Here is a 57671-nt window from a genome sequence, read left to right as displayed (position 1 = left end):
GCCTGTTTCTGTTTACCAGGCCCTACATCCCCCCTAAGTTCGTCAATCTTCTCCTTATACGCCGTCTCTTTCTCACTAAACTTGGCAATCTTTCCCTCAGCCACAGTTAATTTCTCTTCGGCTGCCTTAAGATTGCCCTTGGCAACCGCCAATTCAGTTGCATGTTCCCTGTTCAGTTTTACAATGTCTTCTGTTTTCTGACTTTCAAAGCCAGCAATCTTGTTGTAATAATAACCACAGCCACCAAGGGCTGCCGCCAGCAATATCGCCAGCAGGATAATCGTATAATGTAACCTTCTTTCTTGTTTGGTCGCCATCGTGCACCTCCTTAAAAATGACAGGCGGAAGTTTTATCTTCCGCCCAGATTAATCACCCACCAACCTTTTGAGCAGCGACTGCTGGCTCAGCGGCTTTTGCCCCAACAACATGCAATGACTTCGATGTTTTTACTGATGCTGCGGGCAAGCTCTTTCTCACAACTTCAGCTCTCAACAAATCATCCTTCTGTCCACTATACTGAACAGAATTAAGACACTTTTTTAAAGATGTCTTCAACTCCTCCATACCCTTGGGTGTATCATCAAAAAGTAAAGTCTTTGGAATCATTTTATCAACACCCAATGTAAGCGTAGTAAAAGGCGATTCAAGTCTTACAATATTATCGTGTAGTAATTTTTCAATTTTGACAATAAAACCAGGGACATCGACTTCGATAATTTCGGCAAGACTATTCGCCACCAAGACCGGCGCCGATTTTTCTTCAATTTTCTCAACAACAACTTCTACCGCAGGCACCATTGTCGCTGGTTTGATTATGGCATCTAACACATTCGGCTCTTCTCCCATCTTCCCCGAATCAGACACTTCCTCTTCTGTTCCTTTACTAACAACATCGGGACGTTTTGGGATTTTTTTATAGACAAAAAGAATCACGCCAAGAAGACCGACAAAGGTAAGCGCAGATGCTACCAATTGGACATTAAACCATGACGTTTCCTGAGAATTGGAACGCGTCGGCTGTTTAATGACTGGCCCTGACTCCATCTTGGGCTGTTCCACTTTAACGGATTCTTTTTTAACCACCGCTATTTTTGCTGGTGCAGACGTAATCATTCCAGCCTGAGCTGTTTCCAGCTTTGACCAAACGAGAACTTCGCCTGGTTTAATATCAGTACCGCTGGACGGCACTACTGATATCTTGGCTTGCGGATAAAGACTTTTCAATACAAATATTACTCCGTTTGCCCGCACACGACCCAAAGAAGAATCGTTTTTGTCATTGTCATCAGCTGCACCCGCTACGGTAAGACTCAGCTTTGACTGATCTTTAACGCTCAACAAGCTCTTATCCAGGTCTGCAACAGTCTTGTGCAACGATTTTTTTGTCTCCTCGCTAATCGTTGTTTCACCGGCCTTGTAGCCGGTAATTCTCAGACTCGCGCCATTGATTTCTGCCCAAGCCAGGCCGCTAACTGAAAGACAAAAAATTGCCACCCATAGTATTTGTACCTTGCGCATCTCTGCCTCCTTAGTCCGCTTGGACTTTTCTTTATTTAGGGCGAGACGCCCATTGTCAATGTCCTAAAACACCGATAAATACCAATGTAATTTAATATGCTATTATTATCACAATATTAGCAAAAAGTCAAGCTATTTGGCAAGTAAAATCAAACCAAGGAACTAAAATATAAACCAAAACAAAAAAGAGCTAATAATAGCTCTTTTTTAATATTTTATTCAAAATTACATCATCTTCTTCCGAATAAACGCCGGGATACCTAATTCTTCATCATCTTCTCCTTCGCGGCCGACAATCTCTTTCTTTTGTGCTGGCTCCGCTTGAGCCGCTTTTAGCGGTGATGGTTTTGTTTTTCTTCTCTCAATAGCATAATTATCTTCTTCTATTAAAGGGCTGTTATCCATAGCTACCGGTGTCGCCACAGCTGTTCGAGATGTTTTATCACGATCAGCGATATAGGAGCTTGGAACATAGGCTCGGTCACTAACACTTGCTTCCTTAAGACCGTGTAGTGGATTATCAAAGCCAGTCGCCACTACCGTAATCTTTATCTCGTCCTTCATTTTGCTATTAATCACCGTGCCAAATATAATCTTCGCTTCTTCGTCAGCCGAGGCGGTAATAATCTTAGCAGCTTCATTAACCTCAATCATGCTCAAGTTCTCGCCACCAGTAATGGTGAACAAGATGCCACGAGCACCTTCGATAGACATTTCCAACATTGGTGAACTAATAGCTGCCTTTGCCGCTTCAATTGCTTTATTCTCACCGCTCGCCGTACCGATACCCATCAGGGCGGATCCAGCATTAGACATAACTGCTTTAACATCGGCAAAGTCGACGTTAATCAAACCTGGGATGGTAATTAATTCGGCAATACCCTGAACACCCTGTTGCAAAATCTCATCAACTACCATAAAGGCATCTAATAATGAGGTTTTCTTATCAATCACTTGTAATAATTTATCATTGGGAATGGTAATAATCGTATCAACTTTGTCGCTCAATTCCATCAAACCACGCTCAGCAATATTCTTGCGTTGCGCACCTTCAAAAGAAAAAGGCTTGGTTACCACTGCTACTGTCAAAGCGCCTAAGTCGCGTGCAATCTCGGCCACAACCGGTGACGCGCCTGTTCCAGTACCACCACCTAAGCCACATGTAACAAAAACCATATCAGCATCTTTTAAAGCTTCTCGGATTTCATTCTGTGACTCTTCGGCTGCCTGTCTTCCTAGCTCCGGATTCATACCAGCACCCAATCCCCTAGTAACCGCTTTTCCAATATGAATTTTCTTAGAGGCTTTATTATAGTGTAAAGCTTGCACATCAGTATTAACAGCAATAAATTCGACTCCCTTAACACCAGCATCAACCATACGGTTTACACCACTTCCGCCACCGCCACCGACGCCGACCACTTTAATTTTTGCAAATGTCTCAACTGCTGGTTTAATTTCAGCCATATTATAGTTATTAATAATTATAGGTTAAAATTTGTTTATAAGAAGATTATATATAATCGAGGCGAATAAATCAATAGACATCAAAGAAATCTTTTTACGGTATTAATGACTGAATCCACTTCTTAGCTTTTTCTGCAATCTTAGCCACTGATTCGCCTTTCGGCATTTTTAAGCTAAAACCTTTGGAGCTGTTATCCTTAGTTTGATCACCCCAGGCCACCAATCCCAAAGCATTTAAAAATTCGGTATCATTGGCTTTGTCGATAATTGTACTAATATTGGTATTTCTACCCAAAGAAGCTGGTAGGCGTAAATGACGCTTCGCAACATCAGTAATATCAGCTAATTTGGTGCCACCACCGACTAAAAAGACGCCACCTGGCAACATGCCCGATCTTTCAATTTTCTTTAATTCTAAATCAACTTTTTCAAAAATCTCTTCTACTCTCGCCTCGATAATTTCTGACAAATATCTGGCTGAAATTTCGGTCACCTCGTCCTGTGCTTCTTCTTCTTCGACTAATTTGCGTATATCGAATTGCTTGTCTTCGGTAAATTTCTCCGGATTAGCTGAACCAAAATTGATTTTAATCTTGTCTGCTAGGCTAATTGGGCAACGTAAGCCAATCGCGACATCGGAAGTAATGTGATCAGAGCCAATTGGAATAACGGCTGTATGCAAAAGCTCGCCCTCCTCAAAAACAGCCAACGAAGTTGTTGCAGCGCCAATATTAATCAAAGCGGAGCCGATTTCTTTCTGGCGTGAACCGATTACTGCTTCAGCAGCAGCCAATGGCGACAGCACTAAATCGTCAATATCTAAACCGGTTCTAAAAATAGCTTTAGTTAAGTTCTTGATCTGGCTAGATAGACCTTGAATAATTAAGGTTACCACCTCCAAACGAACACCGGTCATGCCAATTGGGTCCTTGATGTCTTCCTGGTTATCAACGATAAATTTAACAGGCACAACGTGAATAATTTCATAATTTGGTGGCACAGATAAAGCACGTGCTGCTTCAAGCGCGCGTTCAATGTCGTCCTGGCTAATCTCACCATCACTACGACTCACTGCCACAACGCCACGAGATTTTTCACAACGTACAAAGGGGCTATTAATGCTCACCCAAACACTCTCAACCGGCACACCCACCAATCTCTCGGCCTTTTCTAGACACTCTGAAATAGAAGATGTAACATCCTCTATGCTTTTGACTACTCCCTTACTAATTCCCTGTGACGGCACAGAGACCGCACCGATGATTTGGAGCTTGTCTTCTCGATCATGTTGACCGATAACTAAACGAATTTCTGTTGAGCCGACATCAAGTCCGGCAATAATATTCTCAGCCATTGTTTAAAATTACAAAAATAAACTGTACACAAGTAATGCACAAAAATGTATTTTCTTTTAATATTATAATATAATCACAAAATAATTACCAGTCCAAACAAAATTAGCTTAATTGCCTAATATATACGGTATAAAAATAATTAAACCAACTATTATCGCCACCATTGAAGACAACATGACTGCTGCAGCCATAATATCCTTAATTTCCATCACAAAGTCATTGATGCGCGGTTTTAAGATATCGGTCACGCGCTCAATGGCGCTATTAACAACTTCCATTAACATCACCTGCGCTATTAGCAAAATAACAATAATTAACTCTATCTGCGTAATATGAAAAAACCAAGAAAAACCTAAGGCCAGTATGGCGAAAATAATATGCACGCGAAAATTCTGCTCGTCGCGCATTACTAAAAAAAGACCCTTGACGGCGTATTTAAAACTTTTGAATAAGCGTTTTATTTTAAACATATTTTTAGTATTTTATTTTTTTAACAAAACTCTCTCCTAATTTTTCCATTTGCAAGCGCCCCTTTTCGGTTTTATCATCGTAGCCTTGCAAATGCAATAAGCCATGAATCAAAATAAAAACCAACTCATCTTTAACACTTTTAGAAAAAATTTTGGCCTGTCTTTTGATTTGGGCGTAGTCGATAATAATTTCGCCAAAAAAGTCCCGGTCACCATCAAAAGATAAAATATCAGTAACCTTATCTTTATGGCGATAAGACTTGTTTAAATCCTGAATTCGCTTATCACCCACAAACACAATCGACACATCGCGCTTTTCTTTAATCAACTCTAAAAATTTACTTGAAACTTTTTCCACCAATTTCAAATTTATATTCGATCTAGTTTTATTAACAACATCCACCATAAATTTTAATTTACAACATCCAAGCTATTCACCATCATCTCAAATAATTTTTGATAATTAAGCGCATTACTGGCGCCTAAATTATACGAAATAATATAGACATCACTGGAACCATTCTTAGTCAAATAGTAATTTAAACCATCCTTGCTAACAATTCCGCTCCAACCCGCCTTAGTGCTAACCTTTTGCGACTCATTAATCATGTCAATGTTAGCCGTTTTTTTATACCATTCTTCAATCACTTGATTATCGGGAATGGGCTGAACAATAATTTGCACAAATTGAAAACCGTCAATCTTAAACATTATCGAATCATCCTTGTCGAAATTACTAGGTGTCCAAGCCATGGGATAAATCAACGAATATCCATGGGTTGGATTAGAATAACTCGTAATTGCCTTATTACTAGCCAAACTGCCCTTACCGACTGGATCATACATTTTATCAAGTTCCTGAAAATCGCTATAACCATCACCATCAGTATCCATTTTATTAAAATCCGTTCCCAAAAGCACCTCCTCAAGATCGCTTAAACCATCAGCATCGCTGTCAGTCGCCTCTCCAATAATAGCTTCTTTTTTTAACTCATCGCGCACATAGCTTTCGCCGGAATTAACAATGTCTGAATTTATCGTTGTCGAATCAATACTGCTGGAAATATCCAATGACTCCGAAGAGGTACTAAACGTCGAAGTGCTCAAGTCTTGATTAAATTCATTAATCAAATCATCAATAGTGCTAGTCGCTCCATCGACAAGCGCCTCGGTACTTGTCGCATTTATCAAAGACGTTGTTGTAGCCACTGGATTAGTGTCTTTTTTTTCATTATCACCAAGCGCTGCTTTCTCCTCCTCTATCATCATGTCAATATTTTTGTTTAAAGAAAAAAAATCTTTTTTAACAACCATGTAATACAACAAAAAACCAAGACCAACCAATAAAATCAAGCCCCCAGCCATTACAAAAACACCGGCGCTCATATGACTACCCTCGCTGGCAGATTTAGCCCTTCTAAAACTCTTTGGCATGGTATGCACAACTATTCCATCGCGCAAAAAATTTTCATATTTTTTTTCGCTACCAATATTTTTATTTTCTTCTTCTTGATTCATTTTTTTATCTTAAAAAAGTAATTATTTTACCAACTTACCAGCTCCCAATGGATTATAGCCACCCTTAACTTCGGCACCATCAAGATAAGTATCGCCATCAGAGTCGCTATTTAGCGGATCAGTCCCATATTTCGCTTCTTCTGCATCAGTCAAACCATCTTGATCAGAATCAATTGTAGAATCAACTGGATTGGTGGCCACTGGTGTTACTTCGCTATTTGCAGACCCTGTAACAACTGCCTCACTTCCTGCTACCGGACTTGATTGCAACGGCACTGATGTAGAAGCGGCTGCTGTCTCGGTTGTAACTGAGTTCAAGAGGCTACCCTCTCCATTCGGATTTCTACCAATCTTCACCTCATCGCCATCGCTCATGCCATCACCGTCAGTATCAGGATTCAAAGCGTTTGTCTTGTAAACCTTTACTTCCTCTCGATCAAAAAGACCATCAGAATCAGTATCAGTACTGTCAATATTTGTTCCTAGTTGTTGTTCCTCGGCATCAGTTAATCCATCTTTATCAGTATCAATTCCTTGTTCTAACGACACATTTGCAGTAGTGCTAGCAACATCAGCAACCGCTGGAGTTTCTACCGGTTTTTTCTCCTCCACGATTGGCTCATTCTTTATAAGTACGGCTGTCTTTTTTGTCATCAAATAGCCATACCCGAAATAAGCACCAACGCCCAATAGCGCAAAGCCAAGAACGGTCATTGCTAAAACAAAAACTTTTTGCATATTTCCTTTGTGCTCCTCATTGTCACCAATTACCTCATTGGCATTATTAACTCGTGGCTGGAATTGAACTGGCTTCTCAACAGCTGGCTCAATAGCAGCGAACATATCCTCTGCCACTGGCGAAGGAATGTTATTTATTTTTGGCCCATTTTGACTGGGATCACTTTGTTGGTTTAAATCATCGAACATAAAGTTTTACTTTTAATTATGTTAATTAAATTAAGGATTTAATATTGCCTGAACTGTGGTTGTCGCACTTGCGTTTCCAGATAGGTCGACAGCGATAATGCCAAAATTATAACTACCGCCGTTGGTTAAGCCAGCAATGACTACACTACTGCTAAGACTGCTAACTTCTTTAGAATAACCGTAACCATTATTAACGCCATAATATATAATATATTTAGCCGGATTTCCATTAACCTTATTCCAGTTCAACAACATTGAATTACTATCGCTATAAGTAGCGGTAAAGTTTTCCACCTTGGCAGGAGAATAAACATCTTTTACCAAAACAACTATATCTTCATTTTTCAAAAATTCACTTTCTGCACCAGAATCACTAGCAATAGCCGTCATATTAAAATAATAAGTGGTATTATTTTTTAAACCATTAATATTCACACTATTAAGGTCTGGCGATACTACCCTAGAAAAAGTATGACTACCGGTCTTAACGCCCCAATAAACTTTGTAATTTTTTACTGACAAAACATCAAACGCATTATCAGACCAATTAACACTCACCTCGCCGCCATCAATAGCCATTGAATTTACAGCTGCCGTAAAAGTTGCACTATTATTCGTACTCGCCTCTCGACCACGGAAAAAATAAACTTCTTTTACTAAGTCGGCCATTGATTTTTGACTACTTGTGCCATGAACAATACTGTCGTTATTACCAATTGCCGGCAAATCATCCAAGGTGCTGTCGCTGCCAAGATCACGGCAATAATATGATTCAAAATTAGCATTATTACAAGCGCCACTATTGATATCGCAATTGGTATTACTGTCAATCCACGGCAACCACGTTCCATCATCTTTTACCGGTGGCCAAGGATTCGCACAAATAAAGACATACACCTTTGACGTGGCGCTTAAACTTGCGCCAAGTGAGCTCCCATCAAGAGATGAGGCAGTAATTGTTAATTTTGCGCCAATATCCGTTTTGCCTTCAACAACACCATCTTTTACCTTGACTAAACTTTCGTAATCAGGCAATTCAGCAAGCGATACATTGCTCGCCACTCCTTGATTGGTAGAATTCCAACCCCAACTCCAGTCATACACACCAGAAATTCCTGACAATAGCTGTCCATCAATGCTCAAGGCTTTAGAAATAAAAACCTTATCGCTATCCTTAACTTTATCAAAATTAGCACTACCATAAACATCGTCACCAAAATTATTAATATTAGTTTGAAAAAGATAAGAACTTGGATTAATACTAACCTTGTTCACCAAGCAAACACCTTTGTTGGCTCCTTGACTACCCAAGGTTTCAAAAGACAAGACGTGTGAGTTTTTGTAAGTTATGCCATTGAACATTATTCCCGCGTCCATGGATTCACCATTCATTCCTACTCCCCAATTGCTTTTTACACCCGTCTTACTATTTAAGTTTTCATCGCCCTTTATTATAACATAATACAATCTTTTTGTATCTAGTAATTTTTTAGGACTAAATTCCAACACAGCCTTGTCGCCAGCTGTTACATAACCACTCACTGATCCGGGGATCGCGCAATAATTATTAGTTGTTGGCATCATCAAGGCATTAGCAATTGATGTTGGTAAAATAGGTTCGATAAAATCAATAACCCGATAATAAATTCTCGCGAAAAGATTATGCTTGTCGCTCATTCCAGTCATTGCTACATATTGTGTTTCGGCTGGACACTGTCCAGTGCCGTAGTCACCCGCCACAATCGTGTTATCAGAAAAACTATTAATATCCATCACTTGATCAAAGGTAACTTCTATTTTGGCATTACGGCAAACAGCGGTTGCATCATCGGCCGGACTAGAAGAGGCCACATTTGGACGCGCTCGACAACAAGTGTCTGTACTGCAACCATTGGATACTCCTTCATCGCCACAACTCTGATCATCAGAGCAACCACAACAAAGACCGCGTCCAGCACCATCACAGGGGCCGACATTGGCTCGACAATCTAAAACAGAGTTAATTTTTTTACATTTATCATAAGTCGTAGCATCATTTGGATCAGTTCCGGTTTTTGCCGGATCACAACAACAATTACCACATGTGCCATCAGTGCAAGGCGTGCAATTATTACCATTAGCATCGCAACCGGCTAATTTATCGCCAGACTCATCCAAACAATATAAATCCTTACAAAAATCATAAGAACATTTAGTTGCGTTCGAAACCACCTTGGAACACTTTGCCCCCGCCAAAGTCAAGGTGCATTCCTGATTACAAGTATTGTCATTAAAATATTGCCCCGTCGTGCTTGCCACGCCACAAGTGCCATTACTATTACAATCATAATAAGCGCAATAGGCGTCTTTAGCTGGAACTTTAAAAATATCTAAAGCAAGATTTCCCGCGCCGCCGGCACATTTATTGCCATTCACACCATCAACACAACAGGTCGAACTATGATCAGAACAAGAATCTGCTGGCAAGGACGCACAGTCTAGGCAAACGCCTTTATTACTGGCTGCCGTCATGTCACAATATTTTCCATTAGTACCACTACAATTACAAGCCAAATCTGACTTGCTTTGATCGCCGTCAATGTTACAGCCACTACACTCACCAAAACCAGCACCATCGTTTGTAGTGTCACTGCCGCAAGTACCACCGCAAGTTAAGCCAGCACAACAGTCACCTTCTTTACCTATTTCACAACAACAATCACAAGAAGCCTTATCATCTTTAACACATTTTTCGCTAACACATTTCGACCCACTCGAACAAACTGGCCTATCATCAACACAAACACCGGTACCACTATTATCCGCGCATTTCAAATTGCCGGCACACAAATTACAACTATTAACCAAGTCCACGCAAACGCCACCAAGGGCCAAAGTCCAACCGGTAGGACAACTCATACTGGTTTTAAATTGGTAACGCGGAGACTGGTTGTAAAGAGCACAAAAAGTCTGAACATCTTTGCCTAAAACATCTTTAGTCGTCGCCCCCAAGGAACAATTCTGCGTTGAACTTGCATAACGATTTAAATTTGCATTATAAATCAAGTCACTGCTATTCACCGTCGAGCAAGTCACATTTGTGTCAAATAAATTTTCCCCACCTTGATATGGAGAACATTTTCCTGGTGAATTTGGACAAAACAAAGTATCAATACATTGTAATAAATCATAAGAGGAGCAAGCGCTAACATCTGGTTGGCAAGTACAATCTTTGTCGGCCTTACAGACTAAGCCACTAGCACATTTAGTGTTGTCAGGCTCACAAACAGCCGTCGAAGTGGCCGCATCACAAGGTTCGCCAATTGCGCCCTTTTTACTTGTATCAAAATCCCATTCATAGACAGAAGTTAGCGCCCCACCAACATAACAAGTGTTCATGGTATCAGCACACTGACCAGCCATACTGCTATTTTCTGGACAGCAGATAGAACCGCAAGCGATATTTTTATCTTGCTGGGTACCTCCAACCGCCAAACAAGAACCGACTTCAAAATTGAGACTATTACTAATATTAACTCCTTGCGAAACAACCACGGGACCACTAATCGCTGTCACTGGTGTTTTGGTCGCTACCTGATAAAACTTATCAGCGCTATTATACAACCAAGAAGAATCATTAAAACCGGAGATATCAACATTTTTATAAAATTTAACTTTACCAGCCACCTTATTGCCAAAATACTCACCATACAGACTCACGTCGGTAATGTTTGGCATACCAATCTTGGGAGAAATTAAACATAGGCTTGGTGATAAAGGCGTTGAAGAACTAAAAGTAAAGGTTGGAGAAATACCACCAATCGTAAGTAAATTACCACTATCAATCACCCAGTCCTTGGTGGCAATAACTACATAATATTTTGCATTATCAATAAGCTTGGTAGAAGAAGCTACTTTAAAAATAATTTGCTTATCACTCCAGACACTCTCAGTACAAACATCAGGAAAAGCAAAAGAAGCTTCAACACCCTTGTCATTATCAGTTAGATTATTATCCAAATAAACATGATTAGTAATTCCCAGTTGTGCCGCAGTCGCATAGCCAAAATCAGCACCATGAATAGTGACATACTGTCCACTGTTACCTTTTATCGGGTCAAAGCTAATGATACGTGGCTCACCCACTCCCTCTTTTAGCTTTTCGAAAGGATAATAATTACTATTTGTTAGGCCTTTTTGAATATAAGTGGTAGTTTTGCCAGCTTGCATGTTGGGCACATTAGTTTTCCCAGACAAATCACCAACAAAGACGGAGCTATCACCCGGAATAGCTGCGACTGAATAACTACCGAAGAAAGCACTTGCACCCGACAAATTAACTCCAAAGTATTTTATTTCTTTACCGATCACTCCGCCATTAGGACTGATACTACACAAGCCTGGTCTAATAATATTATTTTTTAAAAAATTAGGAATAATCGGGCCCCTTTCTTGATTATTAGTGGTATCCTCTTCGCCGTCTGCTCTTCTAATTTTAATTAAACTAGTATCGGCCACGTTACCAGGAACCAATACGACCACCTTGTCACTGCTCCAGACATTAGTACATTGCGCATTGCCACCGGCAGGATTATTGGCTAATTTCGCCTCCACATCTGCCCCAGCTGCAGTTTTAAAATAAACTTTACCAATGGCCGGCGTCGAAGTCGCTGACGCAAAGTAACGTCCACCAATTGTCATCATTGAATTCACCGCACCATTAGGTGTACTAGTTGCACAAGTTCCCGGCCCAGCTGTTACATTCGAACAATCCTGGTCGGTTAAACAAGCTGAATCAGTCGAGCTGCCAAGCTTATTCCAGCAAAATCCACCCACCGGACTTACCCAGTCAATCACTGGCGGACCCTGACAAGTACAAGCAGCAATATCACAATTCAAGCCAATAGCACAAGTTGTTGACGCTTCACAGTTACCAGGAGTCGTTCCGCAAGATTCTCCCAAACCGGCTCCCGCTGGAAAAGAAGTTCCTCCAGAACCGCCATAACCATCACAAAAAGAATTGCTGCAAGCACCCCAAACACCATCAATGCAAAGTCGTGTTCCGCTACCACTGCAACAAGTAGTCTCATTGCCGTTAGCACAAAGGGCTGATCCACCATTCCCACCATTACCATCAAGTAATAAATTTAAAACAAAGCTAGCAATTCCATAAGAGGACAAGACAATAGTCAAGCCAACCACGGCTGCAATTATAGTTTTTTTCGCCTTGGCCACCCTATCAGCATTGCCGTTAGACATCATCCAAAGGAAGCCGGCATATATTATCAAAATTAAAGTAATAAAACCTAGAAAACCTAAAACAAATTTAATAATATTAGCAACCACCAAAACAGGACTTGTCGCTGACAAACCGGTTTGATCCTGAATGGCGCTCGATTGACCCCAAGGATTAAGTTGAGCCAAAGCTGGTGCAGCCAAAAAAACCGTCATTGCTAATGTTAACAGTATAATTGGAAGAATTAATTTTTTTACGTTTTTTGCTTTCATTATTTATAATTTGTAATTGCTAATTAATTAGCACAATTTCCTTCATTGTTTAAAGCATCAGTTGCCACACCGTTACAACAAGACGGTTTACCATTAGCCGTGCAGTTAGGTGAAACTTTGTCACTTGGCTTAAAACAATTCTGATAAATATCTTTAATTCCTGACCCAGACTGTGCACGATAGTTATTATAATCATCAAAATCAGAATGATTAATATTCACATTCGTTCTTCCGATCTGCATTGCGTCATAACTATCTTCACTTGTCACCCAATAACCGATTGGAAAACCACTCTTCGCCCAAATATTAAGAGTTTTGTGCTTCATTTCATTGTCATTGTTGGACATATCAGGAATCATGACATAACCCGGAATAAGACTTGAGGACATCATTATCTTACTAAAACTCATTTTAACTGGCTCTGCAATAGGGGCGCCTCCACCTGCCGGCAAAGTGCTAACAACCTTTGGTGGAGTTAAATCAATTTTATCAGTAATAAAAAATAACCATTCAAAACTATCACCCAAGCCGAGGGTGGTATTTTCATTATAGAAAGCTACCGGACCGATTGCCAAGGCATTGCGATTACCATCAAGTGAGTTCCTTGCTTTATCCATTAAGCCGTCGAAACTTGTGTTTGCTAAGGGATAGTTCTTGCCAAGAGTTACGTCCTGACAATGACCGCCAACACATTTGTTAAAAGGATTTTTACTTGTGCAATCGCCGTCACTGGCGCAAACAGCCAGCGTTGCCGCCTTCATACCGACGTGTAATTCAGTATTAGCCGGCAAACAGTAAATTTTTTCACCACAACTATTCACACCACACTCATTATTACTCTGAAACTCCACTGTCTTATATTGATTAGAAATTTTAAACTTACCTTTCACACATTTATTGCCGGCATTGCAATCAAAAAAATAATTAGCATCATTACAATTGCCCGCATTTACGCATTGGACAAAAATAGAAGAGTTAACAGTCGCCTCTCCGGAAACGTTGATCGGCAACATTTGATCATTATAATTCATCTTAATAATCGCATTACGCGGCTCATCTCGCACTCCCTTAACGTCAACATTGTCATTTAAGTCCGCTCCGCCATACATTGCCGTCACAGTAAAAAGATTTGGATTGCTAACGGAAATACTTATACCATTGCCGACATTGCCCGCTTTTTGCGCAGTCAATGTTACAATATTGGCTAAAACAGTAGCCGTAACATCTGAATAATTCTTACTTGCTATCGCCGCAGCAATGCTATTTTTGGTCAGTAGATTGGCTCCAAGGGCAATTTCATTAGAATTAGTGCCTGAATTTACAAAAATATATTGATAACTTCCGATCATTAAATAATCAGGCTCTTGATAAGGCGTAATGCTCATGTCCCAAACACAACCACCTGTTCCGCATTCAGTTAGAAAATTTTTATCATTTTCAAGGACAATTTTTAAATCACAGTAATCAAAATTAAAAACTTTCTTATCATCACTAATCTTACCAACTCCTGCGTTGGCAGTTCCAACCTTTAGCGTTGCCGTCAAGGCAGCATTTACGCCAATTTTTATCTGGCTCGCCTGGCAGCCATTATTAATATTGCTTAAATTTTTATCAATATTGCCCCATCCAGCGTTAGCAGGATTTTTTACAACACTTGCAATACTAGCCTTTACCAAAGTTTTAACATTAATATCATTAACTGTAATTCCTCCGACCGCCTTGGCGGCTGTATTTGTCAAAGGTACATCCTTTTGACTATCTGGCAAAGGGAAAACGCCCCCCTGATCTCTTTTTAAAACTTGAGGTGGATCCAAATCCAACATTGTGTTCACCTCAAAAGACCAAGCTGCTGAATCCGGAGTACAGTTACCAAAAATGCCCTTCCCTTTATTATTCTGAATGCCATTATTCATAACCATGTAATAATTCACATTTTCAGTCGGCGAACCAAGATAAGCCTTTGGCATTATAACTAATGTTTTGTTGTCGTCTGTTGATGTCGCCGTCGCCTCTACCAAGCAAGCATCGCAACCCTTACCCGTGCTAACTTGGCAAGTATCATTACATTTATTGAATAATTTTACATTACTGGTATTGATGTCTAAATTATTGTCAGCCACTGTATCAAATTTGAATGCCTCACGAAAAGTTACCAATACTACTGAATTTCTCGGCACCTCGCGCTGATTGGCCGCTGGATAATAGTCTACAATCGCACAATTGCCGATTGCCCCTGTTCCTGGTGGCACATTACCAGGTCCGCCACCAGCGCCATTGCCACTGCCAGAACCGTTATCATTGATAAGCATATTTAAAATAAAAGTAACAATTCCAACCGAAGACAGGATTATTATCAAACCGATAAAGGCATTTTTAAGAATATCCTTGGCCTTCTTAACCTTATCCGCATCCCCCGCACTAGTCATCCATAAAAAACCAGCATAAATTATTAAAATAACTGCAATAAAACCCAGGAAGCCTAAAAATATTTGGATAATTCTCGTCACCACAATCACAGGATTAGTTGAAGACAGACCAGTCTGCTGTTCAAATTGAGCTTGCTGACCATTCCAGGCTAATTCATCAGCTGTTGCCGCCAAAGATAAATTAACATTTCCCAATAAAAAAACAGCGCCTAGAAATATAAAAATACCCAGACTAGCTGCTCTTAACAAGAATTTTTTATTGTGTTTTTTGACAAGCATTAAGCAATATTACAAATCGGCAATTGATAAATATCAAATTGACTTATTCACAATTTTATAATATTATGATTATATTGATTATAGCATAAAATACTAAAAGACTGCAAATGACTATTGAACAAATTATCAAAAAGGCCAAGGAGAATAATCCCAACACCGATGTGGATCTTATTAAGTTTGCTTATGAGTTCGCTGACGAGGCGCACGGCAACCAAAAACGAAAAACTGGTGAGCCTTATATTCAGCACTGTCTGCATACCGCTTTCATGCTAGCCCAAATTAAGGCTGACCAAAGTACCATCATTGCCGGCATTCTTCACGATGTCCCTGAGGACACGGACAGAACTCTAGAAGACGTCAAAGAACTTTTTGGCGAAGAAATCGCCTTTTTAGTTGAAGGTATTACCAAATTAAGTAAAATCAAATACCGGGGCGTGGAAAGACACCGTGAATCTTTGCGTAAAATGTTCTTAGCCATGGCCGAAGACGTGCGCGTCATCTTGATTAAGTTTTGCGACCGTCTTCATAATCTCCGTACTCTTGATGCTCAGCCCGATGAGAAAAAAATCCGAATTGCCAAGGAAACCATGGAAATCTACGTCCCGATTGCCGGCCTACTCGGCATCTGGCGTCTCAAATGGCAAATGGAAGATATTTGCTTCAAATATCTTTACCCAGAAGACTACAAAAAATTGGAATATAAATACGAGGTTGAAAAAAGAACTGAAAGAAACCAATACATCCAAAAAATCAAAGATATTTTGGGACAAAAATTATTAGACCAAGGTATTAATTACAAAATTGAAGGTCGCTTTAAACATCTCTATAGTATTTATAAAAAAATGCAAACCAAGGATCGTCGCTTCGACGAAATTTATGACGTATTTGCTTTGCGCATTATTGTTCCGTCTGTTTCCGATTGCTACAAAACATTAGGTATTATTCATTCGATCTGGAAACCAAAATCTGATCGGTTCAAAGATTACATTGCCGTCCCAAAACCAAATGGTTATCGCTCTCTTCACACCACTGTTTTTGGACCAGAAAACAAAGCCACCGAATTTCAGCTCCGCACCATGGAAATGCAAGAAGAATCTCTTTATGGCGTCCCTTCTCATTGGCACTACAAACAAAAAAGAGGTGAAAAGGAAAGCAAACAACCAAATTGGGTTCGAGAAATTTTAAAAATTCAGCAACAATCAGAAACGACTGATGATTTTATTAATGAATTAAAAATTAACGTTTTTCATAATCGCATTTTTGTCTTCTCCCCAAAAGGCGATGTCTTCGACCTCCCCGAAGGCTCTTCTCCGGTCGATTTTGCCTTCTTGGTCCACACTGAAATCGGCAACAAGATGACCGGTGCTCTGGTCAATGACAAAATCGCCCCACTAGATCAGGTCTTAAAAAATGGCGACTTAGTCGAAATCACGATTCAAAAAAATCGCAAAGCCCCAAATCAAAACTGGTTGAAATTTGTCAAAACGCACAGAGCGAAAGAAAAAATCAAACATGCTGAAAGAGTTTCTCGCTTTGAAAAATTAAGAAAGATGATTCCGGGAATAAAATAAATTTATTCAATAAAAAAAGAGTCTCGAAATTTCGCGACTCTTTTTTTTATATCCATGATTCTAGTGATTAACCCAACAATTTCTTCACTGCCACATTCACCTGATTACCGTCCGCTTTACCCTTAACCTTGCTCATCACCACACCCATCACCTTGCCAAAATCTTTCATTCCACTTGCGCCCAATTGCGCAATAGTATCTTGGGTAATTTTTTCCAACTCCTCCGCGCTCATTTGCTCCGGCATGTATTTTGCCAAAATCGCAATCTCCGCTTTTTCCTTGTCAGCTAAGTCAGCGCGATTACCAGCCAAATAAGCCTCGGCTGAGTCTTTGCGTTTTTTAATCTCAGTTTGAATAACAGCGACAACATCTTCATCGCTCAAAACTGCTTCCTTGCCTAGATCGATGCGCTTGTTTTTTAAGGCCGCCGTCAACATCCGCAAAGTCAAAAGTTCCAACTCGCTTTTAGCAATCATCGCCGTCTTAATATCAGCGTTGATTTTTTCTGTTAAATTTTCCATATATTAAGTTTAATAATAAAAATTAATTTTTGTTATTTACGCGCGTTTTCCACCTCACCCCAACCCTCTCCTATCCAGGAGAGGGAGACTCCGCCGCCGTATTAAAAACAAGAAACCCGGTCACCCCGATATGGGGAACCGGGTTCCTTTTTTTATAACGATAAAATTTTTACCATTTACCGCGTGATTCTTCTTTTAGTTTACCAATCTTCTTCAAGTATTCATTCTTTTCTTGAAGTTTCAAACCAATCAAAGCTTTTTCTTTTTGCTGGATTTTGTTCTTTTTCTTCGAAACGTATTTACGTTTACGAACTTCGTTCAATTTACGACTTTTAATCAAAGTCTTGTTGAATCTTCGCAAAAACCCTTCAAAACTTTCATTCTTGTTTCTTTTAAAATCAACCATATTGACACCTACCCTTCTAGTTTTATATTAATAATTAAAAAATTTATTATTCAGCTGTCGCACCTTCTCCCAATCTCTTGGCAATTTCTACATATATCTTTTTGTAGTCAATAATTTCCTGCGTGCCTGACACCATGTCTTTCAAAATAATTGTGCCGTCTAAAAGTTCTTTCTGTCCCAGAATCAAGCATAATCTAGCGCCGATGCGATTTGCTTCTTCTAATTGCGCTTTCAAGCTATCTTTTACAAACATCTGGGCAACCTTGTAGCCGTTCTTACGCATTTCTTCAAAAAGCTTAAATGTTTTTCGTCTCGCCTGATCACCCAATTGGGCAACAAAAATACATTCTTCAGTATCTCTGGTAATTGGGATATTTAATTCCTTAATCTTCATTACAACCCGCTCTACGCCAAGTCCAAAACCAACCGCTGGAGTTGGACGACCGCCCATATGCTCAACTAAGCCGTCATAACGACCGCCACCGCCCATAGAAATCTTTTTCTTGCGCTCTTCCTTGTGCGGATTATTTTCACCATCAGCCTCATTGCCTTCGGTGGCAATAAATTCAAACACGGTCCGGTTATAATAATCCAAACCACGAACTAGGGTTGGTTCAAGATTATACGGAATTTCCATTTCATCTAAATATTCCAATACTTTAATAAAATGATCGCGACAGCCATCACACAAGAAATCAACCATTTGCGGCGCGCCATCACGAACTTCAACGCAGTCATGCTCTTTACAATCCAATAATCGTAAAGGGTTTTTTACAAAACGTTTTTTGCAATCATTACAAAGTTTTGATCTCTTACCTCTTTCTTTGTAAAAATCTGTTAATTTCTTGATATAGTCTGGACGACATTCATGACAACCAATACTGTTGATTGCTACTTGCGTATCAATTTGTAATTCACTAAAAAAATTATAAGCAATCAAAATCAACTGGGCATCAGCCACTGGACTCTCTTCACCAAACATATCAAAGTTAAATTGCGTGTGCTGTCGAAAACGACCAGCTTGAGGTTTTTCATGACGAAAAAGCGGTCCCATCCAGTAAGTCTTCACTGGTTGTGGCATATTGAACATGCCATGCTCGACATAAGCACGCACCAATCCAGGGGTTGCCTCTGGGCGCAAAGCGATTTTGTCACCGCCTTTATCGATAAAGGTATACATCTCCTTGGAAACAATATCAGTCTCCTTGCCTGTTGAACGCTCATACAAATCTAAACGCTCCATTACCGGTGTATCAATTCGATTAAAACCATAAACCTTGGCAAGCTTATTTGACTTCTTCACAATCAAATCCCAATATTTATATTCGTCAATCAAAATATCCTTCATTCCTCGTAAACGAGAAAATTTGGGATTATTCTTTTCCTTCACAATTGGTTTTTTACTAATTCCTGGCTTTTTTGGCATACTATATTATGTTAAATATTAATTAGTTAATTATTCCTCCGTCATCCCCGCGAAGGCGGGGATCCAGGTGCCTCGTAGATTTCTCTCGCTATCAGGAAAATTAAAATTTACGAAGTTTTTTTTATTATCAATTTTTTTATCAAGACTAGTCTCTATAATTAAGTATTCAAAATCTGTGGCGCCTGGATTCCCATTTTCATGGGAATGACAGTTGTAATTAAAAACTATACTGTGGCGCTGTAAAAGTGCCGATCTTGTCGAACGGATAACCTCTAAACAAAACTCGTCCGATTAAGAAACTTTTGTTTACCGGCCCGAATGTTCGTGAATCCTTTGAAGCGTTACGATTGTCTCCCAAAACGTAAATTTCATCATCGCCCAAAGTAGTCACATCCTCTGAAAAACCGTAAGTCTTCACACCATCACCCAAATAAGCCTCGTCAAGACGATATCCTTCCGGATGCTCTTTATTAAAAATAAAAACAGCACCATCTTTCACTTGCACTTTCTCCCCCGGCAAGCCAATCAAACGCTTGATAAAATATTCTTGCGGGTTACGCGGATAACGAAAAACAATAATATCACCTCGTTGAGGGCTATTCAATCGATAAGAAATCTCGTCAACAATTAAGTATTCTTTATCATGAAAATTAGGCTCCATTGAAGCGCCTTTTACATAAAAAGGCTGAATCAAAAAATACCGCACCGGAATGATAATAACCAGTGAGATTAGCACAATTTTGAGTAACTCAAAAACAAATAAAGCGAAATTTTTAAACATGGGTTTATCTAATATTACCTAAAAAATGAATCATTGGCAAAAACGATTAATAAAACAAGTAATTTTATTTAATTTAATAAAATTATAATAACACTTATGTAGAAAAAAATCAAGTAATTCACCTGTATTGATTTTATTAAGAAATAGCATCTCAAAATAAATCAAATAATTGCAAAATAGCACAAAAAAAATCAGTCTAACTCTTTTCAGAGTTAGACTGATTAAAGGATAGGCAATAATCGAACTAGTTACAACCAGCCGCCATTACGCCACCAGTCTTAACACTAATCAAGCCGGCTCCAAATCCACCAGATCCATTTTCAAGATAGGCGCAGATTTGATAATCACCATAGGCGGCAGCAGCCGCTCCCGCTGCCGTACTAATAGAATAACCACAAGTTGTAGTAGTAGTGTTGGTACATGCAGTAGCTGGTGTTACAGGATCTTTAAAGTTTGCAACTTGAGCCGTAAGCTCACCGCCGGTACAAGTATAAGTTAAAGCATCAGCAAGAACGCAAGTGCCAACTCCAACTGTATCACCTTGATTAGCTCTTTCCATTTCAAGCATAGTTGAAAGACCCTTAATGTCGCTAACTCTCTTAGCATCTCTAGCCTTAGATCGAGCACTGTTTAAAGAAATAACTGCCATAGTTGACAGCAAGCCAATGATAGAGATTACAACTAGTAACTCGATCAATGTAAAACCACTTTCGTTGGTTTTTTTCATAGATTTTGTTTTTCGCATTTTCATTAATTTAATTCTAGAATTTAAATCAGTGAAAATGGATAAAATTATTTTATTAAAAGTAGATTATAAAACCTACTTAATTAGTTATCCACATTATACCATATAATAGAAAAAAGTTGAAATTTTGGCAAATAAAAAATTCGACTTTTTGTCAAAATCGAATTATCAACATAGCCAACTTCGTCACCACCTCACCCCAACCCTCTCCTGTCCAGGAGAGGGAGAAATATTAATACTATATATCACAAATTACATACTCAAAATCACCAACTCCATATCCTCCTGTGGTAAATCTTTTTTGCTAATTTTCAACTTTTGTTCCTCCGTTGGCTTCACACCAAATTCCTTGATGAATTTTTCCAAACCATCGAGGTCGTCCATCGCCAAGTCGGGAGTTTTATAATGCATTGGAATCACAATTCTGGGCTCGATTTGTGAGATTACTTCCACCGCCTTTTTGGCATCCAATGTATATTTACCTCCAATTGGAATTAATAATATATCAGTACCCACTAAGACTTCTAATTGTGCGTCAGTTAGTGTTGTGGCTAAATCGCCCAAGTGGGTGACGGAAATATCATCTATCTCAAAACGGAAAATAATATTTTTACCACGCTCTTTGCCACCCTTGTCGTCGTGATCAGACTCAATGCCGTGAATCGCAACACCTTTAACATCATATTCACCGGCCATATTCACTAAATAAGGGTTATTTTTCACCGCCGCTACATTATTGTGGTCGTAGTGATCATGACTCACGGTCACAATATCCGCCTCTAGCGAAGGCATTTTTAAGCCGATTTTTTTATCAAACGGATCAGTAATCACGGTGATTCCCTCCGCGCCTGCTTTGTCCTGAAGTTTGAAACAAGAATGTCCGAGCCAAGAAATTATCATATAGTTTTTATTTAATTATTAGTTAATTTAATTTTGTCATTTCGTAGCGAAAGCGTAGAAATCGCTTCGACTTAACTATTTTTACTAAACAATGTTAATTATTAATAGCGCAATCGAAGCGATTTCTCCCGTCGCCCGGCCATGGTCGAAATGACAAAAACAGGTTACTACACATTATAATGATATATTTTGATAATTTTGTAAAGATTGGGTGTCAATGACTATTTTGAGAAATATTTCCCATGATCCTCTTCCAAGTCATCGCCCTTTTCGCCATCTTCCTCCGTCTCTTCCTCAGCTTCATCCTCTTCTTCGTCATCTTCTTCATTTTCATCTTCATTCTCATCATCTTCCGCGTCAGCGTCCGCCGAAGAGGCGGATTCCTCTTCCTCCTCTTCCTCTTCCTCTTCCTCCTCTTCCTCCTCTTCTTCATCTTCTTCATCTTCTTCATCTTCTTCTTCATCATCTTCTTTTTTCACCCTGGACGACTTAAATATCGGTGCACCGCCTATTTCCTCATCAGCCTCTTCGCCCAAGAATGACTTTGGCGCTCTGGCCTCATCGCGACGATGAACCGAGACACCGCTGATGGCGGTATGACTCACTGCTTCATATTGTTCCTTGGTCACCAAGATCTCACGCGCTTTCGCGCCATTAGCTGGACCGACAATACCATTCTCTTCCAATAAATCAATTAAGCGCGCGGCCCGAGAATAACCGATACTCATGCGTCTTTGCAACAAGGATGCCGAGGCTTTACCGGAATTAATCACCATCTCCTTCGCCTCTTCAAATTTATCATCACCGCCATTGCCGCCACCATCACCACTCATCATTGATCCACCACCACCAGTATTAGCCTGCTCCAATATACCAGATATAAAATTCGGCTTGCTGGATTTAGTCTTGATATATTTCACCACTTTTTTAATTTCTGCATCACTTAAATACGCTCCTTGTAAACGTAGTGGCTTGGAGACCTGAGCATTAATAACTAACATATCACCCTGACCAAGTAATTTCTCAGCGCCCATCGAATCTAAAATTGTGCGCGAATCTTGTCCAGAGGCTACGGAAAAAGCAATACGCGCTGGCATATTCGCCTTAATCAGGCCAGTAATTACATTCACCGACGGTCTTTGGGTTGCCAATACCAAGTGAATGCCAACGGCACGGGACATCTGTGCGAGACGAATCACCGCGGTTTCGATTTCCTTAGATGCCGTCACCATCAAATCAGCCAACTCATCAATAATAAAGACAATGTATGGCATCTTCACGTCTGGATTAGCCTCATTATAAGACTGAATATTACGGAAACCTTCACGTGACAAGAAAATAAATCTACTCTCCATTTCCCGCAAACACCAATTCAAAGCACTAACAGTTTGTTTCACATCCGTAATGACTGGGCATAATAAATGTGGCAAGCCATTGTAACCTGGTAATTCCACGCGCTTCGGATCCACCATAATAAAACGCAGGTCATCAGAGGTGTTCTGATATAACAAACTAACAATAATCGTATTTAAACAAACCGATTTACCGGAGTTGGTTGCACCCGCTACCAATAAGTGAGGCATCTTAGTGACATCATCTAGCCAATTTTGACCAGCCACATCCTTACCTAATGCCACCATCATATTATGCTTACGCTCTTTATATGATTTAGAACTTAAAATCTCCTTCAAGCTCACCATCGCTTTGGTCTTGTTTGGCACCTCAATACCAACCAAGGACTTGCCCGGAATCGGCGCCTCGATACGAATTGGATGAGCGGCTAGCGCCAAAGCCAAGTCATTGCTTAAGGTAGTTACCTTGGACAATTTCACCCCACGCGCTGGTTTAAAAGTATATTGCGTCACCGTTGGGCCAACACAAACAGCGCCCATGTCGACGGACAATTTAAATTGCTCTAAGGTATTTTTGATAATTTCTTTATTCTCTTCAATGTCGCCGCTAGTTGGTTTTTCTTTTTTATCATTCAAAAGCGTTAACGGCACTCTAATTTCGTCGTTATTTTTTTCCATCCACCACGGATCACTATCTTCCTCGACGTCTCCTTTTTTCATGAACTCAGGTAGCTCCACCTCATTATCATCCTCTTCCTCCTCTTTTTCCTCTTCAGGTTCCTCCTCCTCTTCCTCGTGTTCCTCTTTTTCCTCATGCTCCTCTTCGTCAGATTCCTCCTCTTCATTTTCCTCTTCTTCCTCCTCTTCCTCTTCTTCCTCTTCTTCCTCCTCATTTTCTTCATTTTCTTCCTCCTCCTCTTCTTTGTGGCGATTAAAAATCTTATTCAAAATAAAATTAATCGGATATAAAATCTTACCAATCAAGCTCTCGCGACCAAACATCCGATTCAAGGTCGTATTAAACAACAACAAGAAAGAAATGGTCAAAAGACTTAAGGCAATTAAGATTGAGGCATATAGGCCCATAACATTAATAAACACGCCGGCCAAGAACATGCCGACTTGTCCGCCTCCATTACCGAGAGATAAGGCTTGATCCCATTGGTCCATTGGGACAAACAAAGACAGGGTTGCTTGCAGTGACATTGTAAACAAAAACAAGCCCAACCAATTACCGCCACGCAATTCATAACGATCACTATATAAATAAAAAGCCCAAGCTAAGAGCAAGGACGCATATAATAAACGCGTCTGTCCAAAAGTCCAAGTAAAGACATCCTTTAGGGATAGGCCCAAGCCACCCGCCAAATTAAAAATACCCAGAACACTGATTGCCCCCACGGCTAATAAAACTACAATGAAAATGCTTTTTTTAGTTTCTGGATCAAGATCCATCTCCGGCATCCGCGGAACGGTTAAAAACCGTGTGAAACCTTTCTTTTTTCTTCTTCTACCCATAGTCTTCTTCCGTTACCATCGCAAAAGCGAGGATCCAGGAATTAAAATAATTAATTCAATATTTAAATATTATAACATAATACCTACAAACAACAAAACTATATTTTTCTAAACTTAAAAAACCACACCAGTGACATAAGCATGCCACCACCCAATAAAACTACCAAATATTTTATAGCCTCATTACCAGCTCGTGGCTCAATTACCAAATCACTATTATCCAAGGTTGCTCCCAACACTTTTGGCTCCAAAGATGTATTTTTGACTGTATCCACGGCCATTTTTTTATCTAATATTATTATATCATCTTTACTTCTGGGCAACAATCTAAGCTCACTTTTAGCCGAACCAACGATACCGATTACCCTAATTTTACTCGCTTCTTTATATTCCTTATAATCAATTCCTGTTGTTTTTTTGACATAAACCCGCATTTCATCTGTACCATCATCAAGGTATATTCCCGTCGATTTGATATCGCTAATTTCTCCATCAACCTCCACCAAGACGCCAAATAAACTGTCGTCAATATTTTCACAAGTCATTTTTTGCGGTATCACCGTTTTCCCCCTACCAATAATATGTATATCTTTTTCAGAAGACGTCTTTAAGCGCTTCTCACCATTGGTTTCTGAGATTTCGCCAAGCACCTCCACGTTGTCGCCCACTTTCAAAACAGGAAAATCTTTTTTATTGCTGTAAATTTGCAAACCAAAATTAACTACACCATCAGAAGTTTTTTGATTTATTCCAATGTAAAAATATTGACTTCCCAGCACACCGGGCAAAACCGTGACTGTGCCCTCAACTAAAATATAGGCGCCTTTTTCCATTTTGCGTGCCTCTTCCAGACTTATCATCAACGGAATATCCAGGACCATGTCATCGCCCTGCACTGTGCTAAATTCTTGCTCAGCCAAAATTATTTCTTTTTGCATTAAATTGTTTTTCTCACCCGGTGTCACTACCATCGTCCACAACCACTGCCCCTCATCGTTTCTCGCATAAGCCTGGCCGACAACAGTTTTTTCGTAAATAATTTTATCAACAATGCCTCCATTGTCGTCAATCAAAATCACCTTGTCGCCATCATTGTTTAAGGCTAATTTTGATACTGTCCCTTTTAAAATATAGAACTCTTTCGGTCCAATCCAGGTAGTAGTCGCAAATTTATACGGCTTACTCCCACCCTGGTCATCGTCATCAACACTCCAATTAAAAAGATTAATCTTCGTCGTGCTATCATTGTATAATTCAATCCACTCTTCACCACCCTTGTCTGGACTTGGTAATATTTCGTTAATTTTTATTTCTAAATTTTTCTTTGTAGTCGTCGCCACTGTTGTTGTCGCTATAATCAAATTATCAATCTTTATTTGACTACTACTAGCCGTGGTGGTCGCCGTGCTACTCGCTATTTCATTAATTACACTTTGCAATACCTCATTCAAAATTATATTACCGGCGTTCTTGGATGGCTGATCTGTTTTTACAAAATCAAATTTATTATTATAACTATTATAACCATCAATCTTACGCGCCGCGCTTTTGGGATCCTTGGCTGCCGGTGCATTATCCTTCGCCTGTCCATCATCCCAATTACCATAAGCTACCTTGTCAACCAAATTTTTTCCCGCATCACGCAAAACAATTACATCGCCATCATTATTTAAATTACCCTTAATCTTTTCCACTACAAAATATTTGTGCTTCAAAATACTACCACTTAGAACTGTTTCCTTGCCACTGCCTTCTGTAATCGTCCAACCGCTCAAATCAATAACCTGATCGGTGTTATTAAATAATTCCACCCACTCATCTTCGCCAGCGCTTGGATCGGATACAAACTCATTAACAACTACGTCGCCTAGTAAATACCTCTTTACAACAACCAGGTCGTCAGCATCATTGTTAGCAATAAGCGGTGCATTGTTATACTCGACTTGAGACACAACAGCCGGTACTGGCTCAACAATCACTGCCGCACGCTCCGCCTTGGGCGTGCCACCAGCACTCACGCTCATTACCCAATTAGACCCGTCCCAATCCATTGTCTGCTTCGTTATCTTATCACCCGCCGGCCAACCCGCCAAAGCATCAACTGTATCAATTACTTCACCAGTTGAATTCCATAACTCCAAAAACTCGCCAGTGTCTACCAAGGCGCCACTATAAAGCAAATCCGCTGGAATATCAACCACGGTGTCATCATCCGTTCTTTCCAGTAAATAAAAACCGCCGGGAATAATACTGCCGGTCAAATTAATAATTGGCACACCATCACGTGCGATGATTTTCCAGCCATTCAAATCAATTGTCTCATTATAATTATTTTTTAACTCGATCCACTCGTCATTACTCGAAGTCGCGGTCCCCATCCAGGCAATTTCGCTGAATTGCAAATTGTTATTCGCAAACACAAAAGCGCCCCTTTTCAATTGAAGCACTGTCAGTACAACAATGCCTAAAATTATTAAGCGCTTTTTCATAAATTATACTTTCTTGTTCTTGGTCTGGCGTAAATCAGGCTCTATTACGGCTATTTTATGACCTTTTCCCTGATTATGGTGGGCCAATTTACTATTATTAGGATGACGCTCAGCCACAACAAAACCCTCCTTAATTAATTCATTAATAGCATTAAACTTTGCGGGATATGTTAAGTTTTCAAAATAACCAAGTTCCGCAATCCTGGCATTAAAGACATTTTCTTTCTCCTCTTCCGTATATGGCACATTTAACACCTCGCCTATTTTTATTTCCGTATTTTTAATTTTATTTAAAGAAATAATTTCCGCCTTTTTCTTGCCATATTTCACTGCGATTGCACCAATAGTGTCCCCCTTTACGACTTTATGTTTTTGATAATTCTCTTTTTTAATTTCATCCCTTATTTTATTTACTTCATCTTCAACATACGCCAAAAAATCCCTATATGGTGTTAAGTTATGATTTTTCTTATGATCCTTGTGTAAATATAGCCAAAGCTGTCCACCGTTGTACCCAGAAAGGGCTAAGTTCCAATCCTTACGCGCATTATCATAAAGATATTTTAATTGTTTAGCACAAGCCCAGCCGCTACGCACTGGGTCCATTCTCTCATCGTTACGATCATCAGTTATTAATTTCCACTGCTTAGCTGTTTTAACTGTAAATTGATACGGACCAACTGCTCCAGCCCCTGAGCGCGCCTTCATATTCCAATAGGATTCCGGAATTGCCAAAAAACAAAATTCTTCCGGCACACCCACTTCTCGAAATTTCTCTTTTATAATATCAGCGTAGGACCCATCTAAGCCTTCATGATAAGTGGTCATTTCACGATAAGCCTTTGCCAGGCTATTTCTTAATTCGGGACTCTTCTGATGTCTTTCTTTCCAATAGTTTTTTAATATTTCCAATGTATCGATTGTAGTTAAATCAATCCTACCAGGTGCATTGTACTTTATTAAATCCCGAATTGGTAGTGCATTTTCTTCAAGCATTTTTTTCGTCTCCTCATTTATCAAATCTTCACTTCCCTGATTCCTGTCGTCAAACTCCATAATTTTTTCTAAGCCCTTAATACTACCTCGGACTACATCATTTCCTAGAAAACCAATCGCGGCGGCACCCACCGTGGCCCCAGCAGCTTGCTTCAAAAAAAAACGACGCCCCTCGTTTGCAGGTTCGCCTTTTTTAACACCATTATTAATTTTATTTGCTTCTATATTAATATCAAACACTTCACCAACTTCACCCCTGTTACTAATTATATCAATCTCCTTAAAATTAGCATCTTCAGCCATCACCAACTCAGCACCATCATCTCTTGACCCAGCTTCAGCGCCTTTCTTTATTCCTCTTTTATTTATGGCTTTTATATCCTCGCCAGATAAGCCAAAATGTTTAAACAAAGATTCCATAGGTTAAAACCCCCCAACAATTAAATAATTTATTAATTTACATATTCGACGACATCTGATACATCGGCATTACAATTGCCGCAACCATTACACCTACACCAATGCCCATTACTACCATAATAATCGGCTCCATTAGAGTCATCAAATTGGCAACGATGTTATTTATTTCACGTGTATAAAAATCTACAATTTTTTCCAAAGTAAAGTCAAGGCGACCGGTTTTTTCACCGACCATCATCATTTGTGGCACCATTCCTGGGATAATATGACTATTTGCCATAAACACACCCGAAATAGAGTTTCCATCTTCTACTTCCTTAATTGTCTGATTAATCAAATCTTGATAAACACTATTATCGATCACGCCCGCAGCCACTTTTAAGCCACTAGTAATTGTTGAGCCGCCGACAATCAACGTTCGTAAAGATCTGGAAAAACGCACCAAGTAAATTTTATTCATCAGATTACCAAAAATTGGCACTTTTAAACTCATTGAATCAATAATTTTTTTTCCTTTTTTTGTTTTTTTAAGGTAACGGAAAAGCATTACCAGCCCAATTATAGAAATTATCATTAAGGGCCAAAAATGAACAAAGAAATCAGAAATAGTAATTAATGCTCTTGTTGACGCTGGAAGTTCGCCGCCAGTTTCAAGCATCATATTGACCAATTTTGGCACCACGAAAACCATCATGATACCACCAACAACCAGTAAACCAAAAAAGACAAAAGCTGGGTAAATCATTGCTCCTTTAATCTTGCTCAACATGTCATAATCTTTTTCCAACTCATCGGCCAAATAATTTAAAACCTCATCAAGTTTTCCAGATGTTTCTCCAGAACGAACAACGTTAATAAAAAACTTAGAAAAAACCGTTGCATGTTTCTCAAAAGCATCAGATAGGCGCATACCACCTTCAACATTTCCCGCAATTTCCGAAATTACTTTTTTCAAAGTCTTGCCCTCTGTTTGCGCGGCCAATAACTGCAAAGCATCTGACAGGGTAACGCTTGCCGAAATCAAAACTGAAAATTGTCGAATAAAAATAACAACTTCCTTAGTGGTAACTCCAGATAGAAAAGATAAATTAAATAATAGTTGGATGCCTTTTTTTTCACGTAAAAAAAACACATCAATGCCATTATTGGCCAGTGACTTGTTAGCCATCTGACTATCAACTGCCTCAACAAGACCGTTAACAACTTGTCCATGACTATTAACTCCTTTGTACTTAAAGTTTGGCATTATTTTTATCGTTCATGACTTTTCGAATCTTATCAACCACCTCCGAAGGCATAAAATGAGCTTTGATTAAATAATCGTTAGCCCCCATCGAAAGCCCTCTTTCAATATCATCTTTTTGATTTAAATTAGTCAAAAGAATAACTGGGATATTTTTGGTCCGATCATCTTTTTTCAAATTTTCCAAAACCTGAAACCCATCCATCACCGGCATTAAAATATCCAATAAAATAATATCCGGAATCTCAGCCAAGGCTAAATCCAAGCCCTTGCGACCATCATCGCCGGAAAAAACTTGAAAATTTTCCAATTCAAATTTTGTCGAATACATGCTTGACAAAAAAGGATCGTCTTCTATTAAAAGAATTTTTATTTTTTGATCTGACATAATGTTTAAAAATAAATAAATTATTAATTGCCCTTAATCTCTCATTACTCGTAAAACCTCCTCCATAGTTGTTTCCCCTTTTAAAGCTTTGATTATTCCATCCTGCTTAATGCTAATAAATTTTTGGTATTTACGAATTGTTTCAATTGACAACAATTCTTTACTAGCACTAATCAATTCTTTTAATTCTCTATTAACGAATAAAACTTCGGAAATAGCTACTCGTCCAGCATAGCCAGTGTTACCACAATGTCCACACCCCTTGCCTTTAAAAAATTTGATATTTTCTTTTTTATAATCCTTAATTAGCGTACTAATATATTCAACACCCACCTTGTCTAATTCCTCTCTGATTTCATTTAAATAATTTTCTGGCAAAACAGTTTCTTCTTTACATTGTTTACAAACCTTGCGAACCAATCTTTGAGCAACTATCATTTTTAAGGTTGCGCCCAACAAAAACGGCTCCACTCCCAAATCCTCCAAACGCGCAACAGTACTGATAGAATCCAAGGTGTGGACAGTAGAAAAAACTAAATGCCCGGTCATGGCAGCATGAACAGCCAATTCGCAAGTCTCTTGATCACGAATTTCTCCCACCATAATAATATCTGGGTCTTGACGTAAAAAAGAACGCAAGCCAGCCGCAAAAGTGTAACCAATTTCCGGCTTCACCTGTGATTGATTAATGCCCTTAATTCGATATTCAACTGGGTCCTCTAGGGTGGCAATATTAACACCCTCCTTATTAACAAGGTTTAAAATGGCAAAAAGTGTAGTTGATTTTCCTGATCCTGTTGGACCGGTAACTACGATTAAACCTTCGGTTTTTTCTGCCGCCTCTTTGATTAGCTTATATTGCTCTCCCTCATATCCCAAATCCTCAATTGTTGGCGCCCCCTTAGCTGTATCTAAAACCCTCATAACCACCTTTTCAGTATCAACTAACGGCAAGATTGAAACACGAAAATCGTATTCTTTTTCATTAACCACTAGACGAATATGACCATCTTGCGGAATACGCGTTTCGTCCAGTTTCAAATTGGCCATTACTTTAATTCTGGCAATAATTGCATCATGCACACTCCTTGGTAAGACTAATGAAGTGTGTAAAATTCCATCAATACGATATCTAACTCTAGTCTCCTTCTGCATTGGCTCAATATGAATATCAGAAGCACCGCCCTCGACAGCATGACGAATAATAACCGACACAATTCTAATTACTGGAGCGCTCTTGGTAGCATCGCCTATTTCTATTTTTTCCGCCTCCTCGATATCAATCAAATCAGACTCTGCCTTTTTTGTCTCTAAGGCTGAAGATAGCTCCTGTGTCAGGGAAACATATTGTTTGTGCACAGATAAAAAACTTTGCGAAGAGATATAATAATATTCAACGTGCAATCCTTGCCCTTTAGCTAAATAGTCCACAGCCTCAATCGCCTTAAAATTATCAGGATCCACAATGCCTATCTTAATAACATTCTTATCCCAACCAAAACAAACTACTCGATAATTTTCCGCAATATTTTTAGAAATTTTATTCAAAATCGCAGTCCCAACTTCTTTTTTGCGCAAATCAACATAAGGCAAGCCATAAATTTCTGATTTTATTTGTGCCAAATCCTCTTCGCTGATGATTTTTCTTTCCAAAATTACATTCTCAATACTCTCATGAGTAGTCTCAGATGTTTTCACTATGTCAGCCAAGACCTCAGGAGTTATGAATACTCCCTTTTGAACTAAAATATCTAATAGATTCTCTTTATGAAACATAAAATTAATTACTACTTATAAAAGCCAAAGCTTTTTTTATGGTCGAGAATTTAATCTCCTCAACAATAAAATACTTATTCCCTTATTTCTTTTCCTTGGCATTCAAGGGCTTAATTACAAATGGATTTTTTCCACCAACAACTAAACCATTGATATCAAATTTATAATTGTTACTCAACTCCAACTCTTTAAATTTTTCTTTTGTAAATATATCCCTCTTAAGTTCGACATTTTCAATCTTCGCGGGTTCTTCAACTGGAACATTAATAAAATTTCCCAAAATATCAAAAGGAGAACGATTAAATACTAAATTAAAAATAATATAAATTCCGACTATCAAAAAAAACAATATCATCCCTATAAAAATATAATATTCATTATTGTTGTTATCTTCTTCTTTCATAAGCTATTTTAGATAATATGCCTTTAATTTTAAATCAACTATTCCTTCTGTCAAGGAAAAATCAACATATTCGATATTAAAAAAACGAGAATCTCTTTCAATGAAATAAAGAAAGTTTTTTAGTGCACTATAATTAAGACCGCCAACCATCAAAGAAATATCAATTTCGCCCAACTCACTGGTCGTGGTTGCCTGATCAGCACTTGTCGGCAAAGAACTTCCACCTATCTTTTTTATTGACGATGTTTTAGCAACCGTGCCAACAGCGATACTAACACTCGGGCCCGTCCTAATAAACGGACCAACTTCCAAAGACAACAGTTGATATCCGCCCCTGGTTAACATATTTCTCATGTACAATAATAACTCCTCAGAGTCGTCCTTGCTTGGTAAGAAATTATTAATCTTATTCTTATCGTTGTCGGATACAGCATTATAAACATTTTTATAATTTTGGTAATTTCCAACAGCCCCAATTAATTGGCCAATTTCCTTCTTTTTATAAACCTGATGCAATTCATTATTTTTAATAATGTTCTTATACTTTTGATTTAATAAATAAAAATAGCCAACAACGAACATAACCAAAACAACATAAATAACAATGAAGGAAAAATAATCAATCAAGTATCCATTTATTATTTTAACCACGCGGTGGTTTAATATATTTTTATCCTCCTTTGTTTCAGCCATAAAATTATCTTCTCAAATTATTTTTTATAGAAAATATTTTTATTAATTTTTAAAATCAAATCAAAGCTCACTTTATATTTCTCATCAATAATCTCACCCGCTTCACTATCAATGCCATCATTGGTAACAACATTAGCGATCTCAACTGACAAAGTTTTATCTTTTTTGTCCTCTTGTCGTAAATAATTAACCTGATCAAGCATCGTCTTTAGGTCTTTTGTATATGCTCGAAAAACGTACTCACCATCCGTTCCGCCACTAAAGGTATTTTCCAAGTAAACATTGGATAAAATATTATTCTCCAAGAATTCAAAAAGATTGTTCCAATAGACATGTTTATCAAGCAAATTCTTAGCAAGGGCAATTTTTTCATTAAATATGTTTATCTCTTCAGCCTCTTTTTTTAGACCCTCAATTCGCACCTTTAAGTCACTAGCTCGTAAATCCAGTTGCTTATTAGCTGCGTTTCCTACCTTCTCCCAATAAAGTAACCCACCATAGGCGAAGCCATTCACAACAATAACTAAAAACACATTTATTAGTAATACATATATCTTCTTGTTCCAGTGATATGTCAAAGTAGACTCTCCCTTGATTAAATTAGTGCTTAAAGTGTTAGAGGCTGACCAATCGGGAACAAACTTCAACTGCTTACTATTGGAATTTTTCTTGCTTTCCGCTCTAGACTCCCTAAACAGGTTACCTATTGAACTGGCTATATTTTCTTTTTTAGGGGTAATTTTATTTTTAACCCCCTTGGCTGTATTTACCCCCTTATCTTCATCATCTTTTATAAGATGAAAATTAAACTTCTTGGCATTAATCTTATTTTGAAAAAATTTCCTTGCCTGACTAAAAAAACCAACACTCTCTCCGGTTTTTACGACACCTTCAAAAAAGCTAATCTTTTCATCGCTTTTATTTTTTTGTTGTTCCTCCTTTTTCATTTTATGCCTTACTTATATAGCCAAAATGCTGCAAAATAATCTTATTTAAAATTTCTTAACGCTAGGCCCACTGCCACTGACATCCTGGGACCGATTTCATTTAACATTGGTTTTAAATCATCGGGGCAAGATACAAATGACCAGGGATCACCAATCACCACATTCATATCTAAAATTTTTGATAAATAACCAGCCAATCCCGGAAGCAGTGCTGATCCACCAGATAGAACTATTTTTTCAGCTTTTTTATTATTTCTATTCTGATACATGCTGACAACATATTTTATTTCATTTACCACCGCCGACAAAGAATTAATAATTAATTTTGGCACGATATTATCATCTGAATCCATGGAAACTATTCCCAGGTCGTATTTAAATTGCTCTGCTCTTTCAATACCGATATTTAGATGCTGACTAATTGTTTTGGAAATCGTATCACCGCCAACGTCAATACTCCTACTAAAGACAGGGATGGCATTTTCTATCAACGAAACATCTGTCGTGCCAGCACCAATTTCTATTAATATTACTGCCGACTTATTATTTCCTAGTAAAGACCTTATCAAAGAAAAAGTTTCTGTCTCTAGACTTAACAAGTTTAAGCCTGCCTCTCGAAAAATATCTAGTTGTTTTTTAACTAAAATTTTAGGAGCACCGGTTAATAAATAATTTGAACCTTTTTGTTTCTCATCTTCCTTATTTTCAATTTTTTTCCAATCCAAAATCATATCTTCAATAGGCAAAGGGATTACTTTTTTTGCTTCCCACTCAATAGTGTAGTCAATATCACTCTTTGGAACATCAGGAATATTAATTATCGATGAAAAAACCGCAAAGGTCGGCAAGGCTGAAACAACATTTTTATTTATTATTCCAGAGTCTTCGCAAATTTTATTTATAATGCCGGCCGTTTTTACAACATCATTTGCCCAATCCTCTCCCTTAAAGGTAGCATCTTCGCTAAAACCATAGTTAACCAAGGCCGGTTTATTGTCTTTTTTTTGAAGCTCTACTACTTTAATTCCGTTAATTCCAATATCAACACCAATAAAACTTGTTTCCATTTGAAAAAAACTCATATATTACTTTGACATTAAGTCAATTACTTTATATAATTAATACACAGTGATGCATTGTTTAAATTATAACATACTTTCACCTGACAAACAAATTAAATGGACTTACTTTTTAAATATAAAAAATTATTATTAGCAGTTGGCTTCTTACTAACAACAATCTTGTTGGGGTATTTAATTTATGCCACTTTTTTTAAACAACTCGTAAGCACTCCCAATAATACCACCGACAATCAGGCGACAAGCACGCCCACTGGCTCCCTGCCGATTGCCAACACTGGTAATAATCAACCAATAATCGAAAAAAATACAGATAATACTCTTCCCACGACTGACACCTATCCAAAAACAGACCCAATCGCCCGGGGGGGCATCACCACTACCAAACAATTAGAAAGCGCGCCTACCATAGGAGCAGCTATGGCTAAAAATGGCTCTGATATCAGATACTACAACAAGAATGACGAGAAATTTTATCGCCTGAATAGCGCTGGGGATAAAGTTTTGTTATCTGACAAAGTTTTCCACAATGTCCAAAATGTTACCTGGGCTGGAACACAAAATAAGGCCGTCATTGAATATCCCGATGGTGCCAATATTGTTTATAATTTCGAAACTAAAAAACAAACAACCCTGCCAGCACACTGGAAAGATTTTGAATTCTCTCCCCAGGGCGACAAGATTGTCATGAAGAGCATTGGTCTTGATGAAAATAACCGCTGGCTGGCTATATCCAGTGATGATGGTTCTCAGGTTAGGGCCATTGAACAAATCGGCAGCAAAGATGCTAGTGTTTATCCATCTTGGTCACCGAACAACCAGACGATTGCAATGTACACAGAAGGAGTTGGTTTTGATAGGCAAGAAGTTTTTTTCGTCGGCTTAAATAACGAGAATTTCAAATCACTCACCGTCGAAGGTCGTGACTTCCAACCCAAGTGGTCCCCTAACGGCGACCGACTTTTGTACAGTGTTTATTCTAGCGCCAACAATCTCAATCCTAGTTTATGGATTTCCAACGCTCAAGGTGAGGCTATCGGCAGTGGCCGCAAAGAATTAAACGTTGCGACCTGGGCCGAAAAATGTTATTTTGCCAATACTTCCGATGTTTATTGTGCTGTTCCCGAAAAACTAGAAGAAGGTTCCGGTCTTTTCCCAGAACTGGCAAACTCTACCAAGGATAATCTTTACAAAATAAATACGGCCACTGGGCAGAAAAAACTCATTGCTATTCCTGACGGTGACTACACCATTGCCAATATCACTATTTCTCAAGACGAGCGCAATTTATATTTTACTGACAAGAGAAGTGAAAATATTTATCAAGTAAAATTATAATAGTGAATCATTAATGTTGCATAATTTTCTCAAATTACTAACTGACACCATCTTCCCTGTTAACTGCGTCAGTTGCAATCAAGAAGGCACTTGGATTTGTAACAACTGCTTGAACAAAACCCCCTATAACACAATTCATTACTGTCTTAGCTGCAAACGACAAACAAGACTGGGTGAGTTTTGCAACAACTGCGCCCCCATCTTTCATCTCGACAAAGTTTGGATTGCCAGTGATTTTCAAAATAAGAACATCAATAAACTAATCAAGTTATATAAATATAAATTCGCCCAAGATATCGCCGAGTCTTTGGGATTTTTTTTATTCAATTTTTTGAATAAGCAAATTATTAATCAGCAAAAAAAATTTAATACCGAAACAATCCTAATCATTCCTGTCCCCCTACACAACAAAAGACTACGCTGGCGCGGTTTTAATCAGTCGGAAAAACTAGCCCATTTCATCGCCAATAAATCACAGATAAAAATTAATACAGAAAATCTGAAAAGAATTAAATTCAAAAAACCACAGGCTAGTTTAAAAAAAGAAGCACGGCTTAAAAACATTCAGAATGTTTTTACCTGGCAAGGCGCCAAGCTAAACCATCAAAACATTATCCTCGTTGACGACGTCACTACTACTGGTGCCACCTTAAACGAATGCGCCAAAATTCTCAAGGCTAATGGTGCTAATGAAGTTTGGGGATTGGTTCTGGCTAATGGTTAACTTCTTAGACAAGTCAAAGGCCGCTCATTTTATGGGCGGCCTTTTTTATAGAATTAATTTAAAGGATTATTCACTTAGTACTTCGGTCTTTGATCTTCCAACTGCTTAGACATTTTTTCCACTTCTTCTTTGGCAAGCGTTAAATTTTCAGCTGTTAGCGTTTCATCTGGTCGTAAATTACCCCACCAACCACGCGCTTTCCAGTTAAAGCGTGATGGTCCATCAATACCGATTTTAATCTCTCCTTTTGACTTTGTCATAACAAAGTCAAATCCTTTTTTATAATAATCCCTGACTCTAAAGACACCATCTTTAATTTCAAAATTTTCCTCAGTCACCTTTACGCCAGTCAAGTTAAATAAAGCTTTTTCCACGTTGCCACCTTTCATCAAATCAACTACGGCTTTTATTTTTTCCTCATCGCCCTTAAATGATTTTATATTATCATAATAATTAAAAGCATCTCTCGGACTAATATCTACATCTTTCACCAACTTTAAGACATCTTCCGCCTTGGAAAAATTAGAAGGATCATTATCGTCGCTATAACTTGCCAAAAAGCCCATCCGCTCCATCGCCCGTTGATTATCTAGCAAATTTGGATCAGCGGGATTAATACCAATTTCTTGCATCAGCTTGTCGCTAACCCCATGATTATGAAATATTTCCAATTGCGTTTTTCTATACACTTCGTTTAAACGCGCCAATTCGGTATCGTCAATTAGTTTCTCTTCACTGCCTCGTCCGTTAATACTATCTTTTAAATCATCAAACGCGATTTTGTCAGTTTCTGACATACTACTATGTTGAACAACCTCAATTGGCGCAACCACCTTAGCTTCAAAAACTCCATCACCCTTCTGCACCTCCCAGCTGCCATTATGAAAAAGAACTACTTTATTTCCATCATGGATTAAGTCAGGCACCTCTTTTCCATTATAAACTTCTCCAATAGAAAGTTTCGCAACCGCCTTGTGCAACAAATCCTGCCTACTATCTCCAGAAACAGCAACATCATCACCAAGAACTTGATGAATGAAATTGTCTTTTACTGCCGAATCGGCATTTTTTACCGCCTCGTTAATAGCGCCGGAAAACGTATTCACATTGCCGCCGATTTTTATTTCAATATTTTGAGCACTAGCTACTTCTGCAACAGATCCCGAATTTGTCTCGGCGATAAACCCTGGAGAGACTGGTCCAACAGACGGCTTAACAACTGACCCTGTACTGAATTGACCATGTAATTCAACAGCTTTTTTAACAACAGGCCCAACAGGCGCATGCACTGCTTCATGACCAAAAAACTCAGGAAACTTGTTTGTTAAATGAAGCCAGTCCATGCTCGCACTTGCTAACCTGGCCACAGAATCAATCATCATTAAATTAGCCATCGTCTTACTAGTCTTCTCCCCCATTCTCAGCCAAAAAGCAATATTATCAACCATTCCGGCATCGCTCACAATTTTATCCAAATCCTGTAAAAAATCTGCATTTCTTGAAAGAAGTTTGTCGATCTTATTTTTCTGGTCAGTAGTCGTTAATTTTTTATCTCCTTCAATTTCGCTTATTTTTTGATTCAACTTATTAATGTGCGACTCTATGTGTCCATTTTCCATATTCGCGCCTAACATTTTTTTTATAAGCCCAGTTTCGACATTATATCTACCTAATCGATTCTTAATATCTTCGGGCAGTAATTTACTGTAAGCATCAACTAGATCTTCTTTTGTCAATTCCCTGTCTCCAATATTATTTTTAGCCTTTTCATGTATTTTCCAGGCTTCTTCATAGGCTCTTTTTTCATCCTTAACTAATCCTCTTTTCCCAAACACCTTTTCATTATCAAATCGCACCTCCTTCATTGCCGCCAAACTATTACCAGCCGTCATGCCAGCCATTGTGACATATTTAAAAGGATTAGCAACACTCGCCCCCGTTACATCATAAAGAATTCTTCCTAGCTTAAGCATTGTTCCAACAGTACCACCAAATCCCTGTCCAACTCCAGACAGCTTTGACAGGCCTCCTTTGCCAACAATTTCTTGCATTTTTTTAGCACTCTTTTCCTTTTTTTGATAGATGTCGGAATATTTCAAAAAGAAATTCCCCAACAAGCTATCCTTTTTGACCAGTTTATTATCACCAAGTTGTTTTATAAAATTTTTCATTACCTTATTTGTCACCTCTGAGGTTTTGAATCCAATATCCGCCATTCCTTCAAATAAAGTTTTTTTGTCAGCGGGTGGTAGTTTTTCAATCTCTTCGATTACTTCACCAACTTGATTCACCTCTGCAATCGGCAGTTGCGCGAAAAATTCAACATTTGCCACTTCATCCTCTGGAGAAACAAGAATATTTTTGCCATCATCAATAATAGCTTCTTCGCCTACTAGCTCAGCTGACTTAATTTCAGTTTCATCATCAGTCGCTATGCCATCTTCAGCGATTTTAATGTCACCAACTTCACTTGTCTCGTCTTTATTCTCATATGCCTCCTTTTCAGCCAGTAAATTGTGCCATTCATTAATCAATATAAATACTCCGGATTTTGGCACGTGCTCCTCATAATATTTCTTTCCAAGAATGTAATATGCTTTGCTTTTTTCCGTTGGGTCTTCTTGTTTATATACCCTCTGAGACAAGTAAACAAGCCTGCCGACAAGCTCTTCTCTTTTTTCTTTATTTGGAAAGTCTTCAGAAATTTCACCAATCTTCTTTTTAAGTACACGAATATAACGCATCTTTTCCTTCCACTTGTCTCCACTATTATTCTTGTTTGGCACTCTCCATCTTAATTTTTTCAGCTTTTCAGTTACAGTGTGCTCATTTTCGCCATCCCGCTTGAGCTCTGACGCCGTATTCGCTTCGCCTTCAACTGGTCTTATCTTATTCATCCTAACCGCCTTGGGAATTCCTAGTTCATCTTCGATTTGATTAACCAAGTCATCGTCCCCAAAATCAAAGGCATCGTGAAGCAATTTAATCAATTCTTGACGTTTAATTTTTTCATCTTCGATTGTCTCAACTTCTGCAAATCTCTTTTTTAATTTTTCAACCGACTCAATCTCAACAACTTCTGAACCATACACTTTGCCACGTAATACCTCCAGACGATCTGTTCTAACCTCAATCATTCGATTTATATTTTTAATTAATTTTGCATCTTCCGTCTTGTTTAAAAATTTTTTTGCCATCTCCAATTCATCTTCAACCTTTTTTATTTCTTCATAAATTTCTATTTCACTGTTATAGTTAAGTTTTTCTAACCCCTCTCTTTCTATTCTGGCCAATAACTCAGCATCTGTCTCTTCTACTCTTTCAATTTTTTTATATTTTGCATAATTTTTTCGAACCTTACCTTCCTTTACAATTTCAACCACCCTCACAGCCTCAACTTCCTTCACCGTGCTATTTTCTTTTTCGCTAATCTTATTTTTCACGTCCTTAATCTTTTTTCTTTCAATATTAATATTGTCACCAACAATTTCAATATTCTCCCTATTCTCCAAAACAGTTAATTGATTTTTCAATTCCAAGAGAGCGCTCTGTGCTTCTTGAATAACAAGCTCAGCACTCTTAATATCAGAATCATCAACACTGTCCATTTCTTTTATTTTTTCCAAATACTCATCACCACCTAAAATAGTATTATCGATTTTTCCAATCAAACTATTAATTTTAGCTTCGATCTTTTTGGCTTTTTTTTGATCACGCGCCTCTTCCCTGTTTTCTGAACCTCTAGTTCTATTTCTACCCTTGGGATCAAAATCTTCTTCGTATTTTCTTGCCATATTATTTATATACAAAATAAACTTCTTATTTTAAACTATCGACAACTTTTTTAATCTGTCGCGCTTCTATTTTTTTTCGAATTTGTTCCAATGCCAAATCACGCTCTTTTTCAATCACGGTAATTTGTTTTTGGATTTTTTCAACTTCTCCAGCAAAGTCTTTTTTGTTTATTTTTGACATATTTATATTAATAAATTTTCTTATTACAACTGTCCGTCCGGTACTGCTTGCAACACACTCTTCTTTGCCCCCAGGCTTAAATATTTCATTATTTCAAAGGCCTGTTTGCCGTTACCCATATAATAGCGTTTTCCGTCGCTTGGATTAATATACCAAGCTTCACCTTTTGATTGGACCTGGAGAACGATTTTACCTTTTAATTTCGAAGACATTGCTGTGTCTAATTTTAATTTTCCCACTCCAATCGGATTGTAGCCTGATTTAACTTCAAGGGCATCAGAATAACCATCGCCGTCGCTATCCTTTTGATATGGTTGTGTACCTAGTGCCAATTCTAAGGAGTCGGCTAAGCCGTCACCGTCGGTATCCCCAAGATTAAAGCGTGCATCAATGCCAACAGGGATTTTGGCAATATCAACATCAGAAATGCCAAGACCGAAGCTGCGCATCATTTTAAAGGCCACCTCGCCATCTTTCAGATAAAACTTTTGCCCCTTGTCGGGATTAACATAATAAGCCTCGCCATTGCCTTCCACGTCCAATAAAATTCTACCTAAGAGATTGCTTGAGACGCCATTCACTGAGCTAGGCGCGGCAGCTTTGGGAGTTGCCACCGAAAAAATTTGACCAACCTTGACCGCCATAGTTGACAAAACTCTCAATTTTATCGACTTGCTTTCCCCACTGGCAATATAAACAGCTTGACCATACTCACCCCAAGAATTAGTGATTGTGAATAAATACACGCCACTTTCAAATTCGAAATCAGTTGCCTTGGTCAAACTTAGTGTTTTTAACTTGCTCCCTTTTTTATAGCTCTGACCGCTAATGTTTACCAATTGATAAACATTAACTTTGCCAGCTACGGTCTTGCCAGCACTATCCAGAACCGCAATATTAATTTTACCAGCTTTTAACACTTCAGGTGTCGATTCTGAAACTGACTCATTTATTAATTGTGGGATTATCTCCTTGATGGGTGTAATTATCAGAGAGGAGTCAGAAGTCCTTTCCGGTTTTACGGTTTCATTCTTGGCAGTTATGTGTAGATCATAATCCGCTCTTTTTTGATCCAAAATTTCTTTTTGCCAAAAATATTCATAATCGCCTTTTATATTTTTTGCTCTCACGGATACTATTGTCTCTGGGGATTCAAAAATAACCACCCCGCGACTGTCGGCAGCGACACTCTTAATAAGTGTGCCTAGCTTATTACCATTATAGACATCATAATCTTGTTGATAAATTTCAATTTTATAATTCGGCAATAATTCGTTTGTATTCGCATCGCGTAAATTAAACCGCGCCTCGCCAAAAACATAGTTAATATAACTCGTCTTCTCATCAGCTAGAGAAATGCCAAATTTTTTATACAGCGTGCCACTTGGACTCTTGAACTCAACCGTATACAGACCACTTGAATTATTATCAAGGTCGTATTGCTTGCCACCCAGATAAAAATAAGCTGCGCCCTCGTTGGAAGTATCAAAAGTACCCAATAAGTCTTGACTCTCTCTAATTGGATTATTTTCCAAATCAAATCTTTGAGTATATAAAGAGCCTTTGATATTTTTTAATAACTCCCCAGCAGTATTATAAAAAGCCAATCTGACTCCGCTCAAAACATTAGTCACTGTCACCTCGGTGCCACAAGTTAAAGCAATCTGATTATAAAACCAAAACTCTCCCAAGGTTGAATTTTTGTCCCACATCTTTAGGGCATAAACAGTAGACGACGCAGTAGTTATCGCCGTATCTATAGCAGGAACAAAAGAAGCTAGTCCGCTTCCAATAATTTCACTAGTCTTGCCAGTTGCTACCTTCTTGCCAGGCTTGGGATTACCATCAACATCCACTACTTGCTCATAAATTTCAAAATTAATATTAGGGATATACTCACCATCCTGATCGCGGGCAATAACAGTTACCTTAGCGCTAGTACAAGTAGTCGCCGAAGCAAAACTGGCTAAGCCGAATAAAAACAAAACTGAGAATAATAAAAGAGATATTTTTTTGAACATATAATTTTATTTAATTGCTTAGTTTATTTTATAAACGTCAAAGACTTTTTACATGACCAGGAATTCATCTTCCTTGACCTAAGCCTAAAATGGGAAACTTAACCGTAAACTGTGAGCCAGTACCTTCAATTGACTCGACCTCAATACTGCCATTCATTAATTCAACAATCTGTTTAGTGATCCAAAGACCGAGACCGGTACCAGTGATATTTTTGGTTTTAGCTGTTTGGACGCGGTAAAATTTTTGAAATAGTTTTGCGCGCGCTTCCGAGGACATGCCTAGTCCGGTGTCTTTTATTTTAATAGCTAATTTTTTATCTACTGTTTCAATAAGCACTTCCACCTTGCCAGTTTCTGTATATTTAATCGAATTACCAATTAAATTAATTAGCACTTGCTTTAAGTGATCGCCGTCGACAGCCACCAATGGCAGATCAATTGGCGTCGGTGCATAAATCAACTCCAGTTTTTTTTGATCAGCTTGCACTTTCAATTCCTGTACCACTTCGTTAATAGTTTGGTAAATATTCATGGGCTTGAGCGCAATTTGCATGCGCCCCTGTTCGATACGACTAACGTTCAAAAGATCATCAACTAAAACCGACAAACGATTCGCAGCTGCGTTTATAATCGTCGCCCCATCTTTAATCTGTTTATTTACAACCCCTAGACTACCATCCATTATCATCGATGAATAACCCTTGATGCCAGTTACCGGCGTACGCAACTCATGCGATGCCATTGAAATAAACTCATCTTTCATCTCATCCACTTCTTTTACCTTTTTATATAAAAAGGCGTAATCCCAGATTCTGAGCACGAGAGATAAAAACATAATCACCACCACAATACTAATCAAGGTTACAACCAGGGAGTTTATTTTATTCTTACTAGTAATACCATCCTCAAAACGCGAAGAAATAACTACTGACAAAATCGCCTTTTTCACTCCCGCCTCATCATACATCGGCAAGGCCACAAACCAGTTCGTGCCATCGGTTTTTATATTTTCAATAAAATTTCGGTCTTCATTATTATTCGCCAGGCTAGCCGAGAAAGAATCAGTAGCTACGCCTTGATAGTCGGGTTGTTGCCAGGCGAACTTATAAAGATAAAAAGAATTTTTCTTTCCAATTAAGTCTTTATCAGTTGAAGCAACCGTCTCAAAGCCGCCAGCATCTTCTTTTAAAATCGAAAAATTAACTACCTCTGAATTTTTATCCAACAAAGAATCAATTTGTTTTTGCAAGGTCGCCGTGTCATCCAAATTTGGTTTCATTAGGGTATAAATCGACTTCGCATAGAAATAAGCCTGATGATTTAAAGATTCGTTTAAACCAGTTTTATATTTTTTTATAATACTAAAGGAATTAAACGAAATAAAAAAGATAACCAAAATAATCAATAAAATACCATAAACCAATTGAGAAACTTCCTTATTTTTTACAAAAAATTCTTTTAAATTAAACATCTGAATTTCTTCTTCTCTTAACCAGGTTGATAAATATAATTACACCAGCCAAAACTGAAACTCCGAAGATTAATAAATAATAAACAAAAATATTATTATTCTCGCTTTCAATTGTAGGCGCGGTATTATCCAGAACTACGTCAGCTAGACTCGCCGCCTGTGCCTCCTTCACAAGAAAACTCAAGGGACTGCTCTTGGCAACCACCCTGCCAGTAGCATCATTCAAGGCTACATACACCTCGTGATTACCGTCGGATAAAGATTGCTTTAATTCATATCTCCAATTACCATAATCATCAGTTTTGACAGTAATCATTAGTGGCAAATCAGAATAGATATACAAAGCAATTACCGTATTAGGCGTTGCTTTGCCTTGTAATAAATAACCGACCGCCTCACTACTAGTCGCTGTTCCAAGATTCGTAATTGATTCAGTCAAAAAATCTTCGTGAAGAACACCATTATTTTTTGGCTGTTCAAAAATTTCATTATTAACAATTGCCATTTCTACAGGCGCCAATTCATTTCCGGCTGTTAGCTTGCCACTACCTAATGGATTATAACCATTAGTATATTCTTCGTAATCACCATAACCATCAATATCCGTATCTTTGTTGTTTGGATCAGTGCCAATCTTCTTCTCAATATCATCTGGCAAGCCATCATTATCGCTGTCAATTACCAAAATTGAAGAACCGGTTTGAATAATTTTATCGTCCTGGTAGCTGACGCCACCTTCAGATTTTAATATTTTTACACCTGTCGCATTATCAAGCAAAGAAACCACGTCGGAAAAAGTAGTCAAAGCTTCTTTTAAAAATCCAACACTCATCACTCCACTTGTATTTTCAGCAGCAACTTTATCAACCGCCTCCAATTTAAGTTGTGTATTAGTAATACCATTCAAGTATTTCTCCCGCGCTTCAATCAAGCAGCTATCACCACCATCGGGACATTTTACCTCTCTAGTTGCTTCACTGAAAAAATAATGATTACAGCCATTTTCATTCAAAATATTATTAGCAACACAAATCTTGGGCAGATTATTAAGGTTGGCGCCTATATTAGATGGAATCAACTGACTACTAGTCGCTTCCTCTTTTAACACGCCGGCCATTGTCTCCGGACTATTAATCTTAATAACTGGAATACCTTTCTCGGCTGCCTTTTTCTCTAAAGCAGTAGTAGTTTTTTCAGAAATTTTATTTAGCTTTTTTACAGGCAAGGTAGTTTTTACCCTCAAAGCCGCCTTTGTTTCAGTAATAATAGGAGTTATTTGTTTTGATAAATCAACGGTAGTCTTAATCGGTTCTGACATAATTTTTTTGTCAGTCACTATTGGCTCCACCGTCTCAAAAGTATTAGTGGCAGTATTACCAATTAAAGGCTCATTGACTGGTTCTTTGATAATTATTGAGGTTGTCGCTGTTGTCGTACTAGCAACCGTCTTTTCTAAGACCACAACATCGGCCAACAAATTAAGAGTCAATTCATTGCTATAAAGCCCGCAATCGCCTGCAGGCAAAGCTTCACAAACTCGAACATAATAAACACCGGCGCCGTCATAAGAATTTATGGTATAAAATTTAGCCAACGGATCCATGAAATAAGTCATACCCACAGCCCCGGAGTGATAAACCGGACTTTCCGTTTTAGACCAAAGAACATAAAAGCCAGAAGCAAAGTAGCTACTCGTTTGCCAATATAAATCTTTACCAACACTTGATAGGTTAATTTTTTTGATATCGGCGTTCAATATTGGGTCTGTGCTTAAAACAGGATTGTCGGCAATAACCGTAGTGGTAGCAACAGTATCATCAGCGGTCACCGGAACTGTATTTAAATCAATAGGATCAACTAGACTTGTCGTTGCCACAGTTTCATTTGTCGGCGAAGCGATTATGGTAGTAAAAATTGCACTAGCCGTATTTGTCTCCTCTAATAAGTTTGGCGTATTAATAATTCCACTAATAAAATTATTACTACCATAAAGACAGGCTTTAAAAGAATATTTTATGCCAGGCACAATATCACCAACATTCATATTGTAGATCGTTGTGTTTTTTCCAGAATATAGCTTGTTAAACATTGTAGAAACCGGAACAAGCGGACAACTTAAAGATGTGACAGATGATGACTTTAATAAAAAATAAGTTGCATCAGGATCACTATCATTAAAACTCCAAGTTAAATTAAATCCCATCGTGCTCGTAAGCGGTTTTACCACCAAAGTACTAGGTGAGCCAGCAAATACTTTTTGCAACAAAAAAACCGCCTGTAAAATAACCAAAAAAGCGGCCACAATTTTTATGCTTGTTTTTAATTTAAACTTATTGAAATTTAGCATGGGGAAAACTATATTTAATAACCTTATTATACCACAAATATAGTTTTAAGCCAAAATTTTTACAACCCACGCTGACGCACAACTTCGTAAATTACTACTCCAGCTGAAACGCTGGCATTAAGTGAGTCCATTTTCCCTTTCATGGGAATTTTTATTTTATAATTAGCCATTTCTAGCCACTTAGCAGACAAGCCTTCATGCTCGGTACCGATTAGGATGGCGGTCGGTTCATTATAATCAGCCTCAGTGAACAACAACTTGGTGTCTGGCGTTGCTGCAAAGGTTTTTATTTTGTGCAACTCTAGCCATTCGATAATATTTTCAAAAGTGTCTGAAACGATTTGTTCCGTAAATACCGTACCCAAGCTTGATCGAATTACATTGGGATTATATATATCCGTGCGTTGATCCGCTACAATAACAGCATCTACACCAGCGGCATCACAGGTACGCAAAATAGCCCCCAAATTGCCTGGCTTCTCAATCGACTCCAAAATAACCACAAAGGGGCTTACTGACAACTTCACCTCACTCAAACCCAGTCTAAGAGGCTTAAAGGTCGCCAGATAACCATCAGGCGTCTCCCGAAAAGCAATTTTAGCAAAAATATCTTGAGAAACTTCAATTACCTCAGTGAAGCTTGCCACATTCCAATCAGGAAAGCGCGCTTCTTTTTCAAATTCTAAGGAATAAAATAATTGCTCTGGTTTCAAGCCAGATTTCAAGGCCAAGCCAATCTCCTTGCGACCTTCGACGATAATCAAGTCGTCTTTTTTTCGTTTAGCTGATTTTCTCAACTTAATAATATCTTTTATTTTTTGATTGTCTTTACTGGTTAACATAAATATTTTAATTACAAATAAAAAAACTTAGCTTGCTCGCTTCTCATGCAAAAGCATATCCAGGGCATTGGCCATGGAGCCGGCGCAAATAACATCACCGCCATTTACAAAAAATATCTCATCAGCGTTGGCAATTGTATTGAGACGGTGCGCGATAATAACTTTGGTAGTTTTAGCTGGCAATTTGTCCAGAATCTCTTCAAGTAATTGCTCAGTGACTGTATCTATATTAGCAGTCGCTTCGTCAAGAATCAAGATGTCGGGATTGCGCAGAACGGCGCGAATAAAAGCGACTAGCTGTTTTTGGCCCAGACTCAAGGTGCCACCATTGGTCGCAATTTTTGTTTCCAAGCCTTCATCAAAGCGAATTAACAAAGTTTCCAAACCAGCCTCTTTAATAATAGTTGCCAATTGCTCATTGTTATAATTTTTATACTTATCATTGCCATATAAAATATTATCACGAATCGTGCCAGTAAACAAGAACGGTTCTTGCAGAATAAAGCCAATCCGCTGAACTCGGTCTCGCGTCTCATAGGAATGCAGATCTTGGCCGTGCAAGAAAATCGTGCCCTCGCTCGGATCATAAAGACGGGCAATCAAGGAGGCCGTTGTTGTTTTACCACCGCCAGTCGGACCAACTAAGGCGTAAGTCTTACCTGGCTCGAGCCTGAAGTTAATCTGGCGCAAAACTTCTTTGTCGGGCGCATATCGGAAACTGACGTTACGAAATTCCAGCAAGGCATCTGACTGCAACCCTCTCTCTATTACTGGTGTAACTGACAAATCAGAACGCAAAGATAAAATATCATTGATGCGATCCCAACCCGCCAAGGCAGTCTGAAAATTAGACCAAATCGTTGCCATTTGCTTAAGTGGATCATAGAAGCGACTAACATAGGTCAAAAAACTAATTAAAATTCCCAAAGTAAAACTACCAATCGAAATCAAATATAAGCCATAACCAATCACAATGATTTGCGCCAAATTAGAAGCCAAGCCGTAGGCTGGCGTTAGTGTGTTATTGGCAATGCCCACGCTAATCGCACTGTGGTAATTAGTCTCGTTGGCGATGTGAAATTTGCGACGGAAATAATCGCGACGATTAAAAGCGACAATAACTTTGAAATTGTCCAGGCTCTCAGAAATTTCTGCGCTCAAGCCGCCAATAGTTTTCAGATTAGCAGCGTTCGTACGCTTAATCCACGGCGAAATTATCCTGGTAAAAATTAATAACAATAAGGCTGGGGCCAGTGTCGCCAAACCAAGACGCCAATTAATCGTGACAATAAAAATACCGGCCCCGATGATGGTGATGACGTTGGCAATGAATTGATGAATACTTTGGGAAAAAAATTGATTCAACTTATCTGTATCATTATTGATACGCGAAATTAAATCACCCGCCTTATTCTGATTAAAAAAGGCGACCGGCAAAGATTGAATCTTGCTAAAAATAGCATTACGCAAATTAAACAAAAGATGCTGGCCCACTGTGCCCATAAACATTGTTTGAAAATAATTGGCAATCAGGGCCACAACATACATCGTCAGTAAAATAATTGAGAACGTTAAGACGCCGGAATATTGCTTAGTTAAAATATAAGCATCGACAGTGTGACCAATCAAAACCGGCGCTAGTAAATTCAGACCGGCGTTAATAAACACCGCTAACATCGCTAGCAGTAATCTCTTTTTTTCACCAACCAGAAAAGGCGTGAACCTTTGCAAGGAGCGCCAAATATTAACTTTCTTTTTCCGGCTATCCGGTTTGTTTAAGGCATAATTGTTCATAATCCTATTCGGTGCTCTGTTGTGAATTATAAATCTGCACGTATTCCGGACAATTTTTCAATAAATCATCGTGCAGTCCGGCTGCAATCACCTCCCCCTCCATTAATAAAATTATTTGGTCGTATTTTTCAATCGAACTAATTTTTTGCGTCACCGAAATTAAGGTTAAGTCGGGATAATTATGAATAATATTTTCCAAAATCTTTTGTTCAGTGCGATTATCAACACGGGCCGTAAAATCATCCAAAAGCAAGACGCGCGGATTGAGCGCCAAAGCCCTCGCCAACATGATGCGTTGCTTCTGACCGCCAGACAAAGAGGAGCCACGCTCGGACACCATGGTATCTAAGCCTTGCGGTAAAGCATCAACAAAATCCTTAAGTTCGGCCGCGTCCAAGGCTTTTTGCAAGTCAGCATCTTTGACCGTATCGCTAAACGCGATATTTTCGCGCAAAGTTAAATTAAAAATAATACTGTCCTGAAAAACAAAACCGATTTGCTGATGCAAGGCCTCCGCGTCATAATCACTGATAACGCGCTGGTCATATTCAATCATGCCGGCATCTGGTTTAACCAGGCCAATCAAGGAATAAAGCAATAAGGTCTTACCCGCAGCCGTTGGTCCAATAATAGCCGTGCGACTACCTGCTTGAGCCAAAAAAGAAACATTTTTTAAAGTCGCTTTATCGCCATGCTTAATCACCACATCCTTCACCTCAACATCGCCACGCAAGCGCGTTGTTAGCGTTCCAGTCCTTGGTTCTTCTTCTGACTCTAACACCTCGGCAATACGTTCATATGATGCCGTCGCTTGAGCAATAGCATTACTCATCATCCCAATAATTAACACAGGAAAAATTAGCAAAGCAATGTAACTATTAAAGGCGGTAAAGTCTCCCAGTGTCATGGCGTTCGTGATTACAAAATGTCCACCCAGGGAGAGAATAATCAACATCGCCATATTACCAACAAAGGTAATTACAGGCATCATGCTCGCGAACATTCTCAAGATTTTAATACCGACACTTTGTGCTTGCGCATTAGCGGCAACAAACTTTTCATACTCCGGTTGCTGGGAATTTAAAACACGAATCAAGGTTGCCCCCAAGATACTTTCATTAATAACCTTATTCAACCAGTCAATCACCTCACTTCTTTGTTTCATTAACAACTTAACACGACTAAAAATAAAGTAGAACATAAAAGCAATAATAGGTATGATTACCAAAACTGCCAAGGCCAACTCCCAATCAATGGTCAGTAATAAAATACTAGCTCCGATTACAATAATCACCGATGAGACCAAGGAAACAATAGCCATTGAGACAAACATTTTAATTGCATCGACATCGGTCATTAAATTGGTCAAGAGCTTAGCCTGAGTCACCCCCTCAATAAAGGCATGACTTTGACGAGAAATCTTGTCCGTCAGCTGACGCCGTAAATCTAGCGCCACTCGTTCTGAGGCATATGTCTGAACTATGCTCTGTAAATAAGTCGCTACAAAAATAGCTATTGAGATCAGACCAAATTGAAGAATCAATGTCTTTAAAACAAAAATGTGGTGAATATAAGAGTCAATGGAGTGCGCGATTATTTTTGGCAAAACTAAACCCAGGCCACTGCTCGTTACCGCCAAAACCACCAAGCTACCGATTGACCAGGTGTACGGCTTTAATAAGTCAAAAATATTTGCCTTTTTCTTATTTGAAGTTTGATTTTTTTTATCAATCATAATATTAGCGTTTCGACAACCAGCGCACCGCAATCCAAGTGGAAATCGGCACAGCCAAAATCAAGCCCACGCTACCAGTTAAGGTTCTCACGATTTCCTCTGCAATCGATTCATTATTAATAATATCGGCAAAAGATGTAAACGCACTTTGTCCCGAGGAGAACAAAACCAATAAAGGTAAAGATGCGCCGGCATAAGCTAGAAATAAAGTGTTAGTCATGGAACTAATATGCGCGATGCCAACCTTATGAGCTTTTTTAAATAATGCTTTACGACTTTGCATTGGATCAGTTTCCAGTAATTGCTCCACGGTCGCAATTTGCGAAATCACTACATCGTCCAACACGCCCAGAAAACCGATAATAATTCCGGCCAAAAGTAAGCCTTTAAAATTTATTGTCCCACTGCTTAAGGTTACCAAGAAGGACATTTCCTCACTCGCAAAACCGGATAATTTTACCGCTTCCACAAAAAACCAGGACAAAAAAATCGCGAACGAGAGACTCAACAACATACTCACGGTCGCAATGTGTGAAACCTTATTAAAACCCTCGGTAAAATATATAACCGCTAATAAAATTACCAAGGAGCCAATCAGCGTCACAATAATCGGATCGGCACCATCTAAAATTTGCGGAATTATATATTTAATTATAACCAAAAAAGATAAGACCAGCGAAATTATTGAACGCAGGCCTTTCCAGCGACCAACCAATAGTAGCGTCAAGACGAAAAGACCAAAAAGCCAATTGAGCGCATCATTACGCACATAGTCAGTAATGTAATAATTAACATTATTTTCCGCGTCATAACTTGCCACTGCTAAAACCTTGTCGCCGACTTCATAAATATTCTTGTTAACTGCATCAAAATCACCAATGCCGGTAAAAACAACTTCCTTATTCACAAAATCACCATTCAAGCCTTTTAACTTTACGTTTTGCTGACGCACGACTATTCCATCTGGCAATGTCGTATTTTGATCTTGTAAAATCTCCGTCACACGCGCCTTAAAAATGACATCAGTAGTCCCGCTCGTTTCCAAGCCTTCCGCTGATGCTAAAAAAGGTGTTAAGATTAATATGGAAATTAATAAGATTTTTCTGAACATATAATTCATGACATTTCTCCCCTCACCCCAGCCCTCTCCCGCGGGGCGAGGGAGTATATAAACATTCGTAATTCGTAATTAATAATTCGTAATTATGTTCGTTAGAACATTAGCCATCCTGGTTTAAAAATCAACAACACGCCAATAATAAACATCACGATTCCCCCGATTAATCCTGACCAACGGCTATATTTGGAACTGATTGCTTTTATTTTTAAAGTCTTCATGGCAAGCACAAAAATTATCATATCATCTAACATGAAAATTATAATATACAAGAATAGATAGGAATAATATTGCCAGCTCGGTAGATTGGATAAGGCCAAGACTTGCGTATAGACAGCTGGCAAGCCGATGCTGCAAACCAGCTCCACCATATTGACCGCAACCGCCAAAAGCATAATTCCGCCCAAAGCTAAATAAAAATGACGTTCGCTAATGATGTGCCTAATCCTCTCAAAAACTGCGCGTCTTTTTTCGCCACCCTCAACAATGCAGCCGCCATTACGATTTTTCCAAAAATCATATAAATGGTAACCGCCACTGCCTAAGGCTACCAAGGCGATCAACAATCGAATCCAGAAAACATATCCAATAAAAATAAACAAGTTCAACCAAGCCGATAAGAAAAGGAAATAAACCGCTCCACTGGCTCCGATAAAAGCAGCACCCAAAATCCACATCCGTCTGCGATTTTCCATTTTCAGTAAAAGTGAAATTAAAAATATCAACACCCACATTGCACACGGATTAAATCCATCAACAGCCGCAATCATAATTGTTAAAACCGGCAATGAGACAGATGCTATCTTTATCTCGCCAATAAAAGGAACTTTAATGGCTTCTGGCACCTTGGTAGCGCTTGTGTCTTCATTGGTCTTGGCGCTACAACCACAATTATGAGGACAATCCGGTCCGCCGGCACAATCATGAATACAATCCGTCTTTTCATTAACAACATTGCCTATTATCGGCGCAATAATATCCGTGCAACCATAATCTTCGTAATATTTAATTGTCTTCAAAATATCTTTACCGGTTGACTCATCACCGCCATAACCAACCACATTTTCCGTCCCCACGAAGAGAATCGGCACTCCGGAAACATTCAAGTTAATACTTTTGGCAACCTTGGCTAATAAATCCGCATTATCCTTGTTATACCAAACTTCATAGCGATGAATAACGAGATTACTTTTGGTCTCTTCCAATTTCGCCAAAAAAATTTCCTCCTTAGCACAATGGGGGCATCCTTGTCCATAAAAGAAGTAAAGATCGATTTTTTTGTTTTCCACCGCCTGAGCATTTGCGCCCCAGAAACCGGCTAAAACTATAATTGTGAGAATTATTTTCTTAAACATAAAATTACTATAAATTTGCGCTTAATTACCTTTATACTATAATAAAAATTAGGACAAATGTCAAAAAATACAAAAACCCCTTTTCGGGGCTTTTGTATTTTTTTTATTAAGTTTTTTTTGTTTTACATCGCCGCGCCGTAGCCTAGCGAAGGTGGGTCTACTTCATCATCCTGCGAAGGAGGGATAAAGATAGATTATCTTTTTTTTATTTTTGATTTTTTATTTTGATTTGTTTTGCCACGCCACAGTTCTAGCCAAGGCGAGCTTTATTTTTTTTATATAAATACCACACAAGAACAATATTATGATTTTAATATCGTCTTATAATGACAGTTATTTACTATGGCGTGGTCGTTGCAACTGTTTCTGTATTATCAACTAAATTACTTATCGTAGTCGTGGCAATATTATCAACCGGCGCAATCTCTGTGGTAGCAGTAGCTTCAGTTGTCGTTGCGGTTGCCGTATCCATAATAGCTTCAATAGCATCATCTACATTAACATCGGGAATTACCGCCTCCGTTGTTGTGGCAACTGGGGGTATAATCGGATTAACTCCAATCACCCACCAATCAAAATAAATATCAGTCGTTAATGGTTCAGCAATTACAATTGTTGACGTGCCACTCACCTGCTCACCAATCCACCAACGTGAGCCATAATCGCTACGGAAAGTGACAAATATTTTGGAACTAGTGGCAATCTTGCTACTTACAATCACCGTGCTGGTTGCTCCGGCCGGAATAAATCCGCCACCAATAATATTATCAGTAGCTACTTCCGTCTGCGTAATCTTGATTTCACGCGTATCAATCATATCGGCAATCAGATTCTTGACACCGATAATCTTGTCAGAGATAAAGACACCGAATAGATTTAGTTTTGCAATTACAATATCAAAAATGGAGTCAGAGGTTGGCAGATCTGCCAACAAAACGTCAGCTGTATTAGTTGCCGTAGTTTTATTTGCATCCTCCAAAAGAGCCATTCGCTCTTCAATGCTCATCACCTTTGATTCTAATCCAGTAATTCCAGCCGTATTTTCAGCAACTCTATTTTTCAAGTTTAGAATTTCCACGTTTTGATTAGAAATAATATCCGCAATCGCCACGGTCGTGCTCGCATTTAGGAACGGGTCAAAGATTTCCACAGAGCTGATTGTGTTTTCATTTAATAAATCTATAGCCGACTGCATTCGTGCCATAGTGGTGCTCGCTTGACCGAGCTCATCATTCATTAAACTGAAATTGTTTTCTAAGCGAACTAGTCGCGTATCCAGGTCGGTATATTTATCTTCTAAGCTAGTGAGTTGTCCGCTCATTGCATCAAACTTCAATGTCAAACGGCTATCAAAAATATTTAATTCACTGGCAATTATCGTCTTAATTTGATCAGTTACATCCAAAGATTTCAAAGAATCAGAAATCATTACACGTACATCATCTTCAATCGCCATATCGGCAATCCGTTTTGACACTTCTGCTTCTACTGTTTCCACGGTTAAACTTTTATTGCGACGTGAAATCAAAACGTTAATCTTGCCAGCGCTGGCATCAAAACTTTCCAAGGCGACACCGACAGTGGAGTCACCAGGATTAGCCCGCATTAGGAAGCCAGGGGTTAATGAAGCGGAAGTCAAAGAATCACCTGGACGAATTACTCCATTATCATTAGTCACTAAGGCAGGGACTTGTCCGAGCATTCCAACGATAATATTGTTATTGTTGCCAACTTTGTTATCTTGATAATTACCAATAATTGATGGATTAGTTGAAACTATTCCCATAATATTTGGGTCGGCGCCCCTAGTACAGCGCTTAACTGAATTATTTTTTTCAATATCTACGCAGACTGTTTCCCCTGCCTGTAAATTTGTATCCGTAGTCTGAAAATATTCCGCATAATCAGCGCCAGCCGAGTTGAATGATTTATCCGAAACCGCTTCCCCGTCTTCGCGAATCTTAAAGACAATATTGTCAATCGAACCAACATTGGTTTTGATTTGAAATAAACCATTGGTCGTGCTAGCAGTAGCCGCGCTTTGAATCAAGACTGAAGGTGTGGTAGAGGCTGAAAAGGCAGTGTAAATATTTAATTGTGCCGCCGGCGTCGAAGTACCAATGCCAACTTTACCGGTATAGTCAATTACAAACTTACTTGCACCATTCACCTGTAAATCCATTAAATTGCCGGCGAAATTACCATCAGCGTTTAGTGCAAAGTATGTACCATAAGCTGAACCAGCAAAAGCGCTTAAACCGGGACGATTACCCTGGACTAAGACAACCGCATCATTACTGGTTGGCGTAGCCATTGCTTTAACTGTTAATTTCTCTTGTAATCTCGTGATACCGCTCACCATCAGGTCGCCCTGGATCTTATTTTTATAGCTACCGCTCTTAAAGATAGAAACAGAATTAGAATCATAATTAGCCGTCACCAAGTCACCATAACCGTCTTTATCAAAATCACCGATAGCAATAGACACGGGCCACAGACCGGTCGTCTTATCCACCTTGTTTGCAAAAGTGCCGTTGCCATTATTCATTAAAGTTGAAAGCGATGTCGCGTCAGCGTTCGCGGTCGCAAGGTCAGCATAGCCATCATTATTCAAATCACCAATCGCAACTGCGCGTGGACTAGTGCCCGTCACAACATCGACCTTATTAGAAAAAGTGCTATTGCCATTATTCAAGAAAGTGGAAACTGAATCGGAGTAACGATTTGCAACTGCCAAATCTGCATAACCGTCATTGTTTAGATCGCCAATGGCCACCGAAGATGGACCTACGCCAGCAGTTTTATCAACCTTATCAGCAAAAGTACTATTCTTATTATTAAAGAAGATTGAAAGCGTGTCTGAACCGCGGTTAGCCACCGCCAAATCAACATAACCATCATTATTTAAGTCTCCCATGGCCACAATCATAGGATTTATACCAGCCGCCTTATCAACTTTGTTGGCAAAAATAGCAGGAGTAACCGAACTATTCAAGAAAGTGGAAACAGTGTTAGATGTATAATTTGTAACTACCAAGTCGGCGTAACCATCATTATTAAAATCGCCAATCGCAACCGAAGTCGGCATTGTGCCCGCAGTTTTATCAACCTTATTGGCAAAAATACCAGGTGTGGTCGAACTATTCAAAAACGTAGAGACCGTATTAGAAACACTATTGGCAACGGCCAAATCAGCATAGCCGTCATTGTTCAGGTCGCCAATGGCAACTGAATATGGACCGGTGCCAGTAATTTTATCAACCTTGGCCGCAAAAGTGCCGTTACCATTATTTAAAAAAGTGGAAACCAAAGACGTCGTCATATTTGCAACGGCTAAATCAGCATAGCCGTCATTATTCAAATCGCCAACCGCAACAGAAGTTGGTCCCTGGTCAGCAGTTTTGTCCACTCTACTGGCAAAAGTGCCGTTACCGTTATTGGCAAAGGTTGAAAGGTTGTTGGCGACACTATTCGCAACGATTAAGTCCGCATAACCATCATTATTCAAGTCGCCGATAGCAACTGAACGCGGATTTGAGCCAGCTATCTGGTCACTTTTGGCAGCAAAAGTACCATTGCCTTTATTTTGAAAAGTAGAAATTGTGTTAGAGGTATAATTTGCCACTGCCAAGTCAGCGTAGCCATCACCATTTAAATCTCCAATGGCAACTGAGGCTGGATTTGTGCCCGCAGCCAGATCAACTTTGGTTGCAAAAGTGCTATTGCGATTATTTAAGAAAGTTGAGACAGTAGCCGAGCCATAATTTGCCACCGCCAAGTCAGCGTAGCCATCGTTATTTAAATCGCCAATCGCCACTGAATAAGGATTAGTGCCTGTCGTGTTGTCCACC

General features: G+C 38.8%; 41 protein-coding genes (1 of these 41 running past the window's edge). 3 read left to right on the top strand and 38 right to left on the bottom strand.

The window, feature by feature from the left end:
- The 10 genes from KKD45_05510 to KKD45_05465 form a co-directional block, all read right to left on the bottom strand.
- Positions 1–317, bottom strand: the 5' portion of a protein-coding gene (locus KKD45_05510) for a hypothetical protein (GenBank protein ID MBU4309943.1). It extends 484 nt beyond the left edge of the window; 317 of the gene's 801 nt are visible here — the first part of the coding sequence; its start codon is at positions 315–317; its stop codon lies off the left edge, out of view.
- A 53-nt stretch (positions 318–370) separates the two neighbouring features.
- Positions 371–1519 carry a hypothetical protein gene (locus KKD45_05505; GenBank protein ID MBU4309942.1) on the bottom strand — a complete coding sequence of 383 codons (1149 nt, stop codon included), beginning with the start codon at positions 1517–1519 and terminating at the stop codon, positions 371–373.
- A 225-nt stretch (positions 1520–1744) separates the two neighbouring features.
- Positions 1745–2986, bottom strand: a complete 1242-nt coding sequence (ftsZ, locus tag KKD45_05500) for a cell division protein FtsZ (protein ID MBU4309941.1) — start codon at positions 2984–2986, stop codon at positions 1745–1747.
- Positions 2987–3080: 94 nt separating this feature from the next.
- On the bottom strand, positions 3081–4340 hold the full coding sequence (gene ftsA / locus KKD45_05495) for a cell division protein FtsA (GenBank protein ID MBU4309940.1): 1260 nt from the start codon (positions 4338–4340) through the stop codon (positions 3081–3083).
- Between the two features lie 108 nt (positions 4341–4448).
- Entirely contained in the window at positions 4449–4811 is a 363-nt protein-coding gene (locus KKD45_05490) for a diacylglycerol kinase family protein (protein MBU4309939.1), read from the bottom strand.
- 4 nt (positions 4812–4815) lie between these two features.
- Positions 4816–5217 carry an rRNA maturation RNase YbeY gene (ybeY, locus tag KKD45_05485; GenBank protein MBU4309938.1) on the bottom strand — a complete coding sequence of 134 codons (402 nt, stop codon included), beginning with the start codon at positions 5215–5217 and terminating at the stop codon, positions 4816–4818.
- A gap of 5 nt (positions 5218–5222) precedes the next feature.
- A complete protein-coding gene (locus KKD45_05480; protein MBU4309937.1) occupies positions 5223–6329 on the bottom strand; it encodes a hypothetical protein in 1107 nt (368 codons plus the stop codon).
- A 21-nt stretch (positions 6330–6350) separates the two neighbouring features.
- Positions 6351–7256, bottom strand: coding sequence for a hypothetical protein (locus KKD45_05475; GenBank protein ID MBU4309936.1), 906 nt, complete (start codon positions 7254–7256; stop codon positions 6351–6353).
- A gap of 30 nt (positions 7257–7286) precedes the next feature.
- Positions 7287–12743 carry an Ig-like domain-containing protein gene (locus tag KKD45_05470; GenBank protein MBU4309935.1) on the bottom strand — a complete coding sequence of 1819 codons (5457 nt, stop codon included), beginning with the start codon at positions 12741–12743 and terminating at the stop codon, positions 7287–7289.
- A 23-nt stretch (positions 12744–12766) separates the two neighbouring features.
- A complete protein-coding gene (locus tag KKD45_05465) occupies positions 12767–15448 on the bottom strand; it encodes an Ig-like domain-containing protein (protein ID MBU4309934.1) in 2682 nt (893 codons plus the stop codon).
- 107 nt (positions 15449–15555) lie between these two features.
- On the opposite strand from KKD45_05465, the gene KKD45_05460 reads away from it, so the two are divergent.
- A complete protein-coding gene (locus KKD45_05460; GenBank protein MBU4309933.1) occupies positions 15556–17019 on the top strand; it encodes a RelA/SpoT family protein in 1464 nt (487 codons plus the stop codon).
- Positions 17020–17086: 67 nt separating this feature from the next.
- Here the strand turns inward: KKD45_05460 and KKD45_05455 are convergent, their stop codons facing one another.
- From KKD45_05455 to pilM, 16 genes are all read right to left on the bottom strand, one after another.
- The gene (locus KKD45_05455; protein MBU4309932.1) at positions 17087–17539 is read right to left on the bottom strand and encodes a GatB/YqeY domain-containing protein; all 453 of its coding nucleotides are present in this window, start codon (positions 17537–17539) and stop codon (positions 17087–17089) included.
- A 169-nt stretch (positions 17540–17708) separates the two neighbouring features.
- On the bottom strand, positions 17709–17945 hold the full coding sequence (locus tag KKD45_05450; GenBank protein MBU4309931.1) for a hypothetical protein: 237 nt from the start codon (positions 17943–17945) through the stop codon (positions 17709–17711).
- Between the two features lie 46 nt (positions 17946–17991).
- Positions 17992–19371, bottom strand: coding sequence for a histidine--tRNA ligase (gene hisS, locus KKD45_05445; protein ID MBU4309930.1), 1380 nt, complete (start codon positions 19369–19371; stop codon positions 17992–17994).
- Positions 19372–19588: 217 nt separating this feature from the next.
- Positions 19589–20152 (bottom strand): signal peptidase I, encoded by a 564-nt coding sequence (lepB, locus tag KKD45_05440; protein MBU4309929.1) that lies wholly within the window; start codon positions 20150–20152, stop codon positions 19589–19591.
- Between the two features lie 244 nt (positions 20153–20396).
- Positions 20397–20879: a prepilin-type N-terminal cleavage/methylation domain-containing protein gene (locus KKD45_05435; protein ID MBU4309928.1), complete on the bottom strand. Its 483-nt coding sequence runs from the start codon at positions 20877–20879 to the stop codon at positions 20397–20399.
- Positions 20880–21149: 270 nt separating this feature from the next.
- A complete protein-coding gene (locus KKD45_05430) occupies positions 21150–21797 on the bottom strand; it encodes an MBL fold metallo-hydrolase (protein ID MBU4309927.1) in 648 nt (215 codons plus the stop codon).
- A gap of 221 nt (positions 21798–22018) precedes the next feature.
- On the bottom strand, positions 22019–24667 hold the full coding sequence (locus KKD45_05425) for a DNA translocase FtsK (protein ID MBU4309926.1): 2649 nt from the start codon (positions 24665–24667) through the stop codon (positions 22019–22021).
- A 98-nt stretch (positions 24668–24765) separates the two neighbouring features.
- Positions 24766–27156 (bottom strand): lamin tail domain-containing protein, encoded by a 2391-nt coding sequence (locus KKD45_05420; GenBank protein MBU4309925.1) that lies wholly within the window; start codon positions 27154–27156, stop codon positions 24766–24768.
- Positions 27157–27159: 3 nt separating this feature from the next.
- Positions 27160–28572 (bottom strand): lytic transglycosylase, encoded by a 1413-nt coding sequence (locus tag KKD45_05415; GenBank protein ID MBU4309924.1) that lies wholly within the window; start codon positions 28570–28572, stop codon positions 27160–27162.
- Between the two features lie 37 nt (positions 28573–28609).
- Positions 28610–29818 carry a type II secretion system F family protein gene (locus KKD45_05410; protein MBU4309923.1) on the bottom strand — a complete coding sequence of 403 codons (1209 nt, stop codon included), beginning with the start codon at positions 29816–29818 and terminating at the stop codon, positions 28610–28612.
- The gene (locus tag KKD45_05405) at positions 29805–30203 is read right to left on the bottom strand and encodes a response regulator (GenBank protein ID MBU4309922.1); all 399 of its coding nucleotides are present in this window, start codon (positions 30201–30203) and stop codon (positions 29805–29807) included. The genes KKD45_05410 and KKD45_05405 overlap by 14 nt, the downstream gene beginning before the upstream one ends.
- Before the next feature lie 33 nt (positions 30204–30236).
- Positions 30237–31979, bottom strand: coding sequence for a GspE/PulE family protein (locus KKD45_05400; protein ID MBU4309921.1), 1743 nt, complete (start codon positions 31977–31979; stop codon positions 30237–30239).
- An 82-nt stretch (positions 31980–32061) separates the two neighbouring features.
- A complete protein-coding gene (locus tag KKD45_05395) occupies positions 32062–32382 on the bottom strand; it encodes a hypothetical protein (protein MBU4309920.1) in 321 nt (106 codons plus the stop codon).
- Positions 32383–32385: 3 nt separating this feature from the next.
- The gene (locus KKD45_05390; GenBank protein ID MBU4309919.1) at positions 32386–33075 is read right to left on the bottom strand and encodes a hypothetical protein; all 690 of its coding nucleotides are present in this window, start codon (positions 33073–33075) and stop codon (positions 32386–32388) included.
- Between the two features lie 17 nt (positions 33076–33092).
- A complete protein-coding gene (locus tag KKD45_05385) occupies positions 33093–34022 on the bottom strand; it encodes a hypothetical protein (protein MBU4309918.1) in 930 nt (309 codons plus the stop codon).
- Between the two features lie 41 nt (positions 34023–34063).
- Positions 34064–35104, bottom strand: coding sequence for a type IV pilus assembly protein PilM (gene pilM, locus KKD45_05380; GenBank protein ID MBU4309917.1), 1041 nt, complete (start codon positions 35102–35104; stop codon positions 34064–34066).
- 96 nt (positions 35105–35200) lie between these two features.
- On the opposite strand from pilM, the gene KKD45_05375 reads away from it, so the two are divergent.
- A complete protein-coding gene (locus KKD45_05375; GenBank protein MBU4309916.1) occupies positions 35201–36439 on the top strand; it encodes a hypothetical protein in 1239 nt (412 codons plus the stop codon).
- A gap of 37 nt (positions 36440–36476) precedes the next feature.
- On the opposite strand, the gene KKD45_05370 is transcribed toward KKD45_05375, so the two are convergent.
- Positions 36477–36680 carry a hypothetical protein gene (locus tag KKD45_05370; GenBank protein ID MBU4309915.1) on the bottom strand — a complete coding sequence of 68 codons (204 nt, stop codon included), beginning with the start codon at positions 36678–36680 and terminating at the stop codon, positions 36477–36479.
- A gap of 90 nt (positions 36681–36770) precedes the next feature.
- Here KKD45_05370 and KKD45_05365 point away from each other — a divergent pair, with 90 nt between their 5' ends.
- Positions 36771–37163: a hypothetical protein gene (locus KKD45_05365; GenBank protein ID MBU4309914.1), complete on the top strand. Its 393-nt coding sequence runs from the start codon at positions 36771–36773 to the stop codon at positions 37161–37163.
- A gap of 74 nt (positions 37164–37237) precedes the next feature.
- Here KKD45_05365 and KKD45_05360 read toward each other — a convergent pair whose 3' ends face one another.
- The 11 genes from KKD45_05360 to KKD45_05310 form a co-directional block, all read right to left on the bottom strand.
- Complete coding sequence (locus tag KKD45_05360; protein MBU4309913.1) at positions 37238–40957, bottom strand: hypothetical protein; 3720 nt, start codon at positions 40955–40957, stop codon at positions 37238–37240.
- Positions 40958–40982: 25 nt separating this feature from the next.
- Positions 40983–41138 carry a hypothetical protein gene (locus KKD45_05355; protein ID MBU4309912.1) on the bottom strand — a complete coding sequence of 52 codons (156 nt, stop codon included), beginning with the start codon at positions 41136–41138 and terminating at the stop codon, positions 40983–40985.
- A gap of 23 nt (positions 41139–41161) precedes the next feature.
- The gene (locus KKD45_05350; protein ID MBU4309911.1) at positions 41162–43159 is read right to left on the bottom strand and encodes a thrombospondin type 3 repeat-containing protein; all 1998 of its coding nucleotides are present in this window, start codon (positions 43157–43159) and stop codon (positions 41162–41164) included.
- A 64-nt stretch (positions 43160–43223) separates the two neighbouring features.
- Entirely contained in the window at positions 43224–44630 is a 1407-nt protein-coding gene (locus KKD45_05345; protein ID MBU4309910.1) for a HAMP domain-containing histidine kinase, read from the bottom strand.
- On the bottom strand, positions 44623–46977 hold the full coding sequence (locus tag KKD45_05340) for a hypothetical protein (protein ID MBU4309909.1): 2355 nt from the start codon (positions 46975–46977) through the stop codon (positions 44623–44625). Before KKD45_05340 ends, KKD45_05345 begins: the two co-directional genes overlap by 8 nt.
- A gap of 59 nt (positions 46978–47036) precedes the next feature.
- Complete coding sequence (locus KKD45_05335; GenBank protein MBU4309908.1) at positions 47037–47819, bottom strand: RNA methyltransferase; 783 nt, start codon at positions 47817–47819, stop codon at positions 47037–47039.
- Positions 47820–47846: 27 nt separating this feature from the next.
- Complete coding sequence (locus tag KKD45_05330; protein MBU4309907.1) at positions 47847–49613, bottom strand: ABC transporter ATP-binding protein/permease; 1767 nt, start codon at positions 49611–49613, stop codon at positions 47847–47849.
- 4 nt (positions 49614–49617) lie between these two features.
- A complete protein-coding gene (locus tag KKD45_05325) occupies positions 49618–51348 on the bottom strand; it encodes an ABC transporter ATP-binding protein/permease (protein ID MBU4309906.1) in 1731 nt (576 codons plus the stop codon).
- 4 nt (positions 51349–51352) lie between these two features.
- Positions 51353–52468, bottom strand: coding sequence for a YibE/F family protein (locus tag KKD45_05320; protein MBU4309905.1), 1116 nt, complete (start codon positions 52466–52468; stop codon positions 51353–51355).
- A 92-nt stretch (positions 52469–52560) separates the two neighbouring features.
- Positions 52561–53820, bottom strand: coding sequence for a thioredoxin family protein (locus KKD45_05315; GenBank protein MBU4309904.1), 1260 nt, complete (start codon positions 53818–53820; stop codon positions 52561–52563).
- A 340-nt stretch (positions 53821–54160) separates the two neighbouring features.
- Positions 54161–57671: VCBS repeat-containing protein (locus KKD45_05310; GenBank protein MBU4309903.1), on the bottom strand; the 3511-nt coding region annotated here is incomplete at its 5' end.

It is taken from the genome of Patescibacteria group bacterium (assembly GCA_018897195.1).
Taxonomy (GTDB): Bacteria; Patescibacteriota; Patescibacteriia; order Patescibacteriales; family UBA12075; genus JAHILH01.
Note: the sequence above shows the minus strand (reverse complement) of the source record. Positions and strands in the feature narration are given on the sequence as shown.

Coding starts and splice junctions, on each gene's coding strand:
- KKD45_05505 (MBU4309942.1), bottom strand. CDS start 1,519: ATGCGCAAGGTACAAATACTATGGGTGGCAATTTTTTGTCTTTCAGTT.
- ftsZ (MBU4309941.1), bottom strand. CDS start 2,986: ATGGCTGAAATTAAACCAGCAGTTGAGACATTTGCAAAAATTAAAGTG.
- ftsA (MBU4309940.1), bottom strand. CDS start 4,340: ATGGCTGAGAATATTATTGCCGGACTTGATGTCGGCTCAACAGAAATT.
- KKD45_05490 (MBU4309939.1), bottom strand. CDS start 4,811: ATGTTTAAAATAAAACGCTTATTCAAAAGTTTTAAATACGCCGTCAAG.
- ybeY (MBU4309938.1), bottom strand. CDS start 5,217: ATGGTGGATGTTGTTAATAAAACTAGATCGAATATAAATTTGAAATTG.
- KKD45_05480 (MBU4309937.1), bottom strand. CDS start 6,329: ATGAATCAAGAAGAAGAAAATAAAAATATTGGTAGCGAAAAAAAATAT.
- KKD45_05475 (MBU4309936.1), bottom strand. CDS start 7,256: ATGTTCGATGATTTAAACCAACAAAGTGATCCCAGTCAAAATGGGCCA.
- KKD45_05470 (MBU4309935.1), bottom strand. CDS start 12,743: ATGAAAGCAAAAAACGTAAAAAAATTAATTCTTCCAATTATACTGTTA.
- KKD45_05465 (MBU4309934.1), bottom strand. CDS start 15,448: ATGCTTGTCAAAAAACACAATAAAAAATTCTTGTTAAGAGCAGCTAGT.
- KKD45_05460 (MBU4309933.1), top strand. CDS start 15,556: ATGACTATTGAACAAATTATCAAAAAGGCCAAGGAGAATAATCCCAAC.
- KKD45_05455 (MBU4309932.1), bottom strand. CDS start 17,539: ATGGAAAATTTAACAGAAAAAATCAACGCTGATATTAAGACGGCGATG.
- KKD45_05450 (MBU4309931.1), bottom strand. CDS start 17,945: ATGGTTGATTTTAAAAGAAACAAGAATGAAAGTTTTGAAGGGTTTTTG.
- hisS (MBU4309930.1), bottom strand. CDS start 19,371: ATGCCAAAAAAGCCAGGAATTAGTAAAAAACCAATTGTGAAGGAAAAG.
- lepB (MBU4309929.1), bottom strand. CDS start 20,152: ATGTTTAAAAATTTCGCTTTATTTGTTTTTGAGTTACTCAAAATTGTG.
- KKD45_05435 (MBU4309928.1), bottom strand. CDS start 20,879: ATGAAAAAAACCAACGAAAGTGGTTTTACATTGATCGAGTTACTAGTT.
- KKD45_05430 (MBU4309927.1), bottom strand. CDS start 21,797: ATGATAATTTCTTGGCTCGGACATTCTTGTTTCAAACTTCAGGACAAA.
- KKD45_05425 (MBU4309926.1), bottom strand. CDS start 24,667: ATGGGTAGAAGAAGAAAAAAGAAAGGTTTCACACGGTTTTTAACCGTT.
- KKD45_05420 (MBU4309925.1), bottom strand. CDS start 27,156: ATGAAAAAGCGCTTAATAATTTTAGGCATTGTTGTACTGACAGTGCTT.
- KKD45_05415 (MBU4309924.1), bottom strand. CDS start 28,572: ATGGAATCTTTGTTTAAACATTTTGGCTTATCTGGCGAGGATATAAAA.
- KKD45_05410 (MBU4309923.1), bottom strand. CDS start 29,818: ATGCCAAACTTTAAGTACAAAGGAGTTAATAGTCATGGACAAGTTGTT.
- KKD45_05405 (MBU4309922.1), bottom strand. CDS start 30,203: ATGTCAGATCAAAAAATAAAAATTCTTTTAATAGAAGACGATCCTTTT.
- KKD45_05400 (MBU4309921.1), bottom strand. CDS start 31,979: ATGTTTCATAAAGAGAATCTATTAGATATTTTAGTTCAAAAGGGAGTA.
- KKD45_05395 (MBU4309920.1), bottom strand. CDS start 32,382: ATGAAAGAAGAAGATAACAACAATAATGAATATTATATTTTTATAGGG.
- KKD45_05390 (MBU4309919.1), bottom strand. CDS start 33,075: ATGGCTGAAACAAAGGAGGATAAAAATATATTAAACCACCGCGTGGTT.
- KKD45_05385 (MBU4309918.1), bottom strand. CDS start 34,022: ATGAAAAAGGAGGAACAACAAAAAAATAAAAGCGATGAAAAGATTAGC.
- pilM (MBU4309917.1), bottom strand. CDS start 35,104: ATGAGTTTTTTTCAAATGGAAACAAGTTTTATTGGTGTTGATATTGGA.
- KKD45_05375 (MBU4309916.1), top strand. CDS start 35,201: ATGGACTTACTTTTTAAATATAAAAAATTATTATTAGCAGTTGGCTTC.
- KKD45_05360 (MBU4309913.1), bottom strand. CDS start 40,957: ATGGCAAGAAAATACGAAGAAGATTTTGATCCCAAGGGTAGAAATAGA.
- KKD45_05355 (MBU4309912.1), bottom strand. CDS start 41,138: ATGTCAAAAATAAACAAAAAAGACTTTGCTGGAGAAGTTGAAAAAATC.
- KKD45_05350 (MBU4309911.1), bottom strand. CDS start 43,159: ATGTTCAAAAAAATATCTCTTTTATTATTCTCAGTTTTGTTTTTATTC.
- KKD45_05345 (MBU4309910.1), bottom strand. CDS start 44,630: ATGTTTAATTTAAAAGAATTTTTTGTAAAAAATAAGGAAGTTTCTCAA.
- KKD45_05340 (MBU4309909.1), bottom strand. CDS start 46,977: ATGCTAAATTTCAATAAGTTTAAATTAAAAACAAGCATAAAAATTGTG.
- KKD45_05335 (MBU4309908.1), bottom strand. CDS start 47,819: ATGTTAACCAGTAAAGACAATCAAAAAATAAAAGATATTATTAAGTTG.
- KKD45_05330 (MBU4309907.1), bottom strand. CDS start 49,613: ATGAACAATTATGCCTTAAACAAACCGGATAGCCGGAAAAAGAAAGTT.
- KKD45_05325 (MBU4309906.1), bottom strand. CDS start 51,348: ATGATTGATAAAAAAAATCAAACTTCAAATAAGAAAAAGGCAAATATT.
- KKD45_05320 (MBU4309905.1), bottom strand. CDS start 52,468: ATGAATTATATGTTCAGAAAAATCTTATTAATTTCCATATTAATCTTA.
- KKD45_05315 (MBU4309904.1), bottom strand. CDS start 53,820: ATGTTTAAGAAAATAATTCTCACAATTATAGTTTTAGCCGGTTTCTGG.